The organism is Ensifer canadensis (assembly GCF_017488845.2).
Taxonomy (GTDB): Bacteria; Pseudomonadota; Alphaproteobacteria; order Rhizobiales; family Rhizobiaceae; genus Ensifer; species Ensifer canadensis.
In genome coordinates this window covers 1-57,671 of sequence record NZ_CP083375.1, presented here as the reverse complement: position 1 = coordinate 57,671, position 57,671 = coordinate 1, and the positions used below count along the sequence as shown (strand labels likewise).

Sequence of the window (57,671 nt, the reverse complement as noted above, 5' to 3'; positions counted from 1 at the left end):
TCTGCCAGTTCATCGCTTTTAACGCGGATATTCTTATTGAAGGTATCGAGCCATTGGCGAACTGCGAGAACCTCGTCATCGATCAACGGGTCCACTTGCTTCAATACGTTGCCGGCAGTTGCATTGTCGTCCACCAATCCGGCCTTCACGGCCCGATCGGTCAATGCAATGATATTGTTGGCTTGAGCCGTGAGTGCGTCAATCGCCGTCGCCTCAGCGGGCATCAGTCGCTTAACAGTCGCAAAGCGATCGAGAAGGACCTTCTTGTTATCCTCATAGTCTTTCGAGAGCTTCGCCATCCGTGGGTCATTTACACTGTAGGCAAGGATTTGATAGGCGCTGTAGCTCAGCGCCACGACACGTTGGCTGGCACGTGACATCTCGACCGCCGCCGCTTCGTCATTCGAGATGAAATTCGAATAGGTCGCGACAGTACTCCTGTATTGGCTGGATACGACCAGCACGCCTGCAATGCCGATTAGACAGATCGGGAGGATGATCGACAGTATCTTCGTTCTGATCTTGGCGTTCTGCAGAGGTGACATGGTAAAGCTCGCGTAACATGTTGAGCCGGTAAATACGCGCGACAGGAAGACTCGCACGTGGCGGCACTTGTCTATTTTCTGATTTGGGAAACATTACAGAGAGGGAGCATTCTGCTCATCGCCAATGGCGCTGTACACAAACATAACCACGCGAACCTGACAAAAGATTTAATAGGTTCACATTTGCTATAATATTTATAATTCTCGTAATTACTGAGATGAAGCAGAAGATACGCGCCAATCTGACGATCTAAGGAGACACCATTTCCCTTTGGGGCGCATGGCGGCGGGTTCGGCCAACTCCGCCTTGTTAGGTTTCCAATCGGTATTGCCAAGTTGTTTGACCGTTCTGCGTGGGCTATTCGAGCTGGATGAATACCCCGTATCAAATGCCGCGCCTGAAAGGCTTTCGCTTTGGCCGTGAAATCATCGCCTATGCGGTGTTGGCTTATCATCGCTTTGCGCTCAGCACCGCCGACGTGGAAGACCTGCTCGCCGAACGCGGTGTCATTGTCAGCCGGGAAGCAATCCGGCTTTGGGTCAATCGTTTCGGGCGGCATTTTGCAGATTGTGTTCGGCCAGATCGGCCTGCGCCTCGCGACAAGTGGCACGTCGACGAGGTCGTGATCACAATCCATGGCACAAAGCATTGGCTATGGCGGGCCATCGATGCGGACGGCAATGTGCTCGACATTCTGGTTCAGCCACGTCGAAACGCCAAGGCCGCGAGGCGTTTCCTGCGTGGCCTGATTACCCGGTTCGGGACGCCAAGGGTTGTTGTGGTCACGGACAAACTCCGCAGCTATATCAAGCCGATCCGAACCCTGGCGGCGGGCGCCGAGCATCGGGCCCTCAAAGGACTCAACAACGCGGTCGAAGTCTCGCACAGGCCGACCCGAAAGCGGGAGAAGATATTCCGGCAGTTCAAGTCACCCCGACAAGCACAGAGATTCCTTGCTGCCCACGACCAGATCAACCTGATCTTCCACTCCCGCCGCTACAAAATCAATGCCGCGGCTTGCCGTCACGCCAGGGCGGATGCGTTTGCCCTCTGACATGACTATACCGAAGAAATGGCCGCTTGATCTCGATCAAACCGCTCAGCAGCAACTTGCTTCAAACAACTTGGCGATACCCTTTTGGTGTTTCCGCCTTCACAACGTCCTCGGGCACGGCGCTGAGGCCATTGATCCGCATAACCCGTTCGATCTGCACGAACAGCCGATGGATCAGTCGGAAGTTTCCGTCCCAATTAGGGACGGAAACGTCTTGAATACCTTCCTGTCGTCAATCGGCGGCATGAATATGTTACGCGACGACCTGGATATCTGTTTTTACCGAATTCGCGATGAAGCATTGTTCATGCGCTTGGTGGTGCAATTCCGCTTGGGTTGACGCATTGGGCTGCTCACCAACGTAAACAATGGTCGGATCGAGGTCGACGCGGCTCACGACAAGCTTTCCGTTTACCTTTTCCATCACGCCTGTCGCTCTGTCGGTGTAGCTTTCGATGACTAAACCCTTCGGCGCGGCAAGTGACAAGAACGTCAGCATATGGCAACTGGAAATTGCAGCAATGTAGGCCTCTTCGGGATCAACGTTTGCTTCAACAGAATAGGGGAGGGGAACGATGTGTGGTGAGGCAGACGCCGGGACCACCTGACCACCATCAAAATGCCAAGTGTGCGCGCGGCTATAACGCTTGTCAGTAAATACCGCGGCCTGCCGTTCCCAACGAACCTCAACCGTCATTTTCATGCTATCCCTCCAGCACGTTATGAATTATGCTGTGTATACGCGTATACGTAAAATGATGGGTAGGCAAGATGTCGGTTGCTGAACTTTTGAAGGCGGAGATCCTAAACGGCGCGCTCCCGCCGGGCACGTGGCTGTCGCAAACAGATTTGGCTGTCCGTTTCGGGGTAAGCCGCATTCCTGTGCGAGACGCGTTGCAACAACTCGCCTCGGAGAGACTGGTTGCGCTCGTGCCTGGAAAGGGGGCACAGGTCATTGAGTTAAGCCGGGATGAGCTTTCGCAAGTGTTCGACTTAAGAGTTCTACTAGAGTGTGATCTGTTGCGTCACGCCATGTCATCAGTCACCGACGCGCACTACGCGGAAGTTAAATATTCTCTACAGAAATCATCGCTGGAAGCAGGTAGGTCTGGGTGGATAGAAGGCGACTGGCTTTTTCACCTGACGCTATACGCGCCCGCAGGCCGCCAGCGCCAAATAACGATAATTGAGGAACTGCGCCGCAACTGCATATTGTATTCCGCTCAATACGACAGGTTGGTTGATGAAACACCAAAATGGCTCCATGACCACGAAGAGATCACGTGCGCCTATATCGAAAAGAGGGTTGACGACGCTGTACAATTGCTAAGGGACCACATCGAAGCAGCAAAGAATTGTCTAATTGATGTGCAAATGCCCAAGCAATAAACTGTGTGCAGAGATAGATCGGGCCAGAGCCAGATTGTTCGCTGATGCGCAATTTGCAGACAAGAGCCAACCTGACGATCCGACTGTTCCTACGCCAATATGCCGGAAATCTAGCCTATGAACTCGTACCCTGAGCGCCGTGGAAGCCACCTACCAACTGTGAAGGTTCGCATTCCGCGGAATGCCACAGAAGGGCACAAAGGGTTTCTATCGATCGATGATTGGACAGTGCCTTGTGTCGTTGGTCGCAGTGGATTGATAAGCGCTTCGCAAAAACGAGAAGGAGATGGCCATACCCCCGTGGGCATCTTTCCGCTTCGGTACGGGCTTTATAATCCCTCCCGATGGACCCCTCCACTTTTGGCTTTATCGTTTCCGTTTGTTCCAATGACGAACGAAATGGCCTGGGAAGAAAACCCCGAGCGGGCAACGTACAACCGCCTAACCATTACCTCGGGGGGCGCCCCAGCGTCGGAACGCATCGATAGAGCAAGGACAGGTCCCTTTTTCGATATCGTGGTGCCCATTGGTTATAATGATGCCAATGTTGAACCTCATCGGGGAAGCGCCATTTTCATTCATGTCGCTCGGCCGGAAATGACCGGAACCGCAGGATGCGTTGCGGTTCGGGAAATCGATCTCCATCGGCTTGTTTCGAAACTCGCACCTGGAATGGTTATTGATATCGACTACGACGAAGCGCTGGATGAACAACTACGTCAGACTGGTCCAATCGAAATTTATCAATTCAGGGGGCTTCGACCGGGACCGCGTCTCCTCGTACTGGGGGCGGTCCATGGGAACGAGATATGTGGTCCTGAAGCGATCCGAAAAATCGTTTCAGAATGCTCAGGGAGTAAATTGAAGATCGAGCGCGGCCTGGTGACATTTGTCCCGATTGTGAACATGAAAGCCTTTTTGAAGGGTGAGCGTGAAGGAGATCGCAATCTCAATCGAGACCTGCGCGAAGTAACGATACCCACGCAATACGAAGACCTCGTCGCAAATCAGATTTGCGCCATGATGCGAGATCATGACGTGCTTCTGGACATACACTCGTTTAAGTCAGAGGGATGTCCGTTTGTATTCGTCGGACCACAAGACAACAATGATGCAATTGAGCCATTTGCCAGCGCTGCCAAAGAGGAAGCATTCGCTTCTGCGTTAGGGCCGGCGCTGATACTCCATGGCTGGCTGTCGACCAACGTCAATGGCCTTCTGAGGGGATCGAACTCGCTTGGGGAGAGCCGAGTCAAACCTTTGGTATCGGCCGGAGTTGGAACGGCGGAGTATATGAGATTTGTCGGCGGCTATGGTGTCACGCTCGAATGCGGCTCTCATCAAGATCCAAAAACCCACACCATCGCGTCGAATGCAATACGGCGCGCACTTGCGATCTTGAGGCTTATTGATGCGCCTATGCCAACACGGACCGTCACGCAGTCGATTGAGCTTGTCGACGTGATCTACGCGAACGATCCAAATGATCGCTTAGCGAAACCCTGGAAAACTGGCGATCCGGTTCATGGCGATGACATCATAGCCTACAGGGCTTCCGGTGAAGAAATTAGAGCACTGAACGAGGGCTATGTGATATTTCCCGACTCGACGCCGCAGCCGGGAAAGGAATTCTTCTATCTTGGCAGGATCAGTAGACGTTTTTGTTGAAGCAAGACAGAGATTGCTCCTCCCTCGGCTGCGATCACGGTATCTGCGATGGCTCCATAGGCCCTGTATTCCAAACGCGAAAATGGCCTGTACGGCTGATGATGCCGATTTTGATGCAAAAGTTAGGATTTCTGCAACACCATTGTTTCGATCGAGGGCCGGCGGCGGCTAAGCAAAAGCAGGATCAGAAGCGCGCCGCAAGAACATAATATGGCGACGATAAGGAGGGCGTGGTTACCGGAGTTGTCGATCCGGACGGCGACCAGGCTAGCCTCTGCGCCGGCAAAATAGAATTCTCGCGCTCACGTGCGACGCGCATGCCCGTTCTTGTATTTGGAGGAGGCATTCGTGTCCCGGCTGCAAAGAAGAGCGCGCCGGCGGCCGCGAACCCGGCGAACAGAAGAAACAGGGTCTTCCTCACTTTGTGTGGTTAACAGATCGTTGGCGATGACGTTGGTATGAGCTGGCATGCAAACGAAATCGATATGGTCGCCCGGCCCGGGCATTAAGGTGCAGAGCGTCGTATCCAGCGACAAAGGCGATTGGCTTGTATCTGCGTGCGGACCATCATCTGGCATATGCCCGGATTGCAGACATCAGAGTAGAAGTCGGCACGGCTGGTCGTACCGCAGTCTTCAGGACTTGCCGATCCAAGGCAATGAGGTGACGGTAAGACTTCAATTGAGCCGCTGGCGTTGCAAATATCGGCAATGCCGACGTCAAACGTTCACGGACCGGGTCCCAGCGATTGCGATCCCTTATGCCCGCAGGACAACGAGGGGCGCCGAAATAGTCAGTCTGCTTGGCCATAGTACGGGCGGGCGGCCCGGAGAGCGCTTGATGGAGCGGCTAGGGATGTCGATTAGTGACGACACCATCCTTCGGCACTTGAAGCGCAATGCTTCACGGGTCGACGACCAACCGTCAGCTCGTATCGTCGGTATCGATGACTGGAGTTGGAGGAAATCTTGGCGCTACGGCACGATCATTGTCGATCTTGAACGCCGAGAGGTCATGGACATTCTCGAAGACCGGAGTGTGGAAAGCGTTTCCCGATGGTTGAAGCGGCACCCCTCTATTGAGGTGGTCAGCCGGGATCGATGCGGGCTTTACGCACAGGGCGCTCGTGAGGGTGCGCCGCAAGCGTCTCAGGTGGCAGATCGTTTTCATCTCATCCAAAATTGCGGCTCGCTATAGAAGAACAGATGAGCCTATCCGGTCGCGCTACAGGCAGGGCACTGCTGCCTGACGAGGGAGGACATCGCGTTTGATCATGGCAATCGAAACTTGCATGAGCCGGCCCCAGAAACACCCGGGGCGCAATCAACTTCGCCGGGCACATCGACAGTCCCGGAAGGATGTGTTCGAGACGGTACACGCCTTGAGCAAAGAAGGCCTGACCTGCTCGGACATTGCACGTCGTACAGGATATGGCCGACGAAGCATCACGAAATGGCTGACGTTCGATACTCCACCCGATCGACGCAGGGGCACGCTACAGCCGACATCTCCTCTCTACTTCAAGCGTTCCTCACTCAGTCTTGGAAGGATGGCAACCGCCGTGGGCGGCATTTGTTTCATGACATAAAACACCGCGGATATACCGGTAGCTTATCTAATCTCGAACGCCTCCTGGCAACATGGTGCCGCGCCGAGAGACCGGAAACGGATGAGGATAAGGATGATACGGCGCCGACTCGGATTGGGCTCTCCGACAGAGCACCTGACAATTTGCCTGTCCGTGATCCGCAAACCGGTCATTTGATCTCACCCATTGTCGCCGCTACTCTTTGCATAAAGCCGCGCGGCGCACTGACAATCAATCAGGCGCGGAAAGTCGATGCACTTAAGCACGGGTCACAAACATTCGCCGTTTTGCGGAGCTTCGCCATGCGATTTCGCGGCATATTTCGTGGCCGAGATTCGGCGAAACTCGAGCAATGGATCGACGACGCCATTCATTCTGATCTCGCCTTCCTGGCCCGCTTCGCCCGTGTACTTCACCGTGATATCGACGCCGTCTGTAACGCCATCGACCTGCCCTGGAGCAACGGTCAGGCAGAAGGCCAGATCAACCGACTGAAGACGATCAAGCGCGCAATGTACGGCAGGGCGGGACCAGAGCTTCTCCGAGCGCGGATGATGCCGATCAAATTGGTCGAGCTCCACACAAAGTGAGGAAGACCCCAAATACGGTGCCTGTAACGCTGTAGCAGGAGCAGGCGTCATGTTCATTATGATCGTCTCCGGAATCCTCTATCTGTTGCCCCCGATCAACGAGGTGCCAGAAAGCTATTCGGCAGTTCTGCTGTGGAACTTCCGCATGACGTCGCTCGGCATGCATGCAATGCTCTGGGCTGGACTTGCGTTAGGCTTCGGCGCCCTTGCCGAACGCGTCGTCGGAGATCGCAAGATCCATCGCCGGGCAGCCCAGGCTCTTCCTTGAACAGGCTTGCCGCATAGCTACGCAGGGAGGAACTGCTTGACTCAATCATGTCTAATAGGCCACCCCTTGTTCAGGAAATAAGATCTCAAGTTTTCGGCATATTCCATTACCAATTAGACGGAGCTAGCCGTGGATCGAAACGGCATGATGAACCGAAGTTTGGAAGCTCTGAACGCGGCAACATCGCGCCAAGATGTATCGAAGGTGATCCACGACCTCCGCGATCATTATAAACTGTCAAACATCACGTATCGGGGCTTCAGACGATTTAGCGCCGACAAGATCCAATCTACCATCGTCATATCGACGAGTGATCCGGAGTGGTTTCGGCAATACGATGATCGGGAATTCTTCATGATCGATCCCATTGTCAATAGAGCGCGCGGCTCTCCCTTGCCGCTAGACTGGGACATCATTGACCGGAGATCGAAAACAACTCGGCACTATTTCTCTGAGATGATGCGTTTCAAGATCGGCGACCGTGGGCTTTCGATGCAGATATCGCCGCCGAACGGTCCGCCCGGCCTATTCACATTCATGGCCAAGGGAACTAGCGATTCGGAGTGGCAAGCACTGCGATGGCGATGTGAGGCCGATATGCTATTTTTCGGCCAGCATGTGCATTATCACGTGCTGCGAATCGGCTCGTCGTTAGAACGCTCTGGTCTTTTAACGGAACGCGCATGTACATGCTTGGAACTCGTGCTGAATGGGCACAAGCCGGAGTGCATTGGCAAATTGCTTGGCCTATCGATTCACACCGTGAGAATGCATCTGCGTCATGCGCAGAAGCGGCTGAATTGCCAAACTCTTCCTCAGACGGTTGGGAAGGCATTGGAACTCGGCATCATTAAAAAGCATGAACGTCTTTTGCCACTTTGATCTGAACCCTTCAAACTGGACCGTTTTTGGTTAGAGTTTTCCGGTGCATTTTCCAAGCTGGGAAAGGAACGGAAGACGATGAAAGCATCGCAGTTTTCGGACGCACAGAAGGCGTTCATTCTGAAGCAGGGTGATGAAGGAGTGTCTGTTGCGGAGATCTGCCGTAAGGCGGGAATTAGCCAGGCGACCTATTTCAACTGGAAGAAAAAATACGCGGGCATGCTGCCGCCGGAGATGAAGAGGCTGAAGCAGCTCGAGGACGAGAATGCGCGGTTGAAGAAGAGCGTCGCGGACCTGACGCTGGACCGCGAGATGGTGAAAGGCATGTGCCGGGATTGGATGATCTCGATCCGGCGTGCCTGTGGGGCACTGAACTTCGATCGGTCGACCCACCATTACAACTCTCGCCGTGCCGATCAGGCCGGTCTGGAACGTCGAATTCGTGAGATCTGCGAGACCCGTGTGCGCCATGGTTATCGTCGTGTACATGTACTCCTGGAACGCGAGGGTTGGGGGACCAACATCAAGCGAACCTATCCCATTTACAGGGACTTGGGCCTGCAACTGCGCAACAAGACGCCGAAGCGACGGGTCAAAGCCAAGCTGCGGGAAGATCGGCAAATGGCCGTTGGACCGAACGATGTCTGGGCCATGGACTTCGTTCACGACCAACTCGCGACCGGCAAGAAACTGCGGGTGCTCACGGTGGTCGACACCTTCTCGCGCTATGTGCCGGTGCTTGATCCTCGTCACAGCTATCGAGGTGAAGATGTCGTGCAAACCTTGGAACGGGTATGCCGGAAAGTTGGCTATCCGAAGACGATCCGTGTCGATCAGGGGATTGAGTTCGTGTCTCGCGATCTTGACCTTTGGGCCTCTGCCAAAGGCGTCACCTTGGACTTCTCACGCCCCGGCAAACCGACCGACAATGCGTTCATCTTGCGTCGGGGCAATCGATTCACTGGATCGATTGCTTTTCCCTCATCACCTTCAATGGCCGCTTCCGCGCCGAATGTCTGAACCAGCACTGGTTCCTGACCCTTGCGGATGCCCGCGAAAAGATGGAGGATTGGCGTAGAGCGTATAATGAGTTTCGGCCACATGGTGCGATCGGCAATAAGGTGCCGATCTCGCTGATGAAATCAGGAGGCGCAACCAGCCCGCCTCCCTGAATGAATCCGGAAAACTCTAGCCTCAGCTGGTCCAGAGTTTGGGGGCGGTTCACAATGGGCCGGACTCTATTCCATTCTGGAGGAAATTCTCAGTGGCAGGTCAACTTGTCTTCCTTTTTGGCCTTCTCAACAACCCAAGAATCGGCAAAATGGTCTCAGCCACTCTGAGCTAAAAATGAATTGCGATGCCATTGCTTTTGCAAATGTTTCGATCTGCCTAGATTCAGCCAAGCGGAATTTTTCTAATTACGGTAACGATTGCAGAATTAATCCGGATATTTTCCCCCGCAATCAATTTTTTTGAGGTTTTTATTCCAATTTAAACCGCTGGAGATTTTTTTTGAAACGATTTTTATCGTTTTAAATCAATACGATAACTGCAAATATACACAATTTTTTACATGTTGAAGCCGGAGCAGTTTTGCGTAAGAATCAATAATGCCCACTGGATCTGATAGCAATTTTAGAGTCCATGAGAACAGTTGATATCAAGCCTGAAGTCGTGGTGCTTTCGCCTCATTTTGGCGGCAACGATTACTTACCTATCCGTGATATTGCGGGCAATCAGGTTCTTTTGCAGTTATCAACTTCGGCGCTCTTAGCCCTCTCATTCCGTTTGTGCGCCGACCAGCCGGCGCATACTTTCGGTCATACGAGAAGAAGTTAGCCTACGAAGGGAAAACCATCTTATAAACTATATGATACCCGTACTCTGTAGCTAGCGCGCGCGAAAATTAGATCAATGAGTGCATTTCTTGAAAACGAGAGCCTGCAAACACAGAATTTCCGTTAAAAATGCTCAGGAGAAACGATGAATGAGCTCTCAATTCAATGGAGAATCTCCTCCTGAGAACCAATGACGCACCGGTCACATTCGACGTCCATTCAGTACCTCTCTAACACGATCACCGCAACCGGAAACAGGAGAACCGTCGTTTTGTTGCGAAGATATTTATTGAGGAGAGCACGCTTTCGCGCATGCTGGATTTAGGTGTTGAGAGGATGTCACTGATGTCAGAGTACAATACGATCTACGCCGAAGTGGTCCAACCGTTTCTTCTTCAACTTGAGTTGTGTACCGACATAAGCTCTCTCGAAGATCTCTTCTCCAAGACGCTGTCTCACCTTGGGTTTCCGTTGTTTGCCTATAATATTCACAGGATGAGCGCTTCGTTCATCATGAATGAATCCACGGTGGACCCACAAAACTTTATCATTTCAAATTTTCCGAACAAATGGCTGACCCACTACTTTCACCAAAAGTACAAGGAGATCGATCCGACCTTGAAATGGGTGGGTACCGGCCAAGGGATCGCCCAGTGGAGCGATCTGCTCACATCGGATGATATAGACAGAAACCAGAAGCGGCTGCTGCAGGAGGCTTGTGACGCAGGTCTCGCCAACGGCTTCACGTTGCCGATCATGACGGAGTTGGGCGAAGCGGTTGCCATCAGCGTCGTTCCGGAGCCCGGTAACAATGAGCGTATCCTTGCCGCTCTGCCTATCGTACAGGTCCTGGCCCAAGGCTACCATCGAAAAGCCAAAGGCATATTGCTAGGTCATTCTCTTAAAGTCGGTTCGGCGCGGCGTAAATCTTTCCTATCGCCACGCGAAATCGACGTACTGCACTGGATGGCCAGGGGGAAGACCGCGTGGGAAATCGCTGAAATTCTCAGCATCTCTCAGAAAAGCGTCGATTTTTACACCGACATGGCAAAGACGAAACTCCAAGCGATGAATAGAACCCATGCTGTCGTAAAGGCCATCATGCTGGGGCTCGTGACGCTAGATTGAGCGCACGGTGTCAGCACCGCTATCTTGTAGCCCGATCAGAAATCGGGCCTGGTGCAGAGCAAGGCCATCCTCAAAATTCGCCGACAACAGAGCGCGACCATCTCCTGCGGTCGCGCCTCACCCGGCAATAAATTAGACTAGGGCCGGTTGAGCGACGCTGGCGGCCGGCTGATCGCTCTGGCTTGACAGCGGAGATGGCGGTGCGGCTTTGTGGCGGCCCCTACCGTTGAGCAAAACAGACCGGCAAGCGCCCAGGATGTCGGGCGAGACTTCGTGTTCCAGCGCAACCGTCGGAATGCCGTCGATACAGTCGATATCTCCAAGCCTGCGAAAGCGGTAACCCGCCTTGCGGAGCATCGGCTCAAGATGGGTATAGGTGACAGAGACCATCTTATCCAATTCAAGGTGCATAGCCGCAGCTTGAATGCCCCAGAGCAACCGGTTCCGCAAATCCATGCATCCCTCCAGGCGCTCCCTGCGATGATCGATGGCGAAACGTGTGATCTCGTAAATCCGATCCGATCGCGGCAGGTCGCCGTCCTTCACCAGGTGAGGAAAAATCTCGTTCAGAAGGCTCGCATCGGAGGTCTTGAGCAGCCGGGCTCCGGCGACCACATGCCCGGCGCTATTGCTAATCGTCACATAGACCGCCCGCGAAGTATCATACTCATCTTCCTCCAGCCCGTCCCGGGCGGCCGGCAGAACCCAGCCAAGACGTCGGACAAAAACCTCGTATCGCAGCTCGGCGAATGATCGGAGTGTTTCTAGATGCATGGCCCGATTGGAAGAATCGATCAAATTCATCATGACGTGCACTCCTGTCTTCGGTTGGATATGAACATCACAACAACAGAAACGCATGGAGACCAAAATTGGTAGCTATTGCCTTGGGAAGAAGCACCTGGGAAAAATCCCGGGTGCTGTTGAAGTCTCGTTTGGGTACACTTCGCTAGAGCATTCGGCTGCTCTGATGTCGACATGTGGCAACGCGCTCAATCGGATCGGATTCGCTTCTTATTCAGAACAGACCGATCAACCAGAGGAACTTACCAAAGCCATGAAACGATCGCGCCTTGGCAATTTACTTGTCAAACCAGTCGAAAGCTGGCGTCGTTGTCGTGGAAAAATCCCCGCCGACAGCGACGTCCGCATCGAAACAACGAACGAGGATACGTCGCCTGACGGCAACGAACAGGACCAGCGCGGACCCTTGCGCCAAGCTCTCATATTTCTGCTCAATGAATCGAAATCCTTGGGCTACACAAAAGTAGCCAAACACCTGAGCCGCGCGATCGACGCGCTGCGGTAGCGATCGCCGGGCGCGAGCGCGGCACGGACTGCTGTTGATCGACCGAATACTTCTGCTTCAAGCCCATATAGAGATTTGCGCGCCTGGTTACGGTTGCCGCCCCAAGCTCGGTCAGCATGGCTGATATCAATGTGCGTTGATCACGACCGGTTCGGGGGGCATCGGTAACGGGTGTACCGCTCCCACGTCCAAATCCATGTTCGGCTTTCCATGGACGAGCAACGGGAGTTTCTCCATGGAGACTACATTGGAGGCTCTCACAACCAGGAAACCCGGACGTGAAGTCCACCGGCATTGGCCGGACGAGGTCAAGGAGTAGATCGTTTCGGAGAGAACCTTCGGCCCGGCGCGTTTGTGAACGAGGTCGCAGAACGACATGGCCTAAAGCTGCACCACCTGTCCACTTGGCGAAAAATGGCGCGGCAGGGCAAGCTGGTTCTGGCCACATCCGGGGACCCGGTGGAGTTCGCTGCCGTGATCGTCGATCCACCCGTCTCGGAGCCGCCGATCAAAAAATGCCAGCCGCCCCGTGGGTTCCATTACGATCCGATTGGAAGAAGGGGCATCTGTCGCTCGGTTTGCTGCCATCGCCCGTGCCTGCGCGGGCCTGACATATCGTTCCATCGAACCGTGTGCGGAGCATGGTTGCCACCAAGCCGATCGATTTCCGCAACTATGCGGCGCCGATGATTATGTGGAGCCGGGGATGCTGATCTATGGATTATTGCGTCGTCACCGATGCTTAGATAGATCGAGGACGCGTGATCGCTCTACATAACTATGCTCCCTCACGATGGGTTCATGTTGTGAGGAGAGCAAAAATGGATGCTAATAATCTTAATCACCGGTTTCTCGATCCAGGACCATTGTCATTATGGATCGATCAGTTCGCGGCCGAGCTTGCCGCTCAGAGATATACGTCGCTGACCATTGAGGGCTACACGGCCTCGGCTCGTCATTTCGCAGCTTGGCTTGGTAGCGCAGGTATCTCGATCGACGTCATCGATGGCGATGTCTATCGTCGCTTTGCCGAACATCTGTGCCGATGTCCTGGTGGGCGGCAGTTGCTGCGTATCTCACCAAAATATTCGCGCCGCGCCGGGAGGTTCGTTGCTTTCCTGCAAAGGGCAGGTGTCGTGCGTCCACCCTTGAAGGTCGCGTCGCCCTATCCCCTGCTTGACGACTATCAGAGCTGGTTGCGCGTCCACCGGGGACTGGCGGAACGAACGATCGCCCGTCACCTTCGCCACTTGCATAAGCTGATGCCGGAACTCGGCACGACGACGAACGACTATGATGCCACCCGGATCCGTAATGTTGTCCGCGAATGGCGCGAGCGAACCGGGCCGGCCGATCTGAGGACGATAACGAGCGCCTTGCGCAGCTATCTTCGCTTCCTCGCGGGTGCCGGGCTGTGCCGCCCCAACCTCGATCACGCCATTCCGCCCGTCTTGCAATGGCGTCTGTCGTCGTTGCCGCGGTATCTTGCAGCCGCCGATGTCGAACGCGTCATTGCATCCTGCGATCAACTCACCAGTGGGCGCTTGCGGGACCGTGCAATCCTGCTCCTACTGGCTCGCCTGGGGCTGCGAGCCGGGGATGTGGCCGGACTCAGACTTAACGATATCGAATGGACGTCTGGTATGCTGCGCTTGAGTGGCAAAGCGCGCCGTCAAGTTCGGCTACCGTTGCCGCAGGACGTCGGCGATGCCCTTCTGGCATACATCGAGCAGGAACGGCCGCGCGTGCATCAAGAGGCGGTCTTTCTCACAATGATTGCACCCTACCGGTCATTTGCACAGTCCAGCCATGTCTCCACGATCGTAGCGCTGGCGCTAAAACGTGCGGGCATTTCCGATCCCCCGTCGACCGGAGCGTGCTTGCTGCGCCACTCGGCCGCAACCTCAATGCTGCGCTCGGGGGCCACACTCGAAGCTGTTGGCACGGTGCTGCGTCACCGTTCGCTCGATATGACCGCACACTACGCCAAGGTCGATGTAGCAATGCTGGAGCAGATTGCTCAGCCCTGGCCGGGAGAGCTGCCATGCTGAGTAAGCTCCTCGCCGATCATGCCGCGCTGTACCAAGCTCTGGGATTCAAGTTTCGGACTCCGGGCATTCTCCTGCGCAACTTCGTCGCCTTTGCCGAGCATCGCGGTGAGCATGTCGTAACGACGGCGACCGTGCGCGAGTGGGCGCTACAGGCGCCTTCACCCGAACAACGTCGCAACCGCCTGTTGGCGGTACGTCGCTTCGCGCTCTCGCTGCATGCCGAAGATCCGCGCCATGAAGTTCCCTCCGCTGATCTTTTCGGCCGCGGCAGCCGCAGGCGCCGCACGCCCTATATCTATAGCGCCGAGGAGATCCAACGGCTGATCGACGTCGCTCAGCGACTTGGCCCCGACGGTTCAATCCGATCGCTAACCTACGCCACGATGTTCGGGCTGATTGCAGCGACCGGCATGCGTGTTTCGGAGGCGATCGCCATTCGATTACCGGACGTGACCGACGACGGGCTGATCATTACCCAGACCAAGTTCAAGAAGAGCCGATTGCTGCCGCTCCACCCGACAACCCGACATGCCGTGGACCGATACCTCGCGGCTCGCCTGAAGGCAGCAAGTCAGAGCGATGCGCTTTTCATTTCGCATCAGGGAACGCCGCTTGCTTATCCGACCGTAATAACAGTCTTCCTGCAGATCATTCGATCGATCGGCTTGCGAGGCGCTCCAGGATCGCGAGGTCCGCGGATCCACGATCTTCGCCACACGTTCGCCGTTCGCTCTCTCGAACGCTGTGCGCACGATTCCCAAGCGGTGGCGCGGCATATCACCGCTCTCAGCACCTATTTGGGGCACGCCCATGTGACCGATACTTACTGGTATCTCCAGGCAACGCCCGAGTTGATGGCGCATATGTCAGCAGCCGGTGAGACATTGCATCGAGGAGTGACGGCATGACCCAGCTTGCCCAGCACCTCACCGCGTTCCTCCGCGAACATCTTCCCCGGGAGAGACGCGCAAGCGTTCACACTTGCGATGCCTATGCCTACAGCTTCCAGCTGCTGGTGACGTTCGCCGCGCGACGATTGAGCAAGCGACCGTGTCTGCTGCAGATCGAAGATATCGACGTACCGATGATCCTCGCCTTCCTCGAACACATCGAAGAGAAGCGTGGCAACAAAGCCCGTTCGCGCAACGCAAGGCTGGCCGCCGTGAAGTCCTTCTTCCGCTATCTCGAGCACCGCGCACCCGCAATGCTGGATCAGGCCTTTCGGGTACACGCCATTCCGATGAAGAAGATTGACGAGGCGCTCGTAGCTTCGCTTTCGCGTACTGAAGTGCAAGCACTGCTCAATGCACCGGATCGGCGCACATCATCGGGCATTCGCGATCGAGCCATGCTGCATCTGGCTTTCGCCGGCGGGCTGCGCGTTTCCGAACTCGTCGGTCTCACCCTGGATCAATTCGACGGACGGTCACCCGCAAGCATCCATATCATCGGCAAAGGACGACGAGAGCGCGTGCTGCCGCTCTGGCAGGAGACCGCTGTCGCGATCCGCGCCTGGATCGCGATTAGACCCAAGGATGGCGAGACGGCGCTCTTCCTGAACAATGTTGGCCGGATGATGACGCGCTCCGGCTTCGAATACATCCTCGAAAAGCACGCCGCCGCCGCGGCCAGCGTCGCGCCCACGCTGGCGACGAAGTCTATATCGCCCCATGTACTACGCCACAGCTGCGCGATGCATATGCTTCAGGCGACGCGCGACATTCGCAAGGTAGCGCTATGGCTCGGTCACGCCACTCTCCAGAGCACAGAGATCTACCTGCGCGCTGACCCGACCGAAAAACTCGAGATGCTCGACGCTTTGGCGCCGCTCGGTCTCAAGCCCGGCAAATTCCGCCCGCCGGATAAACTGATCGCGATGCTTGCTACGCGATAGTGCATTGTTATGTGGAGTCGACGGATGGAGAAAAACCTGACAACGCGCTCATCAGCATCCCCGGCTCCACATAATCATCGGCGCCGCATAGTTGCGGTTATGCGGTGCTCCGCATAACCGTAAAGGCTATGATGGCTTGGCGGCACAGGTCACGAACGAACTGCGCAAGCATCCGTTCACCGGAACGATCTTCGTATTCCGGTCGCGTAAAGCGGATCGATTAAAGCTGATCTACTGGGATGGAAGCGGCCTGGTGATGGCCTAAAGGCGGTTGAAGGAACAGATGCTCACCTGGTCGGGTATCAAGGACGGCTTGATGACCTTGGGCCATGCTCAATTCGAGGCGCTGTTTGCAGGCCTCGATTGGCGTCGGGTCCGTGCTGTGGAAGCGGGAGCGCCAGACGCGATTGAGTAGATGCGGCAGTATGACTCGAGCGGCAGATTCCGAGCATGAATCGAGCGAGATTTGATAAGCTTCGACCATGTTGGACGCTGCCGATCTTCCCGACGATATTGCTGCCTTGAATACAAGGCTAATAGCGGCCGAAGCGCGTGAAGTCCGCAAGGACGAGCGGATCGAAAGGCTGGAGAAGTTAGTCGCCGCTTTCAAGCGGACCGCCTTTGGTCGCAAATCCGAGAAGGCCGATCCCGAGCAGCCCGATCTCGCGTTGGAAGACCTTGAGACGGCAATTGCGGCTGTCCATGCCGAAGACGAGGCGGATTGCCCTTCGGGCAAACAGCACGCGAAACCCCGTGCAATCAATCGCGGTTCTCTTCCTGCCCATCTTCCATGCATAGAAGAGATCATCGAACCGGAAAGCCTGGTCTGCGCTTGCGGCGGATACCTTCCAAAGGTCACAAACAAGTCGACCGCTCAATCAGCCGGTAACTATGTCGGAGCGAAACACCGACTATGGGCAGCGGCGGAGAGCGCTGATCTTAAATTTTTGTCACGGATCAACCGCTAGATTCAGGCGGCGCCAGCCGATGCTGATGCCGGACAGGGATTGCAGTAGCTCCTCCCATCGACTTCGCACCATACGCGCCTCCATACCAACCTCGGCGCATCCAATGCCTGGCATCGTATATCTGGAACTTTTCCCAGATGCTGCACGCGGTCAAAACAACAAGAATGCCTCAATGATGTCGTGAGACCGCTGCCGACGGCGGGATCAGATGAAAGCACGATAAAGATCGCAAACTGCCAATTCGCTTCCGAAAAGGACTGCTGTTCCAGAAATGAAAAACAACTCTCGCGATCTGCTCATCACTATGCCCGGGGATAACCCCGGTGGCCGCCGGTTGCTCCTATGCGCCCCGGCCGGGGGTGGTGCTTCAATATGGAAGCGATTAGGGCCTTCGCTTACGGCTGGATGGTCCGAGGTGATCTCGATCTGTATGCCCGGTCGGGAACAGAGATTTTCAGAAGCACCGTTTTCAACACTCGGTGACGCAATTGGCGCCATAGCGGATGCATTGCCTGAAGGTAATGAAGACGATCTCGTAATATTTGGTCACAGCTTTGGCGCTCTCGTCGGCTTCGGAGTCGCTTCGGCGCTTGAGCAGGCTGGAAGGAAGCCGATCAAACACCTGTTTGTTTCGGGCCGCGTCGCCCCATCCCATTCCACTCGTAACGATCTCCATCGCTCTTCAGATAAAGATCTTCGGGAAATGACGAAACAACTTGGCGGAACGCCTGCTGAAGTACTTGCCAATGATGAGATGTGGCGCCTCTATTCTGCGGCGCTTCGCCTGGATCTCAAGCTTGGACAAAACTGGATACCGGATCGGCTCGAGCAAATTGCCGCTCCTATCACGGCTCTGGCCGGATCATTCGATCCGCTAACCGATGACAAGGGTTTGTCGGCCTGGGCACAATACACCAGAGGACCATTTTCAAGATCGACGTTTCCCTACGGACATTTCTTTCCGTTTGAAAATCCTTCAGCCGTCTTCGAGGTGGTCAGGGCCCAAACCGACCCCATACCCTGGAGGAAAAGACACTTGCCACGATAAAAGCAAGTGGTGGGGTCCAAACACCGACCCGATTGATCGTCGGCCATGAAGGGCCGAGGCCAGCTAATGTTCGAAGTCAACGGTAAGCAGCTGAACTCAAACCGGACAATTTCAAGATTCCCATACCATTCCGCTTTAGGAGAACATATGCCCTCCAATTTCAAAAATATCCTTCACGGCGGTGAACCCAGTCGCACCGCACTGAGTACAGCTTCGCTGCGCGCGGTACATCAGTTGCTTGATGAACCGATCGTGTTGTCTGATCCAATTGCCCTGAGGATCCTTGGACCCGAAACAGAGGCCGCGTTGCGGCGGGATCCATTTAGCATGAATGACCCCTTATCTCGCGGGTCCAGGGCGATTCTTGTTGCCCGCAGCCGCTTCGCCGAGGATGAACTGGCTCGCGCGGTGGCTCAAGGAATACGGCAATATGTGGTGTTGGGTGCTGGCTTGGATACATTTGCATATCGCAACCCTCATGTGGAAACCGGTGTGCGAGTATTCGAGGTGGACCATGAGTCCACCCAGCAATGGAAGCGGCAATGCTTGGAAACCGCCGGGATTGCTTTGCCTGACTCAGTGACCTTCGTACCTGTAGATTTCGAGCATGACACGCTCGCAGAGAGGCTTGCTGTGGCAGGATTTCATGCGGACCAACCAGCGTGCTTTTGCTGGATGGGCGTTACCGTCTACCTGACACCTCAGGCTGTGCTCGATACGCTTTCCTTCGTGGCGTCGCAACCTGTCGGGAGCAGCATTACCTTCGACTATCGTGTGCCGGCATCGCATCTCGGCCCAGTCGAGCGCTTCGTCGTCGACCTTGCCGAAAAAGAGATCGCCGCCTTGGGCGAACCGTGGCTTTCGAGCTTCGAACCGGAACATTTGCAGCAGCAACTCAGAGAACTTGGCTTTAGGCATGTTGAAGATCCCGGACCGGAAGCAATCAACTCTCGTTACCTTTCACGCCGCAAGGACGGTCTGCAAAGTGGGTCCCTTTGGCGGTGCGTATGCGCACGAGTGTGAAGTCCTTGAGCGGCGGTTCCACGCAGGAGGCTCCGACCCGCCTCTGCCATTAGCCACGGTGTGGCTTGGCTGCGCCACTACGTCTGCCGAGCCACGGTCTAGTTGAAGAAATACCTTTCGAACGCCGTGGTCGAGACAGTGAAAATTACTTCGTAACCGAGTCCTGATTGTTCTCTACAAATGCCGATGCCGCTCGCCGCCGATATCCAGCAAATCAGCTGAGACATGACGACCGACGATTGGTGATCCCACCTGATGCAGCTACAAGGATGCCCGTAAATGAATACTGCAGTTAGGCTCAACTATTCGCATCCGCCGGCGCGCCCTGATGATTTGCCAGATTTTTCAAGGATCGCGATTCCGGAGGCAGGCAAATACGACGTACCGCCACTTGACCTAAAGGCAGATGCTTCACGCCATTATGCGGAGGGTTTGATCCGCATAATGGACAGCGAAAGCCGAGCTGTTGGCCCCTGGGCCGAGCGCATTGAAGATGTCAACCCGGATCAACTGCGCCTTGGCCTCCGAGATATGCTTCGGATGCGCACGGTCGACAAACGGCTGCTCAATGCGCAGCGCCAGGGCAAAACATCCTTCTATATGCAAGGCATTGGCGAGGAGGCGATCGGATGCGGTTTCCAAAGGCAGTTACAGCGCGGAGACATGAATTTCCCGACCTATCGCCAGCAATCATTGCTCGTAGCCGCCGACTATCCGTTGGAAAATCTGATGGGGCAGATCTATTGTAATCATGCTGATCCCATCCAGGGTCGCCAGCTGCCCAACATGCATTCAGCGCGAGACTTTGGCTATTTCACCATATCCGGGAACCTCGGCACACAGTTTGTTCAATCCGTCGGCTGGGCAATGGCGTGTGCACTTAGGAAATGCGGCAAGATCGCCGCCGGGTGGATTGGCGACGGCGCTACTGCCACCAATGACTTCCATAGCGGCATGCTGAGCGCATCGGTCTATCAGCCCCCCGTCATTTTGAACGTCGTGAACAATCAGTGGGCAATCTCGACCTATACCGCCGTTGCTTCGGGTGCGGGCAAAACCTACGCCACCCGCGCATTGGGCTATGGTATTCCGGCGCTTCGCGTGGATGGAAATGACTATCTTGCCGTCCTTGCAGTGTCTCGCTGGGCTATCGAGCGGGCTCGATCAGGATTTGGTCCGGTTCTCATAGAGTGGTTCACTTATCGCGTGGCAGCCCACTCCACATCTGACGATCCGTCTGCCTATCGGCCCAAGGATGAGGCCAAGGCGTGGCCACTCGGCGATCCGATTGAACGGCTGAAGAGTTACCTGATCAGACATGGCGACTGGAGCGAGGAACGCCATGTTCAGGCAGAAGCTGAGATTTTGGAAGAGGTCATTCAGATCCAGAAAGCAGTCGAGGCACAGGGGACTTTCGTCAATCCGAAACCGTTCTCCCCCTCCGCCTTCTTCCGCGGCGTTTACGCCGACTTACCGGAACACCTGCGTCGCCAACGCCAAGAGATGGGATACTGACATGCCCACCATGACGATGATCGAAGCGCTTCGCGACGCCATGGATGTGATGCTTGGAAAAGATCCAAACGTCATCATCTTCGGTGAGGACGTTGGTTATTTCGGCGGCGTCTTTCGCTGTACGTCGGGCTTGCAGGCCAAATATGGCGAAGAGCGAGTATTCGACACGCCCATCAACGAAAGCGCGATTGTCGGGCTTGCCGTTGGAATGGCAGCCCAAGGCATGAAGCCGTGCGTCGAGATCCAGTTCGCAGACTACGTCTATCCTGCCTACGACCAGATCACCCAGGAAGCCGCGAGAATCCGGCATCGATCCAACGAGCAGTTTACATGTCCGCTCGTCATACGGATGCCAACCGGTGGCGGCATTTTTGGCGGGCAAACGCATAGTCAGAGCCCGGAAGCTCTCTTTACCCATGTCGCCGGTCTCAAAGTTGTCATTCCGTCCACACCTTATGACGCAAAGGGACTGCTGATCTCGGCCATCGAAGATCCGGATCCCATTGTCTTCCTGGAGCCCAAGCGTCTGTACAACGGGCCGTTTTACGGCAACCACTCCGGTTCATCGGTCGGCTGGTCATCACATCCGGCAGGCAACGTTCCCGAGGGACACTATAGCATCGAAATCGGCAAGGCCGTTGTTCGTCGTCCCGGAACAGACATTACGATACTTGCCTATGGAACCATGGTTTTCGTCGCCGAAGCCGCGGTCAGGGCAACGGAGATCGATGCCGAGATTATCGACCTCAGATCGCTACTTCCACTCGATCTCGAAGCCATCGAGGCATCCGTCAGGAAGACCGGACGCTGCTTGGTCGTGCATGAGGCAACCCGGACCAGCGGTTTTGGTGCGGAAGTGATTGCGGAAATCCAGCAGACCTGCTTCTGGCACCTCAAGGCACCCATCCTTCGCGTGACCGGTTGGGACACTCCCTATCCGTTGGCGCAGGAATGGGATTACTTCCCCAGCCCCGAACGGATCGCGCGCGCCATCACGAAAACGATGGAGGAGGCGTAGATGACCATCCTTTCAATGAAGCTTCCGGACATCGGAGAAGGCATCACCGAGGTCGAGCTTCTGGAGTGGAACGTCGCCGTCGGTGTAACCGTTCGAGAAGACGACATTATCGCCAGTGTGATGACAGACAAGGCAACGGTCGAGATCCCCTCCCTTTATGAAGGCAGGATTCTCGCGTTGGCTTGCCGACCCGGAGAACCCGTCGCCGTTGGTGCCAGCCTTGTCAGTATCGAGGTCGTTGACGGCATAGCGGCGTCCCCAACAGCGCCGCAGTTGGCGGCTGTGCCCGAGGTCGCGGATATTTCCAAACCGAGAAATGTGACATCCACAGCTGCAGTGAACGACAGCCGGTTGCACCATGAACCGAATGATCCGGCCTCAGAAAAATCCGCAGTTGTGCCGGCCTATGCTTCGCCGCCAAGACCGGAAGGGGAAGCTCCGCTCGCTTCACCGTCCGTCCGTGCTCGTGCAAAAAGTGCCGGCATCGATCTTCGTCGTGTTGCAGGCACAGGTCCAGCCGGGCGCATTTCGCATGACGATCTCGCCCGCGTTTTTCAGGTAGCCGGCTCATGCACGGCCGAAGCATTGCCAACTCAAGAACGTAGACGAAACGGCGAGGAGAAAATCAAAGTCGTTGGCCTGCGCCGCAGGATCGCGGACCGCATGTCTCTTGCCAACAGCCGCATTGCGCATATTACTATCGTAGAAGAAGTGGACGTGACATCGCTCGAAGAGCTCCGCTCGAAATTGAACGCGGATAAAGGCGACAAGCCAAAATTGACGATGCTTCCGTTCATCACAGCAGCCTTATCAAAGGCGCTGGCGGAGCATCCCGAAATGAATGCCCACTTCGATGACGCCGCCGGTTATGTGACGCGGTTTTCGGCGCTGCATGTCGGTATTGCCACAATGACGGAAACCGGTCTTGTCGTGCCTGTACTGCGCCACGCCGAAGCCCTCGATCCGTACGAGACGGCGACGGAAATAGCCCGCCTTGCCGAAGCTGCGAGGACAGGAAAATCCACACGGGAAGAACTCAGCGGATCGACCTTTACCATCACCTCGCTTGGCGCCCTCGGCGCCATTGCCACCACCCCCATCATCAATCACCCTGAGGTTGCCATTCTCGGCATAAACAAGATGGCTGTTCGTCCGATGTGGGACGGCCAACAATTCATCCCGAGAACGATGATGAATATTTCGGCGAGCTTCGATCACCGTGTAATCGATGGCTGGGATGCCGCGCGGTTTGTGCAGCGGATGAAGTCCCTGCTCGAGGTCCCGGCGATAATCTTCATGGGGCGATAGAGGCAATGAAGCTGGAAAGAACAAAAGTCCTGATCGTTGGCGCAGGCCCAGGCGGATATGTCTGCGCCATACGTTGCGGGCAAATGGGCCTTGATACGCTCGTCGTCGAGGCGAAGGCTCTGGGCGGCACTTGCCTAAATGTCGGCTGCATCCCGTCAAAGGCACTCATCCATGCTGCAAATGAGTTCCACAAGATCTGCGATGCACCGGCGGGGCCGCTCGGCATTTCCACGAGCGGGGCAAACATCGACCTTCTCAGGACAGTCGCCTGGAAGGATGGCATCATCCGGAAGCTAACGGATGGTGTTGGAGGCCTTCTCAAGAAGGCGAACGTCCGAACCATCCAGGGGCACGCCAGTATGATCGACGGCAAGACGGTGGAAATTGCCACCGAGGCGGAAGTCCTCAGGATCACATGTGATAATCTCGTCATCGCCACGGGCTCCCGACCGTCTGAACTTCCCAATCTGCCGTTTGGCGGACGTGTGATCTCATCCACGCAGGCCCTTGAGTTGACGGAACGACCAGAACACCTCGTTATCGTCGGAGGCGGCTATATCGGCCTGGAAATCGGGACCGCTTTTGCGAAGCTGGGCTCCAAGGTCACGATCATCGAGGCCGAAGATAGAATTCTTCCGCGCTATGATGCTGAACTGTCCAAGCCGGTCGCTGCGCGGCTGAGCAAGCTCGGCGTTGCAGTTCATACCAATGTGAAAGCGAAAAGGCAGTCCGAAGACGGGTTGATTATAGAGACAGCAAACGGTGAACGGAACATTCCCTGCGACAAGATCTTGGTAGTGGTGGGCCGTCAGCCCGTTCTCGACACGCCCGGCCTTGAGGCACTTGGACTCGACATGCAGGGGCGCTATCTCAAAATCGACTCGAAATGCGAAACGTCAATGCGTGGCGTCTATGCTGTCGGCGATGTGACCGGCGAGCCTATGCTTGCGCACAGAGCCATGGCTCAGGGCCAGTTGGTCGCGGGACTACTTGCAGGTCAAAATGCAAGCTGGGACAAGCGATCTATCCCCGCAGTCTGTTTTACCGATCCGGAAGTAGTTTCCGTCGGACTTTCACCCCAATCAGCCCCCGGCACAAAAGTCTCGGTTTTTCCTCTTTCCGGAAACGGTCGATCAATGACACTCGAACGAAGCGATGGTTTTGTCCGCTTTGTTACAAACGTTGAAAACGAACTTGTCCTGGGAATTCAGGCTGTCGGCGCAGGAATTTCAGAACTGGCCGGCCAGTTCAGCCTTGCAATCGAAATGGGCGCGACGCTGACGGATATCGCAGCGACCATCCACGCACATCCTACCTTGGGTGAGAGCGTCCAGGAAGCCGCATTGAAGGGTTTGGGACACGCCCTGCACGCGTAGAGGCAACTCCGGGCACAGCCCCAGACATACCAGCGCCTCCAGCAGGATGGATGCACGCGGGTAGAGCTCAATAGACTTTGCGCAATGCAGTCAGATTCTGCTGATCCCGCCCGTACGGCGTCAAGATCGTATGCATCGTAGATTTGCTGCTTGGGGAGACGATGTATTTTGCGAACGTCGCCATCACACCGGAGGGGCCGAGATCGATATAACGATAGGGACCCTGCTTCTCCAGTTTCGTTATCGTATCACGTAGGCGAATAGGAGCGCGCACCACGCGCCAGAAAAAATCGTTGGGCAGGATGTCCAGCATCGCGGCCTGCTCGCAACAAACGACCGGCAACTCGCCCCGCTTGCGCGGTATCAAACGCATGAAGGCCTCGAAGGGGAATTGGGCCGGTTCGGACCATCGCGAATGAAAGGCGAAAGACACGGGTAGCCGCTGATAGGCGACATCGCGAGACCGCAACTCGGCCTCGATATCGTCGAGCCTCGCATCTGGCACTGCGATTGCGAAATGAGTGGCGAAATTGTCCGCAGCGAATTCAGCCAGATCGAAAACTACGCTTTGCTCAAGCAATTCCCGTCCAGCAAGGACGGCAATCATGCCGCCGCGCGCACAGGTGTTTTCGAACGCAATGGCCTGCTGGATAACTGCCGCCAAGGCATCTTCGATATCCAGGTGGCCAGCCAGAGCCGCGGCGGCAAACGAACCGAGGCTGGCACCCAACGTGAGATCTGGCTCGATTCCCTCGCTGAGCAAACATTGCGACAGCGCGTACTCGACCATGAAGATGGCCGGATGTGTGATTAATGTGCGATCGAGTATCTCATGCTTGCCTGCGGAATAGATCGTCTCGACTATGGATCGGCCGACCACCTCGCGGGCTGGGCGATCCAGCTTTTCCATCCAATGACGAAAGACCTTGTGGTTGTCGAACAACTGCCTTCCCATTTGAGGATATTGCGATCCTTGCCCTGGAAACATGAATACCGTTTTGACTTTTTGCATGAAAGGCTCCCGTTTCAGGAAAGCTGATAGGCTTCGAATATCGGCGATTAGAGATCGATGACTGAAGGCCCGGATATCCAGGCTTGCGAGCGATAAAGGCAGGCTTCTGGTTCTGAAGATCGCAGTGGACGTAATGCCAGTATTTTATCGCCAATCGTGGGCACGCACCTGCGAATGCGCAACTCCGTCGCCACGCCGTCAAGGCGCTCAGCGCAAATCGCGAGCAAGTAGGATACGGCCGGACGGTAATGCCAGAAGGCCCAGTGCGCGGGGTCATCGCCAAGCTCCGGGCCGATGGCAATGCGAACGATCTCCGGCTGAGGGTAGCGAAAGCTGAACTGGTTCAGCGGTATCGACAAACCCATGCCGCGCGCCTTGATATAGGCTTCCTTGAGCGTCCAGTATTCGAAGAATTTTTCCTGCCTGCGTCCACGCTCGGTCCGGTTGAGTTCAGTCACCTCCTCTGGCGTGAACCAGCGCTCCGCCAGGCCCGCGGGAATGTCTCGCACCGCCAGATGCTCGACATCGATCCCCAAGTCCCTGTCGCGCGCCACGCCCAGCGCGATCAGGCCTCGTGTGTGAGATACATTGAAACGCAGCCCTTGAGCCTCATCGCCATGCGCAGGAGAGAGGTGCGGACGTCCATAGGCATTAACGCAGAATTCCCAGGACGCCGGATGCACCGGTGCATAGCGGGAGAGTACGCTACGCACCAAAGCTCGCGTAACCAGGTAGCGCTTCCGGTCATCGGCGAAGTGAAAACGCGTCTCCTGCAGCAACTCCTTCTCGCTCAGCAAACTGCGCAGGTGTGCCAGTAGCGCGTCATCGGTAACCTCGTCGTAGAATGACAACCAGATGTCGACGTAGCGGGTACCAAGCTCTTCGATGGTGATGACAGGTTCCGAAAGCATCTTTTTGTAACTCAGAGCACCGCAAGCTCGTCCAGATCGAAATAGCCGTTATAGCCCTTCATGTAGACGGCAGCCCGATGACCAAACAGCAAGATTGCCTGCGTGCGTGTCTCCAGAGCCGGATAGTTAACCACCTTGGACCTCACTTTGGTGCCGATCCCATAGCGCCTGTTCCACGCCTCGACCTTCTCCGCCGCGCTCGCGAGCCCGGCCGGTCCCCCCTCGGTATCCGTGACCGCCGGCGGCCTCGTGGCCTTAGTCGGAACGGCGATTGCCGATAGCTCCGATGGCGACGTTTGCTGTTTGACAGTATGCACGAGGCGGGAAAGCACATCGCCATGTCCCATCTCTTCGAACACAGCGTCGTCGCCGCGGTCTGCTGCCAGAGCAAGCAAGTATTGCACGCTTTCCGACCAACGCACCGTGCTGGCGATCTGACCGGCCAGGCCCTCGGCTATCCCAGCGCCGTCATAGGGACGCGCCGAAACATTCGAAATCACCGGGATCTTCGGCTTGGCAAAGCTGAATGTGTTCAGGAAGCCGGCAAATTCCTCTTTCACAGGCCGCATGAACCTGGAGTGGAAAGCGCCGCTCGTATTGAGTGGATAATAGCGCATCCGGCCCTGCGTGAACAAAGGCTCGGCCCTGGCGATCTCGGCAGCCAGGCCGGAGATGACGATCTGCGAGGGGGTGTTGTAATTGGCCAAATCCACATTGGTCAGGCCATTTTCTTCAAGAATGCGCTCGATGTCTTCCCTGCTTGCGTTCAAGATCGCGGCCATGGCTCCGTTAGAGACCTGCGCCATCAACTCACCACGGCGCTTGACCAGTTTCAGGCCGGTCACGAAATCAAAGCATTCAGCCGCAAGCAGCGCGTTGTACTCGCCCAGGCTGTGACCAGCCACATAGTCGGGCGCGGAAGCCTGCTCCTCTCGATACTTGTAGTGGGAAAGCGCGTTCACGACATAGAGCGCCGGCTGGGTAAAGCCAGTGTTGTTCAGTTCGCTGCGCGGGTCCTCAAGGCAAAGCTCCCTGATCGAATAGCCAAGAACGTCGCTTGCCCTCTCCGTCAGCTCCTTGAAATGGTCGAATAGTTCTTTGCCCATGCCTTTGGCTTGCGAACCTTGGCCGGGGAATATGAGTACCTTCATAACATCGCCTCCAGGAATGAATGGATGACTAACATTTGCTCAAGCACACCGCTGTGTTGACGCCCCCAAAGCCCATGCTGAGGTTCAGGGCGTGTTCGATGGGATGCGATACAGCCTGTTGTCGCACCCAATTGAAGTCTGGATCGATGGGACGATCGAGATTGCGTGTTGGATGCAGCCGCCCGGCGCGCATTTGCAACAGCACCGCTACCACTTCCACCGCGCCGGCGGCGCTCAAACCGTGACCGATCACAGACTTGCTCGCATTGATAGCGGCGTCGCCAAGGCCGCATGCACGCAACGCTTTCAGCTCTACGGGATCGCCGATTGCCGAGCCCGTACCATGCGGATTGATGTAATCGATGTCGCCTGGCGCCAGACCAGCGTGCTCAAGGGCGCCTCTGATAGCCGCAATCTCACCCTCCAGCGAAGGATTGGGATTTCGGTTGCCGTCCATACCCATTGCCCATCCGGACAACCGTGCATAGGGCGCAACGTTGGAGCGCCGGAGAGTATCGGCGCGCTCGATGACCACCGCGGCACAGGCTTCACCGTAGATGAAGCCATCGCTACCGGCATCGAAAGGCCGGCAGGCCTGCGCCGGTTCTTCAGCATAGCGGTCCGACCCCATCGCGCCGATCGAACGGAAGCCCTGGCATTCCCAATAAGAAATATCCATCAACGCGCCCATCGCGATGCAGACATCCACGCGCCCGCTTTGCACCGCCTCCAGTGCTTGCAGGACTGCCATTTGCCCGCTGGCAGAAGCGCCACCCAGGGTATAGGCAAAGCCGCCAATACCGAAAGCTTCCGTGCATAGGCCGCACAGATCGTTGTCCATGAACGACATCGCGTAAGTCGGGCGCAAAAACCTCACCCGGTCTCGGTAGGCGTCATGGACCTGCGTCAACTCGCGCTGCTGGACATTGGAACCGCCGATTACCAAGCCAATACGATCCGGCTCGACCTCGCGGAGGCAAGCATCCAGCCATGCCTCGTGCAGGGCCACCAGCGCTGCCTGCCCGGAAAGCGAGGCAGTTCGCAACAAGGTCTTGGGAATAGCTTCGGGCATTACCAGCTGCTCGATCTCTGCGCCGAGAAAGGAGCTCGCCGGTGCATCGGCATTTTGCGGCAGCTGTCGCCCAGCGCGTTGCATGACGTCGAAACGGTGACGCCCTTCCAGCAGCGCAGCAGCGAAGGCAGCCTGCCCCTGCCCGATGGCCGAAACGACACCGACGCCGCTGACAATCAACTCCGCTCGGTCAGATCTTTGCATGGATGATGCCGGCGAGATCTCCGATGCTCTGCGCCTTGGCGACCTCGATCAGAGGGAAATCCAACGACAACGATTCCAGCGTCATCATGATGATATCGGCGCGGTCGATCGAATTCGCACCCAGTTCGCGCAGCGAGTCGGTCGGCTTGAATACGTACCCGTCCAAGCCGGGAAGAACTTCCCGCGTATGACGCACGATGGTTTCGAAGATCAGGTCCTGGCTCACGATATTAGCTCCAATTGTCCGATTGCTGATGAAGACATTCCTGATTGCCTTGCCTTGCATCCACCGGATGTACGATCCTGCTCGCAGGGAATCCTCGGGGCTATGCAGATGATTTCCCCGAACATCACGCCGCCTCCCACGGGAACCTACCGGTGTCTACGAAACGCTCGATGTTTTTCAGGTTGTCGGAATTTCCAAACACCTCGACGTTGGCGGCAATGGCCGGCATGCGAGACGTCATCAACTTATCGTCGAGGGCAACGGCATAGCGCTTGTAGCGCGCGACAGCATCTTTGCTGAGACGGCGCAGGCGCAGCAGATGCTTGCGGAGCAGATTTGCGCTGTCTTCCTCGCATGCATCCACCAGCCCCCATTCCAACGCCCGTTGCGCGGTGACCGGTTGGGTCATCAGCGTCAGATAGTGAGCTCGTGCAAAACCGATGCGCCGGACAAGAAACGGAAACACGCAGGCAGGCATCAAACCAAATAGTAATTCGGATAGGCTGAAACTGGCCTTGTCATCGCTAAGCACTACATCGCAAGCTGCGACAAAGCCGACACCGCCGGCATTCACACGACCACGCACATGGGCAATGGTGACATACGGACCGGTGGCCAACCGATACCACAGATCATAAAGCGGTCCGGGATCCTGCGGTGTTGGAGTGTCGCCAAACTGTAGTTGCTTGAAGTCCGCACCTAAGCAAAATGCCTCGGGCAAGCCTTCTAGCACTAGTATTTTCACCGCAGTCTCGCATTGATCCAGAACGTCGATAATCTCGATAACCAGATGTTCATCGATCGCATTGTTGGTGTCCGGGCGGTAAATCTGCACGAAGCAGAGGTCGTCTTCAAAACGGACGCGGAGGTTCCGGTAAATTTCCGTCATGATACCCACTCGTATTCGCGGTGAAATTCCTTGACGCTCTTGAGAAACAGGACTGGCTTCCCGAGGGCGCTCCGGGCCTCGGGAATGAAGCTGGCATCCGCGACAAGGTCACGGGTCCCGAACCTGATCTCCCGACTCCGTCGCAGCAGATTTTCATATTGCTCGATCGTCAACTCATGGCGCCGCCCGAGGCTTTCGCCGATTTTCATCTCGCGAAGACGCTGCTTCCCCTCCTGCCGGGCCACGCCGCTGAAGAACTCGGAGCAGCAGCCCGAGCCGTAGGAAAACACGCCAACCCTCTGGGGAGCGGAGAAGTCGCCGTTACAGATCGTGCTGATGAGAGACAGGGGCGCCATCCCGCCCATAATATTGCCGACGCGCTGGCAGTACGTCACACCCGGCATGACGCGTTGCTGGAAATCGGCTTCGATGTCGGCCAACGCGGCCTTAGCTAATTTCCGCATCATATTTCGGTGGGCGCCCTTGACCATGCCGCCGAATGGTGTGTGATAAGCAAGGTACGCGAAGGTTCCCGCGAAATCGGCATCGGTGACGCGCATTTGATAGTCTAGGAAAGCGTTCTCGCAGCAGTTGAGATATGACAGCAAGGACAAGTCGGCATCGCCACTGTCGGTGTCCGTAGATGGCCGGCAGGTATCCATCACTTCATGGCCGTAATAACCGTTCGCGCCGACGTCGATCTGAAATATGTGTGGTTGATCGCTCACCAGCATGGCAACAGCACCGGAGCCGCCGCTGGGTTCGGCAAAAGACCAGTCGGCCGATGGCGTCTCGTCGCCTTCCTCCGCCATGAAGCGCGAGACATCGGTGGCTAGCACCAGCACTTTTCCACCGGGCCGGGTCTGCGATAGCACGAAGTTGATTGCCATCTGCAAGCCTGCAATGCCGGAGTAACACGCCCCCTTGATTTCAAAGAGACGGCAATTGCGGCTTAGTCCAAGCAACTCGTGACAATAGGTACTCATCGATTTGCTGAAATCGATTCCCGATTCCGTGCAGGTGATGACCATCCGGATCTGGTCTCTTTCTTCAGGCGTCAATGAATCCAACAACGGCTTGGCCGCATTGACCGCGAAGGTTACCGGATCCTCATAGGGCAATGCGACGGTTTTCTCCCGCATCAACAGGTTCTCAAACCGTCTCATGTCCAAGCCGCGGTGTCTGGCCAACTTAGCCACGTCTAAGCAGGCAGTGCCAGCAAAGACATTCATAGCTTCGATTCCAACTGTGTTCACGTTCTTTGTCTCGCAACCTGAAGAAGTTGTGGTGGCAACGGCATTGGTCGGCCGATACTACCGGATGGCTAATGCATGTGATCGTCGTCGGACGAGATGTGAGAGCCGCTATGCGCTGGCTAAAACCACCGATGAGCCCTCGAAGGGGGTATGGCTGTCATCGCTCTTCGCCAATCCCGCAAAACTGGGAACCCAGTCTGAGAAAAGACGTAAACCGTCACCATGGGTCACAACTTATTCAATTTGAGTTCGATGTCTCCGGATACCGATCCCAACGGCGCGAGCCTATGCCTGGCGTCGTAAGGGTGTTGCAATTCTATTCTGTAGCGCTTCAAAATAGCGATGCATAACAACTTCATTTCCATCGACGAAAGTTGAGCACTTGTGCATCGATCAAGGTCATGCCCAAGCGGCATATAGATATATTCATGCCCCCGATCCTCCGCTCTCTGCGGGGAAAATCTCTCCGGATCGAAACGCTTGGGATGCTCCCAGTACTCCGGCAAAAAACCCAGCTGACCAATGGATAGAGTGACGCGAGTGGCGGCAGGAATCTTGTGATCGGCCAAGGTTTGCGTCTTCAGCGATGTCCTCTGCGCGACCGGTGAAACGGGATAGAGGCGTAACGTTTCCTTCCACGCCCACTCGGTAACCTCCATCTTCTGGAGATCGTCCAGACTGAGATCGTCGGGTAGTGACAATACTTCCGACCGCACACGCTCTTGCCACTCCGGGTGTGTCGCGAGCAGATAGAACATGCTGGAAAGGCCAAGCGCCGTTGTATCGAAGGACGGAAATATGACGCCGAACAGAAGGTCTATAAGATGCTCGTCGTCCAGCTCCCCAGGCTGTTCATCCAGATTGCATAAGTAGCTCAGGACATCAGTGCCTGGCCTCTTTCGCCTGATGGGAATCAACGAAAGAATCTGGCTGCGCAAAGCTCTCTTAAGCTCAACAGCTCTTCTACGTTTGGGGTTGAGGACCGGACTTTTAATGATCGACGTGAACGCCTTCCAATGGGCGTCCGTCGTATCCCGTACCCTGTTCGATTCACTCTTGTCATCGATGCCAAGGAACAGTCTCGCTGAAAGCTTTGAAAGGATGTGATGTACCTCCTTCTTGAAGCCGATCGTTTTATGAATACGCCAATTTTGAATATCTTCGTTGAAGCTCTTTTGAATTGTCGAAAGGTAGCCGTGGAGAGCAATTCTACTGAACGCATGCCGCACTAGTTCTACCGCGCTGTTATGATGCTCAAGATCCAAACCAAACGAGTTTCCACGCCTGCCGGCAGGAATATGCAAGCTTAAACCTTCGGTTGTCTTTCCAGCAGCTATCCCCGTAGACCATGCCCTGTCCTCGTTGCGCAGAATGCTGCCGATGATATCGGGACTCGTCACCACGACCACGTGGTCCGAGCCTAACCAATCGCGATAGATGTCACCGTAATTTTCCCGCTGCTTGACAAAGTAGTCGACACCGTCACGTCGTATCGCCATCGCCGTCGAAATGGCGGAGAAAAATCCACTCTTTCCCGGTATTTGAGATAATCGTTTCGAGACATCGGGATAAGCCCCGCGGCGATCGCGCTCGCTACCGGCATCCAAAGAAACATTCTGTACAGCAGCACCTGTTTTCATAATCTCTGCTCCCGTAAGAATTGTTCAATCAATCAATCGACGATCGGTCTCGCATCCTCGACGCGTTCGAATCTCATTGTCGATGCCCATCGTCGGCAGCGGAACAGAGATCTCATTGGGCTCAATCTTATTGTTTTGACCGCATCCAGCATCTGGGAAAAGTTCCAGAGGTACGGCACCTAGTTTTTCACACTGGGAGATAGGATTAACGCGCGAAGAACACGGAAATTGATGTGGGGAGTTGGTCTGCCACGTTGCTCCGACTGCTTTAATCTATGATCGGCTTTACGTGGACGAACGACGGGCGTTTCTCCATGGAGACTACGCTGGAGGTTCTCACGAACGGCAAAGCCGGACATGAGGGGCATCGCCTTCGGAAATTCATACATCTTGGTGGTACCCACTCATCTAATGCTCCTCTCCGCCTTCGTGCTGGTAGCTTCCACCTTGCCGTAGGTGCCTCATGCCCGGGTCGGGGACGGCTGATGGAGCAGCCGGCTTCTTAGAGGCATATCTGCTCCTGTGAAACAGAAACTCACGCGACTTTCAGGTTGCACAAAACGCTCGTGGCCAAATCAAGCCCCATCTTGGTGACCTCCAGTGTAGGCGACCACATCACTACTCCAGAACTTCAAGCTGGAAGCGGACGCAAATAATTTGAGCGCGACCGAGCAGTCTTGTTCGGCTCCTCATGTTGATAAGCCGCCGGCGTCCGTGAAGCCGGGCACGCCGCGTCCGTTTATGCCGGAAGCTCGGGAATTTTTTTCCCGAGCTTCCGAAGTTCACCTTGGTTCTCTATCCAAATCTAACATGCCGGCCTTGGTCAATCACTGTCGTCGCTACGCTCATGCTATCGCGCATGCTGATACTTCGAATCTCCATCGACCAAATGCTGTTCCAGGCACCGATTGAGCCAATCCGCATGTGTCACGGGAAGATAATGCCCCCCATCGTCTAACAGGTGGAAGGACGCCTTGCTTAACCGCAAATACAACCGTCTGGAGGCATCGGACGTAATGACCCGATCTTCTTCACCCGCGATAACAAGTGCTGGAAAGACGAATTTATCAAGCGCATTCGACGTCTGCGTCTGCTTCACGAGCTGGAGATAGGCATCGAACACCGTTGGGTCGTAGCAGGCCTTTATCGCCTTGAAATCACCGTTGAAATATTCGTTGATGGCTGGTTTCAAAGTGATCGCAACTTCGTTGACCAGCTCACGCGTTGCGTCATTGATCCCCCTTTGATCATTGTCGATCGAGGGCGCCACGGAGTTAACCAGCGTCAAAGTCGCGACTCGTCCGGGTTGCTCCATCGCCATGCATTGCCCGATCAACCCGCCCATCGACCACCCCACCAAATGCGCAGGAGAATGCAAGCGGTAGTGATCCAGCAGCGCCCAGATCAGCTTGGCAATACTTTGCACACCCTGCTCGCTGCCTTCCATTGTATCTAAACCGCTGCTAAGCCCGTGACCAGGGTAATGGCAGATGATGACGGAATACCGCTTGGCGAAATATTGTACCTGACGTAGCCATATCGTGCCGAGGCAGGCCATCGGCGGCAGGAGAACCAAAAGCGGCTTCCGCTTGTCGATATTGTGCAGCACCTCAAGCCGCACATTCCCCGCAAGCTCGACAAGCTCACTCTTAAACGCTTTGACGGATCCGAATGCCATCCGATAGTAGTCGTTGAAATCAGCCGCGCTGATGGGACCGGAAACAGGATAGCCCTTGACCGGCTCCTTATCCTGCCGTCGCAGTAGCCCGCGCACGCCGAAGCACAAATCTCCCGCTGTCGAATGCTGATAAAACGATCCAAGTGTCATGCTTAGGCCAAACAGCTCATTTATGCGTCGTATGCACTCGATCGCGTTGGAAGCGTCGAGCTTCAATGTTGACAAAGGAGTGAGGTCGTTCACATCCATGCCCCGCGCCGGCTGCACCTCAGCTAACAGTCGGCGCACACGCTCATTCAAGGCATCACCGACTGGCTTCTGATTGAATACGGCATCGTTGGTATCCTTCGGCGCGTCATCCGTTTCCGCAAGGGGGAGGGTACTGCCTCCGTCGCCACCGTCGAGCCAAAATGACCTCCTGGTAAAGGGATACAAGGGCAAATCCACGAATGCGGCTGGCCGGTTCCGATAGAGCATGTCCCAATCAACCGGGGCTCCATCCATCCAGAGCATCAACAATCTATCCACTCTGCCTTTGTCGAGCCACCGCCCCGCCAGCGCCTGCATGTCCTCATCGTCGGTAAAATACCGTTTAACGTTAAGAACCTTGGAAACTCCGTAATTGCCGGACTCAACGTCGGCTGGTCCTGACCCTTTCGCAAAGATTTGAAGCTGCTGCTGTAGTTCCCTCAGCGATCCCACAATAACACCGAAACGCCAGACCAAGGCTTCGCGACGGCCCTGCAGGGTGTAGGCAATATTGTGCAGCCATTCCCGTTCGGTAACGGCGGCGACAATACCATTTGCCAACGCATCCTCAATATAGCTCATCAGAGCAAGGGCTTGAGCGACCAGCGCTTTCTTGCTTTTGGCGGACAGGACGATGGCATGTTCTGTGAGCCGAACCTCATCGCGACTACCTACCTTCTCTTCAGCGGGAAGATATTCCTGCAGAATAGCATGCGCGTTGACGCCTCCGCGACCGAAGCTGCTGACGCCTGCACGCAACGGCAACACCGTGCCTTGCTCATCGACGACGGGCCACCACTCCGCTGCCTCACGCACTAGGTAAAATGGACTACCGTCGAATTCCGGATGGTGATTGGTTTCCTGCAAATGCAGATTGCCCGGGATCTTCCGATGCCGGAGCATCAGGACTACCTTGATTACGCCGGCGATACCGCCTGCTGCTTCCAAGTCGCCGATGTTGCTCTTTACCGAGCCTAGAGCGCAGCTTGCCGGATCCGGCGCTCCAGCCTGTTGCCCATGCAAATCCGTGAAAGCCTGGAATAGCGCCTCGCATTCAATGGTATCGCCGATCAGCGTACCGATGCCATGGGTTTCGATATAGCCGACCTGGCTAGGCTCCAACCCGGCTTGCTGATAGGCCCTTACCAACACCGATTTTTGCGCGCCGGCACTGGGCGAAGTGGGAGACAATGTGTGCCCGCCGTGATTTTGCTCGGTGCCTAGGATCACGGCGTGAATACGGTTACCGTCGCGTTCTGCATCCTCGAGCCGCTTCAGCAACAGCATTCCCACCCCTTCGCCACGGCCATAACCGTCCGCTTGTGCATCGAAGGAGTTGCAAGAACCGTCCTCGCTCAGCGAACCGGAACCGTTCGCGTTCAGAACGGCTTCCGCCGAGGCGATGACATTGACGCCGCCAATGACTGCCAGTTGGCACTGCCCTTGCCGCAGGTTCTCCACCCCCCTGCGCAGAGCGACCAAGGAACTCGAGCAAGCCGTATCGATGACCTCGCTGGGGCCGCGAAGATCGAAGGTGTAAGAGAGTCTGTTGGCAATCATGTAAGGGAGTTGTTCTTCCCTGCCAGGATCATCGAGACCCTTTTCGCGTAACCACAATGTCCTGTAATCCGTGGAGGAAACCGCCATATAGACCGCGGTGTCGCTGCCGCGCAGCCGGCTGGCCGGGATACCAGCATCCTCCAGCAAATGCCAGGCGGTCTCAAGGGATAGCCTTAGTTGCGGGTCCATACGGCACGCTTCTGGAGCCTGGATATCGAAAAACTCCGCATCAAAGCCGGTGATGTCCGAAAGGAACCCCGCGCGGCCTATTTTCTCGTCGCTGCGAAGTCTTAGCTGATCTTGGCGGAGCGGAGGGGCTTCACCGACCAAATCGCGGTTATCGGCCAGATTTTTCCAGAAGTCCTCAAGATTGTCGGCTCCCGGGAAACGCCCGGCCATGCCGATGATGGCAATGGCATCCATGTCGCGTTTAGGCGTGTGGACGGGCTTTCTGGGTGGTGACGCCGCATCCTGCGCGGATATCCTCGGGCCATCCCGCTCTCCAGCAAGGGGACTGAAAACGGTTGACGAAACATCGGGTCGGGTTTCCTCCAGCGTCTTCCTGGCACCAATATCGAGCTCAGGATGCTGCCGTAACAAACCCTCTACCAATGAACGCAGATTCCCATGCTCGAAGAACACGGTCGGCATCGTATTGATGCCGAACTGTTGGTTCATAAGATTGGATAGCTCGGTGAAGCTGAACGAATCCAGCCCGAAATGCGTGAGATCGTCATCCAGGCCAATACTATCGGGCGGAATCCTCTGCAATTTGCCGATAAGATCGCGCATCTGTTGATGCAAGACTTGCGCTACGCCGTTGTCGACGTCCACGATGGACGGAATGACAACCGGCGACCAAGACTGTCCGGCATCCGCTTGCTTCTCCAGCAACACCATGACCAAGCCGGTGATCTGCATGACGAGTACCCCCGCCATATCTGTGACGCCGATGTCGTACCTGCGGTATCTTGACCCCTTGGCTTGATTTGCCTCGATGATGGTGACCTTTACCCTCTCCGGAACCGCTCGATAGAGCAAGCAATCTTCCATGCTATAGGGAACAGCGAGCCCCTGCGGCCCGTAGTTTTCGCCGCATATCTTGACTATACTTAGGAGGAAACCGAAGGTCGTCGCGGTCAATGCGGGGGTTACCCCTGTGTTTTTACCAGGGCTCGCAAGCGTTAGCCACATGGCACGTTCGGCTCGGGAGCATTCGACAACTTCGATGGTCCTCAGGAGCGACGCCTCCTCCTCGGCTTCGGTCATCGGCGCGGTCAGGAGCAGGCGCGATCGTTCCTCTGCGCTCAGATATGAGCGCCCTTCCGCTTCCGCGGCGATCGATGAGTGCAGGCGCGGTTCGACTTCGGTCCAAGCCAGTTCGCACTGCGCATAAGCCACCGCATCCGGCGCATCATGGACCGTTGTATCGGCACTATCGCTTTCTAGTGCCAACATCCACGCATCCCCGTGTTCGCAGAGCCGCAGCGCAGCCCAACGGCCCTGCTTTTCCACAAAGAAAGGTCTGTGCCAAGTCGCGCGGCTGATACGCAGCGCCGTAGCATCCGGCTTGGCGGGCAGTGTATCCGCTACCCGTCGGGCAAGATCGATCAAGGCCATCGCCGGCAGAAGGAACTTTCCATCAATCTGGTGATCGAGCAGATAGACGTCGCTCTGCTGGAAGCTGCACGGATAAAGATGCTCTCCGCTTCCCGCCCGCAAAGGCCCAAGCAAGGTTGCTTCTGGACCCACTCCGCCGCCGTATGGCGCTGCGCGCTCGGGAACACGAAAAGTGCTGACTTTTCCTTGACGCGCGCTGTATCCTTCCAGACTGACGCAGATCGCACCGTCGCCGTCGAGCAGATCAATATCCAGCTTCATCACCGGGCTGGCGGGCATCCCTTTCTGCTTGCGCAAGCGTACCCATCGAATATCCTGGGTGACGCGCTCGGTGCGATAATTCCGCAAACGCTCCAGCCCGAACGGGATCGGAGAATCGGCGGAGATACCGCCCCCGCCTTCCAGAACTGCTGCACTGAATCCGATGGATGCCTGCAACGCTCCGTCGAGCAAGCCCGGGTGCAGGATAAACTCCTGCCCCTCCTGCTCGAACACATCAGGCAGCCGCAAGCGCGCCAGCACCTCGTCCTCACGGTAGAAAAGCTCACCGAGACATTGATGGCTCGGGCCGTAGGCGAAGCCCAGATCGCGGAACCAGCGGTAGAGCTTGGCGCCGTCGACCAGGATCCCGTCTGTATAGACGGGCAATCGCTTGATCGTGACGGGAGCCGGTCGCGTTATCGCACCTCTGGCTTCCGGATAGGCCATCCCCTGGGCATGCGACAACACCTCGCCCGAGCCATCCTGGATACTTTTTATCGAAAAACGAAATGCGTCGTGCCCATCCACGCCGACCGCATCTATCGGCACGCTTTTTGGCAGGGTTTCCCGCTCCATGATGAAGCTGACCTGAACCGGCCGGTCTGAGATGGTGAGCGGCTTGGTCCAGACGATATTCTCCAGGCGGTAGCTAATGGATCGACGGACAGATTCAGGCATTGCCGACGCGACGGCAGCCAGCGCCATCTCGCAATAGGCGGCTCCCGGCAACGTTTTCAGATCCTGAACGCGGTGGTCCCGGAAAAAGCTTTCGTCACCATGGAAGGTGCTTGAAAACTGTATCTTCTGGTCGGTGTCGACATTGCTGTGCAACAGGGGATGCAGGACCGGCGGCGATGGCATCCGCGCCGCCTCAGGCTTACCTCCCACCGTCGAGGCCACCCAGTGACGGGTTGGCGCGAATGGATAGGAAGGCAGGCTCAACCTTGCCGGACGCGCATCGACGTAGCAACCCGCCCAGTCGATCGGCGCTCCTTTCACCCACCGTTCGGCGAGCTTTGCCGGACGATCCTGTCTACCGCTCCCGGCGCGATCGTCCCTCACCGCCGGATTGGAGGAAGACACCACGCCGTGCCACATGCCATCACCCAATCGCCCCTGGTCCAGCCAGGCTTGCAGGCGCGCCTGTATGGGACCTGCTTCATCCGATGCCCGCTGGTCGGACAGCGTTTCATCCACCATCAATGCCAGACGATGCGCCATCGCCTGGCGGCCGATCTGAAGCGTATGGGCAATCTGTTCGACACTGGGACGTTGCTGGCCGTACAGCCGATGCCCGCCCTCGGTAAGATAGCGGCAGAAACGTGCAACCGTCTGCTTGAGCTGTTCGGCGGTGCGCGCTGAAAAGACCCAAACTCTCGCCGCAGCGGGCCAATCATTGGACTGATGGCGAGGTTTTAGAAACTCGCGGACGAGCATGTGGCCGTTGACGCCGCCATAGCCGAAATTGTGCAGCCCGGCCATTCGCGGCACCGTCTCTCCGGCAATGGTCTTCGGCCGCCACTCCTCACCTGACGTCAGCAAGCGTCCCGCAAAGGGAACGGCCTCCTGCCAATTCAATTGCTGATGATGAAGGATCGGCAGGAGACGATTGTGGTTGAGGCACAACAGTACCTTGATCAAGGCGGTCACTCCGGAGGCAGCCCCCAGATGCCCGGTATGTCCCTTGATGCTGCCGATCGGAAGGGGCTCGGAGCGAGAACGGCTGTTGAGCAGCGAGTGATACGTAGCCAGCTCCATGCGATCGGTGACCTGGTCCCCGCTGCCCTGCGCTTCGAGATAGTCGAGCTCTTCCAATGTCGTATCGGCTCGCTCGAGGACCTCTCGGATCAAGGCCTCGTGAGACGGCGCATGGGGCGTAGTCAGAAACCGGCCATGCCCGCCATGCGCAACGTCCATGGCCTTGATGACACCGTGGACTGGGTCGCCGTCCTCGATGGCCCGCTTCAGGGGTTTCAGCAACACGAGCCCCACTCCTTCGCCGAACAGATGCCCGGAAGCGTCCTTGTCAAAAGGCTTGATATGATTATCGGCTGTCAGCATGCCCATCTTGCGATTGAGCACGAACAATCCTGGGCTGAGCAGGATGTTGACACCGCCCGCCAACGCCATCTCGCTCGAGCCATTGTGTAGACTGGAGATAGCGGCATGAATGGCCGCGAACGAGCTGGAGCACGCCGTATTCAAGGTCACGCTCGGCCCTGTCAAACCATAGAAATAAGAGACCCTGTTGGCAAGCATGACAAGGGCGTTACCCGTATTGATATATGGATCCATATCGACTTTCGCATCGACGATCAGCGACAGGTAATCACTCTTCTCCGCGCCGAAAAACATGCCCACCTTGCGTCCCCGCACGGAACCTGGATCGATGGCTGCGTTTTCGAAAACTTCCCAGGCACACTCCAGCAGCAGACGCTGCTGTGGGTCCATTAACTCCGCTTCACGGGGGGAAATATTGAAATGGGGAGCATCGAATTTATCGATGCCGGTCAGGAACGATGCGTAATGGCAATCCGTCTTGCCCTGTTCCTGGCGAGGGTCGCCGGCATAGTCCTGCCAGCGCCAGCGATCCGGTGGAATGGACGTCACTGCCTCGCGATCGTCGATCAGGTTTTTCCAGAATTCGGAGAGATCGGCCGCGGCGGGAAAGCGTCCGGCGATACCGATGATCGCGATTTCCAATGTATCGCTCTCGGCTTCAACCTTTGCGGAATCGATTATGCGAGCAGGAGCAGCGTTCACATGTTTCGGCTGAGCAGGCAGCTCAAGCGGCCTGGCCCTGGTATCCGGAATGGGTTTGTGCCTGGCCAGCATTTCGACCAGTTCCGCCAGGGTTGCACAGGACAGAAACAGATCGGCGCCGATCGGAATTGCCGGGAACGCGCGGCCGATTTCCGCGGCGAATTCGTTTAGATTTATGGAATCGAAACCGAAATTCGACCAAGGCGTATGCGCATCGAGTTCCTCGACAGGCAGCTTTAGTATCTTGGAAGCCAATTCCCTCAGCTTAGTCAGCAGGGCATCGCTTACATCGTCAGCGGCTGTCAGCATCTCGGTTGCAGCGGCATCGAAAGCATCACCTTGGTCGCCGTCATACCCTTCGGTGAGCCCCGTCTGCATCCAATCGGCAAATTCCCGCAAGGTGGGATGATCCAGAAACACCCCCACGTCCAGGGTGATTTGAGGGTAGCGGCGATTGATGGCTGATGCCAACTCGGTCAGGAGGATGGAATCGAAGCCATAGCTATTGAAGCTTTCGTCGTCGGAAATGGAAGCCTCATCCATTTTCAAGGTCTTCGCGATCAATTCGCGCAGAACCCCTTCCAGGTCCGCCACCCCAATCGCCTCCGCCCCGTCCGCCACCGGAGGCAATTCAAGCGGGTCAACCGGCGCACGCCCTGTCTCTTCAATCGTCTGGGACGACAGGAAGACCTGCCGCAGTTTTACGTGATCACCTGGCAGGACCACGACTTGTGGCGATGGACGCGCCATTACGCGCAGCAGGCTTTCCCAACCGGTGGGTATGTCCAGGCTTTCCAGGCCACTATGCTCGGTCAATCGGCTGAGCCGTTTGGCGTCCGCGCGCATTCCGCCCTCATGCCAATATGGCCAGTTGATGCTCACATACCTGCAACCGTCATGATCGTCGTCTGCGCCTGGCGCCATCGCCGCCTGCTTGATCCGGCAAAACTCGTCCATAAAGCCATTGGCGCTTGCATAATCAGCTTGACCGGCGCTACCCATCAAAGACGCAGTTGATGAAAAGCAGACGAAGTAGCGAACTTCCATCGCCGTTACATAATGGTCAAGCCAGTAGCTTCCCAACACCTTGGGCGATAGGACGGCACGCGCGGAGGCGAGTGTCTTATGAACGAACGGCGCATCGTCCACGCCACCAGCGGCATGAAAGATCGCCGCGAGCGTCTTGTGGGAGCCGCGCAAATCGGCCATCAATTCACCAACCTGCCGGGGATCGCTTACATCGGCGCAAAAGTAGCGTACCGTGGAATGCCGAGCCAACCAATTACGCTCATTGACGTCCAGTTCTTCGCTGCGACGACGCCCGCAGAGCACCACCTGAACGCCGAACTCGCTTGTCAAACGCTCGGCAATCGCCCTGCCCAAAGCACCGGCACCGCCCGTGATCAGTACTCTGTCATTCGCGTCCAACGGATCGCCTGCAACCGGAAGATCAGAGCGGGCGCTCTCTTTCAGCACCCGCGTGTGACGTCGGCCATCGAGCCAGGCTATATCTTGATAATGACCGCGTTCGAACTCCCGCAGTTCCCGCGCCGCCAGTTTGGCTAGGGTTTGAGGGCTGTCGGATTCCGACAGCCAAATCGTGCCGGTAGCCATGCGAGAGCTCTCGAGGACGAGGGTCTTCAATAGCCCTTGCAGTCCCGAGGCCAAGGGAAAGGCGTGACGATGCGATACCAGATTCAAGACATGGCAATGCTCTAGAGAGCGCCTTTGGAGCAGATTCTGCATGAGCGCAAAAGTCCACAACAGCCTGCCCAGATATAGATGGCGCTGCTCCACGATCGAGGGCTCGCCGAGTGCATCGACCTGCGGATACAGATCGTCCAGTAAGAGAACAGCGACATTGCTTCCTCCGCTGATGACATCTAGGGTGCTAAAGGCATTCCCGTGCCCAGCCAGGGCTTCATCCGGATTATCCGCAAGTGCCAGTCTGGACAGGAGATGCTCCGACGCATGAAGCTGCACCACGCGGGGTACAAGCCCAGGAGCAGCAAGCGCGGCGACCCATTCCGCGGACTTCCGGGCGTCACTGCAAACCAGTACCACTGCATCGATGGCCTCGAAATCCGTCGCGTCAGCCGGTGCAGTTGAAGGCTGTGCCTGCCAATCCAAGGTCGCGAGCAATGGATGCCGGGTAACGCCGGCTGCGGCCTGTTGCAGCCTTTGACGCAGATCCGCCAAAAGCCCGATTGCTTCGACTTCATCGAATGCATTATTTCGCAGCTGGTCAAACAAAGTTTTGAAATCGTCGGTCATATCAATGCTCCTATATCGCCAGCGCTTTCAGCAGGCCTTGATTGTCCAATTCGCCAGTCTTCAACTGCCCCAACAGCTTGCGGTAATAATCCTCGTCATCGACATGGTTATGCGGGGCGCCATATGCGGGGGTCGTCTCGGATCGGGCGGCGGCGTCCCCGCGCATGATGTATTGAGATTGCCAGTCGAAAACGATCGCTCGCGTCGCGTATCTGCCGGCGCCTTGGTAATCGCGTTCCTCAATTTCGCCACGCCTCAACAGATCCCGCAGAACCACGTCATCGAAACCAGCGAGGATACGATGCTTGACCACTTCAAGTGCGGCGGTCTGCTTTCCATTGGTCAAGCTAAGCTTCCGCAATTCCTCCAAACGGTTCGCAGCGTCGGGATCGGAATGCTCGCCCCGCAGGCGGTAGATTTGAGGAAAGGATGGCAGGTTCAGGAGTTGCCAAAATGCCTTGAACTCACGTTTGGGATCGGGCAACAGCCCTAGCTTCAGGCCAAACACGAGGCTGGCGATAGGCCCCATAACGGCGCCGTGGCGGCGGTCGAGATGGTAGTTCAGCTCGTTGTCTTGCAAGCGATAGCTTCCGGACATCACCCGTGCGTACCAGCGAGCCACCATTTCGGGGAAAAAGAAGGTACCGGAATAGGCGATCCCCAGCGGACATGATGTGGATACCAAGCTGGGATTATCTCTGTGGAAGATACCCATGGCGAAATCGTCTTGCATCGACACGCCGGGTAGCGAATCCAAGTATTCGCCGTTGGCGTATCCGGTACAGAATATGACGATATCGACGTCAAGATTGCGTTGGCTGTGCTTGAAGCGGCATCCTTGGGGTTGAAACTCGTCTATTTCATCGATGATGGCTTCCACCTGACCATTCGCGACCATCTGGACGATGCCGTCATTGATCTGGACAACCGGTTGCTCCCGGAACTCATCTAGATTGGGAAGCAATCCGCTCTTCCGATATTGGCGATAGTAGTCTGGCATCGAATGTCGGATGCGCTCCAGCATTTGCGCCGGATCGCCGTCCGCGAGAAGGCTGGCGGGCGATTGAAAATCGTTCGGCACGAAACCGGCCATTCGCGGCATGATGAGTTTCGGGCGGCGCATGGCCCAATAGACCTTGCTGGCGCTTTTCGTTGCATCTTCCGCAATGTCCATGCCACTGATGCCGTTTCCGACGACCAGCACGCGCTTGCCGCGCAGGCACTCCTCGTCGAAGTAGGAACCAGAGTGCATGACCTGTCCCTGGAAGCTCGACAATCCTGCAAAGTCGGGTTGCCAAGGCTTCCAGAACAAGCCCTGACAAAGAGCAACTCCATCATAAATATCCGTGCGGATTTCGCCATCTCGCGCGACCGTCACCTTCCATCGGTCGGCGCAGGCGACGATCTTCGTCACCTCCGTGCGGTAGCGGATATGCGGAGACAAGTTGAAATGTTCTGCATAGGCGCTCAGATAGCGATGCATGTCCGAAACGCCATAAAAATGCCCGCCGCCGGAAGGCCCGCTGAAGTCCGAAAAGACACTCGTATATTTTGAAGTCTGGAACCGAACCTTCTTATAGGCGCCCGCCTGCTTGCTTTCCGAGCGAAGCAACCAGACACCGCCCAGATCGGGCTGCCTGTCGAAAACTTCCGGCCTATGCCCCTCTTCGAGCAGAGACTTCGCCATCACTAGACCCGCTGGGCCAGCCCCGACAACGGCTATTCTTTTTCCCGTCTTTTCGGACAATGCCTTCGGCTTCTCGATACGTTTGACCAAGGAGGGGGACTGAACATCCGGCTTCGCCTGCGCGCCAATTGCCACAACCGGCTTCTCGCGACCAAACCAGTGACGATGCCTTGCGAAGGCATAGCCCGGCAGAGCAATACGGCGTGGGTGCAGGCTCCCGAAAGCATCGGTATCCGCATCGAAGTCGCCTCCGGCAACCCAGAGCGAAGCGGCGCGATCATGCCTGCCGCCAACCAGCGCCTCGCGAATCTGTACAGACCGCTCGGCGTCGTTCGATAGAGACGCAATGCCCTCATATACCCCCTTCCGATCCAGTGTATTGCGGTTGTCGGCGGCCTGCTGGGTCACTTGCCATTGATCGAGACGATCGACCAGATCCCCTATGGAAGAAGCCACAATCGCAAGACGATGCTTGAAACCTGCCCTCCCCGTCTGCAACGTATAGGCGACATCCACCAGCTCCGGCGGATCTCCCGACTCTTTGCGGGCGACCAGATGGTCGCGCAGACGCCTCGCATTGGCCTTCAGTTGCTCGGGCCGTCTTGCCGACAGGACAACAAGCTGCGGGCCATCCCCACGGTCTTCCATGTTTGGAAGTGTCTTTGGACGATATTCCTCCACCACCAGATGGGCGTTGGTGCCACTGAAGCCGAAGGAGCTGACACACGCCATGCGTTTCTCGCCGAGCGTATCCCATTGGCGCGCATCTCGCGGAATATAGAAGGGCGACCTATCGAGATCGATATGCTCGTTGACGGTGTCGCAATGAAGCGTTGGTGGAATTTGCCGGTGTTGCAGGCTCAGCAGCACCTTGATAAGCCCAGCGACCCCCGCTGCGAGGGCCAGATGGCCGATATTGCTTTTAACGGAGCCAAGCGCGCAATAGCCGGTCCCTGCCCCGAATTCGTTGAATGCCTCGCTCAGCGCTCCGACTTCGATCGGGTCACCCAGCTTGGTTCCGGTGCCATGGGCTTCCACGAGGCTTATCTGCTTGGGGTCGATGTCGAAACGGCGATAAATTTCGCTGGTAAGCCGCCGTTGCGCTTCAGGATTCGGTGCGGTGATGCCGTTGGTCTTGCCATCTTGGTTGGTACCCCATCCACGGATGACGCCGTAGATCGTATCACCTTGCGCCACCGCGTCTTCCAGACGCCGGAGGACGACCGTGCCGACTCCTTCACCAGGGACAAAACCATTTGCCGCATTGTCAAAGGTGCGGCAACGCCCTTGGGGGATAACATGCCAGCCTTGCTGGACAGAATATGCAATGTCGGGCTGGCCATTACGCACACGCCGCCCGCGATGGCCATATCGCTATTGCCCAGCAACAGGCTGTTGCATGCCTCGTTGACTGCGACCAATGCCGAAGAGCAAGCCGTGTCGATGGCCAGACAAGGCCCATCGAGATTCAGGAAATAAGGCATTCTGGCGGAAAGAATCGAGCTCGAACCACCGGTGAACACCTGGGCGCCAACTTCCTCACTGGGGCATAGGCTGGCATAATCTCCGGTCGCGCAACCAACGAAAACGCCACAACGCTGGTTTGCCAAGCTGAAAGGATTGTATCCGGCGTGCTCTATGGCATGCCAGCAGTTTTCCATGAACACGCGCTGCTGCGGATCCATGCTTTCGGCTTCGCGCGGCGAGATGCTGAAAAACTCCGCGTCGAACGCATCGACCTCCTCTAACAATCCCATCCAGCGGCAGGTCGTTTTGCCCTTGGCCTGAGGGTCGGGATCGTAAAATTTCTCCGATGACCATCGGCTCTCGGGAATCTCGCTGATGCAATCGATGCCTTCTATGAGGTTGCGCCAGAAGGCATCAATGTCGGCCGCCTGGGGGAAGCGTCCCGCCATGCCGATGACCGCGATATCCGTGCTTCTCCAGGGAACATCGGTTTTCCTGGATTCGTCAGTGCCGCATGGCACCTCCGTGCCTAACAAAGCGGCGGTCTCGGTCCGATGCGGGGCGGATTCAGGCAAAGCACTAAGTTCCGCTGTGCCATCGGTCGTATTGTCTTCTGGCGACACACCGCCAGACAGCAGCTCCGGGGAACCCGCTCCGACATAGACCGTCGAAAGATAGGCCGTCAGTGCGTTCACGTTCGGAAACTGGTAGAGATGGCTGGCACGCAGCTCGACCCCATAGGCCGCTGCCAGTGCCTTCGACCAGGTTATGGCTGTCACCGAATCCAAGCCCAGATCGACGAAACTGCTATGGGGATCGATATCCGCCACATCGAGCAGCAGTTCCTTGGCCAAGCTTCGAACGACGCCGGCGCTATCAAAAACCGGACCGTCTCCTTCGCGGAACCCACGGCGATCACTGGCGAGCACAAATCGAGCTTTCCCGTTTCTGTTGATGGTGAACCGTCTTCTCTCCGTACCGCATCGGCCGGAACATGGGCGAGAGAAGCTGCCACAGGCGCCGCGCTGCCTTCGAGATATCGCGTGAGCGCCGCGACGGTGGAATGCTGGTAAAGTTGCGTTGGAGACAGTGTCGTCGATAGATGGACGTTCAGCTTTCTGGTCCAGATGACAGCCGTGACGGAGTCCAGCCCCAGATCGATGAAACTCGCCTGGGTGTCGATGTCATGCTCATCGAGTTGCAGCTCACTTGCCAAGCTTTCTACGATGATCCGGGCAATCGCGGGCGAGCGAGACGACGTCGGAGCGACGGTGCTGATCTTCTCCACGACAGGCGATTGCGCTATCGCCGACTCCACGACGGACGCCGCAGACCGGGACGTCTGTCCGAGAAGATATTCCAGAAGCTTCGCCAGGCTCGGATACTGATAGATCTGTGACGGTGACAGCTCCAGCGACAATTGCTGCCGGAGATTTCTGGCCCAAGTGACCGCGGTGACGGAATCCAATCCGAGATCCACGAAGCTCGCCTGCTCATCCAGCTCGTCCACCGCCAGCTGAATTTCAGCTGCGAGGGTTGTTTTCAGCACCGAATCCAACCGTTGCCTGGCTTCGTTCGCAGCACTTGCCACAGGGATCTGCTCTCCGGTGTCACCTTCAACACCTAGTCCGAATTCACTATCGATCAGCGCGGCGACGGCCGGGTTATGGTAGAATGTCTTTTCATGCATCGCGAGCTCCCCGGCGACCACCGCCGACAACTGCTCCACCAATGGCGCAAGCCTTTGCTGCTTCTTGCTAATTAAAACTTCGCGTGACCCCTGTGCAGCCCATTGCTCCGCCAGGCCATGAGCCTGCGCCAGAACTTGCTTGCGGGGAAATACCGCTAACCCCGGCAGTCGCTGGCGCAGCTGTAGTCCCTTGTATGGCATGGCGCTCAATAGGACCTCCCGCCCCAGATCAAGGCCAAGCCGCATCGGGAAAACCAAGGTCGATCCCGCGCCCGGCGAGAAACCATAGGAGATATACGGGGAGTGATAGACGCTTTCCTCGGCAAAGAGCGTGGCGTCGCAAAAGAGCCCCATCGACCAGCCTATTCCGATAGCATGGCCTTGCATGGCCGCGATGATCGGGATCGAGCACCTCAAAGGCAGCTCATACAATCTGGCATCGGTGAATTTCGCCTTGCCTCGCTGAATGGCATGAAGCCCTTCCCGCGTGCCGCCGGTGCAAAAATAGGTATCATAGCCTGTGATGATCAGAACCTTGCATGCCAGCGTCTTCTCCGCCCAAGCCATGACCTCTTCCATGGCCGATATCAGCTCCCCGGTTAGGGCATTTTTGGTCGCCCGGTCTTGCAGGCGAAGGGTCGCAATCCCCCTGCTGTTGATGGAAAGTTCAAACGAGGGATATGGCAGCGGTACGGGTTGACCGAGGTCCAAAGCACTCGGGACCGCAACGAGCTCCGAAGAGAGGTCGGGCAGGCTCGGCCAGACTGGATAGCGCGAGACATCACCACCGGGAGAGAAAACCTGCTTCCAATGTGCCTTGAGTAGGTTTCCGGTATCACCTGCTTTCAGCAAAGCTTCCGCAATAAGGGAAACCTGCTCCAATATTTCACGTTCTGGAACGGCATGCAGGCCAATGCTTCTCGACTGCCACTGCCTTCCCTTCAGCACGTCTCCCGCCAGCATCGGTAAGGCGGCGGGGCGGTCGCGGAAGCGTACCTTCAGGAATTGCCGGACGAATGCGGACTGCCCGGCTATGTCAACTCCGTAGCCGTAATGGCGGGCGGCGTCCACGACCAGCACGTCGCTCGCTGTTGCAAGCAACCACCCAAGGCCGATGGCATCCCCATGCAATGCCGAGAAGATCACCCACGGTGATTTGTGCATGGCCTCGACCAGACCATCCATTGCATCCGTGGCAAGGCTGGACAGGTGATGGTACAGTCCGGATTTGGGGCCGTGCAGGATTACGGCTCTGACAGCGCCTTCAGTGCTCCCCGATACGGCGTTCAGCGAACGCTGGAATATGCCGGTGAGCGCTGTCACCAGCTCGGATGCGCTCCCCTGCGCGGCCAGGTGCACATGTGCTATCTCATTGCTCTCGCACTGCATGGTCAATCCGACTGTGCCGCCCGAAATCATGCAACTTATAAGATCATCTGCTGCCGGCGCCGAATGTTCTGCGGCTGCGAACGGGCTGGAATCCGGGTCCAACAAGCTTATCATCTTCGACACCTTCTCGCTTTTGGTTGGCGCCACCTCTCTCGCAGGTTGCAGCCGAACTTTGCCGGCGTCCGCAACGCCGCGATCGTTTGTTGAAAGAGGGGGCTGCAGGCTCTGGAGCGCAGCCGTCGTTGACGCGGGCGGCAGTCGTTCCGCCCCTTTCTCGGATATCAAGGACGACTCGAGGGCCATGTGAGAGGGTAACCTATCCAGCCAGAAGCGTTGCTGCTTGAAGGGATAATTGGGTAGGCGCATCTTGCGCGGACGCTCTAGCGGTGAAAGCGACGAATAGAAGTCCTGCCAAGGGATCTCGGCGCCCTGTACCCAGGACTGCACGATCTGTTGGAAATCCTGTTGCGCATGCGACGTCTGCCAATCGCCTGCGGGAATGGTTTCCCCGATACGCTGCCGGTAGAATCCGGCAACCTGCATCCCTTGCCGGTGGGACCGCAAGGCCTCGAGCAATTCTTCCGTCGAATGAGCGATGAAACCGCAACGTTCAAGCATCGCGCTACGCCCCGTTTGCAGAGCGAAGCAGAGGTCCGCGATCTCGCAATCGCCATGGGACAGGAACTCGATCAACCGATCGAGATAGGCATCGAGACGATCCGTGCTCCTGGCCGACAAGACGAACATGCTTGGTGCGGCCGGCCTGGACGAACCGGCCGCTATAGTGCGCGTATCGACATACTCCTCGACAATGAGGTGAGCATTCACGCCACCGGCGCCAAAAGACGAAATGGCTGCACGGCGCGGAGATTGCGTTGTCGGATCTACCTGCCAGTCTTGAAGCTCATGGGGCAGAAAGAAAGCCGAGCCTGCCAGATCGATCTCGGGATTGGTCTCCCGGCTATGCAAAGTCGGCACCAGCTTCCGGTGGCGGAGTTGCAAGACGACCTTGGTCAAGGCTGCTATGCCAGCCGCGGCCTCCAGGTGTCCGATATTCGACTTTACGGAGCCCAGCGCATAACGCTTGCCCTCGACCCCTTTGGCACCAAACGCACGCGTTATACCGCGAAACTCGATGGGGTCTCCCAGTGCCGTGCCCGTACCATGGGCTTCGATGTAACTTATCGAATCGGCATCGCATCCCGCTTTCGCCAATGTCTCGCTGATCAAGGCGTATTGAGCGGCGGGGCTGGGCACCATGTAGCCATGCGTTTTTCCCGTGTGATTGATGCCGCTACCGCGAATGATCGCATAGATGCTATCGCCATCCCGCTGCGCCCGCGCCAGCGGCTTGAGGATCACCGCACCGACGCCCTCTCCCGGAACAAATCCGTCTCCGCCAGCACCGAAGCTCTTGCAGCGACCTTCGCTCGACAACATGTGTGCAGAGCACAGCACAACGTAGTTGGACGGATGCAGATATAAGTTGACTCCTCCGGCGATAGCGAGCTCACAACTGCCGCGTTGCAGATGGCCGCAAGCCTCATGGAGTGCGACCAGCGAACTCGCGCACATCGTATCTATCGCGAGGCTTGGCCCCGTCAGATCCAGGCAAAAGGAAACCCTGTTGGCAATGGAGCTAAACGACGTCCTTGGCAGGAACACCTTGCCTTGGCGCCAGAATTCGGGACCATATAATTCAAAGCCTGTCTTTGTCGCACCGACAAACACGCCGACGCGCTTGCCGTAATCCCTAACTAGGGCCTCCTTGCTGCATCCCGCGTCCTCGAGCGCCTCCCATGCACATTGAAGGAAAAGACGCTCCTGGGGATCAGTTAGATAGCTTTCACGAGGAGAAATGGAAAAGAACTGCGGGTCGAAGTCCGCGAAACCATCGATAAATCCTCCCCACTTGCTATAGCTCTTGCCCTCACGCGCGGCCTCCTCCTTGCCCGGTAGAAAAAAGCCATCGAGAGACCAGCGATCGAGGGGGATTGTGTCGATGCAATCCCTACCGGCGGCCAGGTTCCGCCAGTATTCGTCGATATTGGCAGCCTTCGGATATCTCCCCGCGATACCGATGATTGCGATAGGCCCGATGTCGCCGCCCTCATCCAGCGTGGCCGCGAACGCGGCGGGGCTGATTTGCGGGGTGATCGGGAGCGCAGAGATGCCGATGGCAGGCTTTGCAGCTTCCATCGCGACTGGCTGCTTTGCTTTTTGTGGTGACGGTGCCGCTTTGCTCCTGGCCCAGCCACTGCTTTCCGTCGGGTACTGCGCGACCAGATATTCCGCCAGGCTCGCAAGAGTCGCATGCTCGTACAGCATGGCGGAGCTAACCTCGGCGAAGAATTCGCTGAGCCCCTGCTGCAAATGAATGATTTTTACCGAGTCGACACCATAATTTTCGAGCGGAGCACGCGGGTCGATACGCTGCGGCGACAGTTTGCAAAGGCGCCCTAGCAACTCGCGCAGCCTGTCGGTGATGGTCGTCAACAGGGAAACTTGGTTGTCGCCGGCCGCATCGGTGTCGACATCATCCGCTGCGTTGGTTTCGGTTCCTTCGCCGTCTTGCGATCCGACGGCGATCGCTCTGTGCATTTTCTCGACATCACCGTAGATCACCATGATCTGCTCGCTGCCGAGCGCCAGCGCCACTTTCAAGGCGCGCATGCCCTCGTTGATCTCCAATGGCTGCATGCCGGTCTGCTCTCGCAACACGCGCTGAGCGTGCTCGTTGAGAAACATCCCCTCCGCCTTCCACCAGGGCCAGTTAATGGAGATAGTCCGGCCATGGCGCACACCAGCCGCGCACTGCTGATTTCGATAGGTGGCGTAGCCATCCATGAAGGCATTGGCCACCGCGTAGTCACTCTGACCGACATTGCCCATCGCGCCGGCCAAGGAGGAATACAGTATGAAAAAGTCCAGGTTCAAATGGCGGGTCGCCAGATCCAAATTCACCGTGCCCGACACCTTGGGGTCCAGGACATCGGTGAATTCCTCGGAGGTTTTGCGCAACGCAGTAGCATCACGCGTCACACCGGCGGCGTGGAATATGCCGTGAATAACACCATGTTTCTGCTCGACCGCGGCAACAAGCTTTTCGCAAGCCGCGAGCCGAGAGATATCCGCCGAACGGTATTCGATATCGACGCCCCGGTCCCGCATCTCCGTCATGATGGCTCCCGCAGAACTGCCCGCAAACTCGGAGACGGGGCGACGGCCGATCAGGATCAGTTTGAGGGATGGGGCATCATCGCCCAACTGTTGGGCCAGAAGCGAGCCCAGCGCACCGCTTCCGCCGGTAATGAGATAGACACCGTTCTCACGCCAGGGCATGTCCGCAACCGTCGTATCCGGCATATCCCGCCACACGCGCCGCATGAGCCGGCGATCGCGATAACGGACCAACGACACCTCGGCGTGATCCCGGCTGCGATGAACCTGCTTATACAGGTCGGATGCGTCGTCTTTCGTCAGGTCGCATTCCAGCTCCACCACCTGCCCGACAAACGCCGGATGCTCCATGGCAATGCTGCGCAACATGGCTTCGAGAGCTGACAACAATCCGCAATGATGGGCAGGTACGACCACCTGCACGCGCACGGACGACCTGGCATCTCCTGTCAGCAAAGCTTTCAAGCCGACGAACAATTGCAACGCGATGTCGGCAAATGACCTATCGATCTGCGATGCAGCGGACGCTATGATTTGGCAAGGCTCATCCGTCCCTTGCAGGGAAAGTTGTTTGGCGTCGTCGGCGGCCCAGCCGCAAAGAAACACATGCGTGCCGCAACGAGCAGGCCCGTCGACAGCCTGCAATTGCGGTAAATTTTCCCATTGGGGAACCATCAAGGCCAATCTGGAGTCGGCGGGAGCGTCCACAATCGTGGCCTGTTGGAAGACCTCACCGGCGTCGGAGCTGGCCTCGGCTCGAACCCGGTTTTCCCGCGCTGGAAGCCAATAGCGTTCGTCGGCAAACGGATAGGTGGGCAGACTGGCCTTGCGAGGCTTGCGAAGGCCACAACCGGCCTCGGCATATAGTCGAGTCCAGTCCAGGTCCACGCCCTCTGTCCAGACCGTCAGCAACTCGATGTATTTCTGCTTGGCAAACCAGCTATCGATCAGCTCGTGAATATCCTGATCGTTCGTAAGCAATGGCAGCAGCCTGCTTCCCGCCACCCTGCCGCCGGAAAAGACCTTCAGCTCGTTCGGTTTCCTCGCGAGATATCCTTCCAGCAACGCGCGAAGCTCTTGGCGAGAATCCGCGATCACGGCCAGGCGCTCTTCCCAAGGCTCGCGTCCGACTTGCAGCGTGTAGGCGATACTTGCGAGATCGGCGGGTGGGCGCATCCAATGCCTTGCCGTTTCGCGCTTCTCGCCGCCTACCTCCTCGCAATGTCCAAGATAATCGACCAATTGGCGAACCTGCAGGATCAACTGTTCCGGGGTGCGCGCCGAAAGGGGAATAAGAAAAGGGCCATCCACATCAGCCGGCCCAACCGGAGCCACATCCACCCGCGGAATATAATCCTGCAAAAGGATATGAGCGTTCGACCCGCCAGCACCGAAGGAAGAGATGCCCGCGATACGCTTTTGCTCCCACCCATGCCAAGCCTGCCGCTCGCGCACGACGGAAAATGGGCCGCTCGCAAAATCGATGTGGGAATTCAGCTGCTCGGCATGCAGCGATGGGAACAATTCCCTCGCTTGCATCTGGCCAATCACCTTGGTGACACCCGCAATGCCCGCCGCCGCTTCGCAATGCCCGACATTAGACTTGACCGATCCGATGGCGCAAAATTGCTTTTCCCGTGTGTCCTTGGAGAAGGCTTGGCTTAGGCCGGAAATCTCGATCGGGTCGCCGAGCGAGGTTCCGGTTCCATGCGCTTCTAGATAGCTCACCGCGCGGGCATCGAGCTGCGCCTGCTTCAATGCCTGACGAATGACATCCCCTTGGCGTTGCGGTTGCGGCACGCTGTAGCCTTGGCTCTTGCCACCATGGTTAATGGCGCTCCCCTTGATGACCGCATAGATATGATCGCCATCGCGCTCGGCATCAGCGACGCGCTTCAGGCACAGCACGCCGACGCCCTCCGATGGAATATAGCCATCGCCCTCCGCGCCGAAGCTGTGGCAGCGACCGCGTACCGAGATGAAATGACCGCGGCTCAGCAGATGGTACTTGTTGGGGTGCAAGTTCAGATTGACGCCACCGGCCAGCGCCATGTCGATCCCGCCAGACGCCAGTTCCTGGCAGGCAAGATGCAGGCAGGTCAGCGAACTTGAACACATCGTATCGACAGTCATGCTGGGACCGCGTAGATCCAGCACATACGACACGCGATTGGCGATGCCGGCGAAGCTGCTGCCAACCAGCTGCTCGGGATCGTTGTTCGTGCAATGGATGTACTCACTGCTCGTGACGCCCGCGTAAACCCCAACGTCACCGTTGGCGGGCTCGCCATCGGCAGCTTCGCTTTGCCGACGTGCCTGGGCAAGCGCGCTTCGGCAGTACCCCGCGTCTTCCAGCGCCATCCAGGCATGTTGCAGGAACAACCGCTCCTGCGGGTCCATCATTTCCGCTTCACTGGGAGCGATGTTGAAGAATAGCGGGTCGAATTCATCCATTCCGGCAATGAAACCGCCCCATTTGCTTGCATGTGCGCCCGGACGATCGCCGCCCTCCGATCGGAAAAATGCCTTCCAATCCCAGCGATCTTCCGGAATCTCAGTTATCGCATCCACACCATTGGCCACATTGTTCCAGAACTGGATGATATCCCTTGCCTTGGGATAACGCCCCGACAGACCGATGATTGCTATGTCGTCGCGGCGCCCGACAAGGCCGTTCGACGATGCGGAAATGTGCGGTGGCTGGGGTTGCGCGATCTCCTTGAACGGCGGTGTCGGCGTGTCACCGTCTTGCCCGGCCTTGACGGGCGGCGTGCGCTTCTGTGCTGTGGGTGACGCCTGTTGAAGAAGCTTTTCAACTTGGGGCGCATAACTGGCCGCAAAGTATCCGGCCAGCTCGTCCACGGTGGGATATTGAAAGAATAGGGTTTTCGGAAGCGTTCCGAAGATCTTCTCGAGGTCCCGCGTCATTTTCATCGTATCGACGGAATCGACACCGTACTGACCGAGCGGTTGATCGGTGCGAAGCTGCTGCATCGAGAGCTTTAAGGTGCTGGCGACGATTAATTGGAGATGGCGCCTGACGGCATTGAGAAGCGCAGCGTCGTCTCGGTGCTGTTGCGCGGAATTGTCGATCGGCAGTATCGGATCGTCGCCCGGTTCGGCATGCGGCTGGACATCGCCCCCACCCAGTTCCTGCGTGAGCTGTTGCGCCAGCCTGTGCGTGTCGCCGGCAGCAACCAGCAGCTCGGTGCTACCCGCCATCAAGCCTCGGTGAAACGCCTCGACGCCCTGCGCTGCCTGCATCGAACTCATGCCGGTCTCGCGATACATGCGCTCAGCCCGGCTGGCAGACACTCCCATGCCGCCATCCCAAAGTGGCCAATGGATGCAGAGTGACATACCGCGCGCGTATCCGTGCGCCACTTCGATTTGCCGCTGCGCCGCGTATTCCGCCATGAAGGCGTTGGCGGCGGCATAGTCGCCTTGGCCGGTATTTCCAAACACGGCGGTACCCGACGAAAACAGGACAAAGAAATCGAGTGGCATGTGCCGGGTCGTTTTGTCGAGGTTTACAGTGCCGTGGACCTTCGGCCGCATGATGCGCTTCCAGCTGTCCGCGGCCTTCTCCGCAAACAATGCATCCTCGATCACACCTGCTGCATGGAAAACGCCATGCAACGGGCCGTGATCCTGCTCGATCCCGCCAATCAGATTTTGCACGGCCTGCTCGTCGCCGATGTCAACGCTGTAGTAGAAAACCTTGGCTCCGGATGCCCGCAGCGACCGGATGGCCTCTTTCTGGGCGTCTTCCGCAGCACTCAGCGGGCGCCTTCCCAGGAGGATGATGCAGGGTGAGTCCACCGTGTTTGCAATGTCCCGCGCAAAGGCCAGCCCGACATGGCCCAGGCCGCCGGTAATGAGATAGCAACCCGCATCTCGCCAGCTATGCGCCGGCTTCCCTTCCGAGACAGCCAATGCTTCCCAGTGCTTGCCTGCACGCTCGGGAGCGTAGCGCACATAATCCATGTTCCCGTGTATCGCCTCGTCGGTCAAAACCCTGGCCATCTCCGTGACGGACAACCCGGCATCCCACGAGACAATCCGAGGTGTCAGCGTCGGATACTCCTTCGCGACGCACAACAACATCGCATGCGCGCCTCGTGCAAAGAGCGATGCTCCGTCGACAACCACATGGAGAACAGTCGACGTCTGCGGTGACGCTGACAGATAATCTTGCAGGTAAGTCTTCAGGCGAAGACTCCCATCGGTGAAGCGATCGGTCAACCCTTCACCCTCAAGCCCGAGCGACTCTATCTCTGGCAAAGCGATATCGACGGGCCAACATGCTTTCAATGCATGCACCAGGTCCGCGGTCTGATGCGTGACGCCGCTGGAACCGAAGTCCCCGAACAGAACAATGCGATGGTGGCTCGACTGGTCTTCGACCGGTCTTCCGGTTTTCATCGACGCCGAACGCCAGACGGGACGAGCCAGCAGCAATTCGTTCTTCCGCGCTGCTTCAAGGACCTCAGGGCAATATCCGCCCGTGTAATGGACGGTCAGCTCCGAAGGCCAAGACAGTGATTGGCCTCGTACCAGCTCGTCATTCTCGATTTTTCGCGCGATGTCAGCGAGCGATAGCGATGTCGAGGCCAGTGTGAAGCCAACCGCATCGCCCTCCTCCGCCGTCAGCGCTACCACCAGAAGACGCTCTTCCTCTTCTTCCAGGACAAGCGGCTGTTCAAGGCTGATGTTTTTCAGTTCGAAGCCCGGCCGGTCCATTCCTGATGTATGAACGGCGGCTCGGATCAATTCCAGGCAATCGGCCGTCTGTAGAATCCGCGTGCCGTTGGCCGTTCGATCGGCAATGAGGCCTTCACGTCCCGTCAAAACACAATAGAGCAACATTCGCCCCGTCTGGTTTGGCCCATGCCGCCGCACCCACCGGACGTCACCCGTCTCCGCAACACAACCAGAGGACTGATAGTTACGCAGGAGAGCGAGCGCCTCTTCGCGCGTCAGGAGCTCTTGTTCCACTTGCCAGAAGATGTCGGAGTAAAAACGTGCCAT

Annotated in this window: 31 protein-coding genes and 5 pseudogenes (1 of these 36 running past the window's edge); 21 read left to right on the top strand and 15 right to left on the bottom strand. The window is 56.9% G+C overall.

Annotated features, from left to right (window positions below):
- Window positions 1-545: the 5' portion of a methyl-accepting chemotaxis protein gene (locus tag J3R84_RS37935; protein ID WP_203529591.1), read on the bottom strand. The gene continues 1,390 nt to the left of window position 1, outside the view; 545 of the gene's 1,935 nt are visible here — the first part of the coding sequence; its start codon is at window positions 543-545; its stop codon lies beyond the left edge, outside the window.
- Between the two features lie 371 nt (window positions 546-916).
- Between J3R84_RS37935 and J3R84_RS37930 the strand changes: the two genes are divergently transcribed.
- Window positions 917-1,600 (top strand): IS6 family transposase, encoded by a 684-nt coding sequence (locus tag J3R84_RS37930; RefSeq protein ID WP_207932914.1) that lies wholly within the window; start codon window positions 917-919, stop codon window positions 1,598-1,600.
- 253 nt (window positions 1,601-1,853) lie between these two features.
- On the opposite strand, the gene J3R84_RS37925 is transcribed toward J3R84_RS37930, so the two are convergent.
- Complete coding sequence (locus J3R84_RS37925) at window positions 1,854-2,303, bottom strand: OsmC family protein (protein ID WP_203528935.1); 450 nt, start codon at window positions 2,301-2,303, stop codon at window positions 1,854-1,856.
- Between the two features lie 68 nt (window positions 2,304-2,371).
- Between J3R84_RS37925 and J3R84_RS37920 the strand changes: the two genes are divergently transcribed.
- The 7 genes and pseudogenes from J3R84_RS37920 to J3R84_RS37890 all read left to right on the top strand — a co-directional run bounded on the left by J3R84_RS37920 (window position 2,372) and on the right by J3R84_RS37890 (window position 10,951).
- A complete protein-coding gene (locus tag J3R84_RS37920) occupies window positions 2,372-2,989 on the top strand; it encodes a GntR family transcriptional regulator (RefSeq protein ID WP_203528937.1) in 618 nt (205 codons plus the stop codon).
- Window positions 2,990-3,106: 117 nt separating this feature from the next.
- Window positions 3,107-4,657: a L,D-transpeptidase family protein gene (locus J3R84_RS37915; RefSeq protein ID WP_225906424.1), complete on the top strand. Its 1,551-nt coding sequence runs from the start codon at window positions 3,107-3,109 to the stop codon at window positions 4,655-4,657.
- Window positions 4,658-5,125: 468 nt separating this feature from the next.
- Window positions 5,126-6,835, top strand: a pseudogene (locus tag J3R84_RS37910) (ISL3 family transposase).
- 10 nt (window positions 6,836-6,845) lie between these two features.
- Window positions 6,846-7,103: pseudogene (locus J3R84_RS37905) on the top strand (CbtA family protein); the annotation flags it as partial.
- 129 nt (window positions 7,104-7,232) lie between these two features.
- On the top strand, window positions 7,233-7,985 hold the full coding sequence (locus J3R84_RS37900; protein WP_203528940.1) for an autoinducer binding domain-containing protein: 753 nt from the start codon (window positions 7,233-7,235) through the stop codon (window positions 7,983-7,985).
- A gap of 78 nt (window positions 7,986-8,063) precedes the next feature.
- Window positions 8,064-9,157: pseudogene (locus J3R84_RS37895) on the top strand (IS3 family transposase).
- Between the two features lie 1,011 nt (window positions 9,158-10,168).
- The gene (locus J3R84_RS37890; RefSeq protein WP_203528941.1) at window positions 10,169-10,951 is read left to right on the top strand and encodes a LuxR family transcriptional regulator; all 783 of its coding nucleotides are present in this window, start codon (window positions 10,169-10,171) and stop codon (window positions 10,949-10,951) included.
- Between the two features lie 132 nt (window positions 10,952-11,083).
- On the opposite strand, the gene J3R84_RS37885 is transcribed toward J3R84_RS37890, so the two are convergent.
- A complete protein-coding gene (locus tag J3R84_RS37885) occupies window positions 11,084-11,758 on the bottom strand; it encodes an acyl-homoserine-lactone synthase (RefSeq protein WP_203528942.1) in 675 nt (224 codons plus the stop codon).
- 52 nt (window positions 11,759-11,810) lie between these two features.
- On the opposite strand from J3R84_RS37885, the gene J3R84_RS37880 reads away from it, so the two are divergent.
- From J3R84_RS37880 to lpdA, 13 genes and pseudogenes are all read left to right on the top strand, one after another.
- Entirely contained in the window at window positions 11,811-12,260 is a 450-nt protein-coding gene (locus J3R84_RS37880) for a hypothetical protein (RefSeq protein WP_203528943.1), read from the top strand.
- Between the two features lie 354 nt (window positions 12,261-12,614).
- Entirely contained in the window at window positions 12,615-12,950 is a 336-nt protein-coding gene (locus tag J3R84_RS38980) for a hypothetical protein (RefSeq protein ID WP_203528945.1), read from the top strand.
- Between the two features lie 116 nt (window positions 12,951-13,066).
- Window positions 13,067-14,311, top strand: a complete 1,245-nt coding sequence (locus tag J3R84_RS37875) for a tyrosine-type recombinase/integrase (protein WP_239637617.1) — start codon at window positions 13,067-13,069, stop codon at window positions 14,309-14,311.
- On the top strand, window positions 14,305-15,219 hold the full coding sequence (locus J3R84_RS37870; RefSeq protein WP_203528947.1) for a tyrosine-type recombinase/integrase: 915 nt from the start codon (window positions 14,305-14,307) through the stop codon (window positions 15,217-15,219). Before J3R84_RS37875 ends, J3R84_RS37870 begins: the two co-directional genes overlap by 7 nt.
- Window positions 15,216-16,205 carry a tyrosine-type recombinase/integrase gene (locus J3R84_RS37865; RefSeq protein ID WP_203528949.1) on the top strand — a complete coding sequence of 330 codons (990 nt, stop codon included), beginning with the start codon at window positions 15,216-15,218 and terminating at the stop codon, window positions 16,203-16,205. Before J3R84_RS37870 ends, J3R84_RS37865 begins: the two co-directional genes overlap by 4 nt.
- A gap of 91 nt (window positions 16,206-16,296) precedes the next feature.
- On the top strand, window positions 16,297-16,470 hold the full coding sequence (tnpB, locus tag J3R84_RS38975) for an IS66 family insertion sequence element accessory protein TnpB (RefSeq protein WP_225906426.1): 174 nt from the start codon (window positions 16,297-16,299) through the stop codon (window positions 16,468-16,470).
- A 217-nt stretch (window positions 16,471-16,687) separates the two neighbouring features.
- Window positions 16,688-17,062: pseudogene (locus J3R84_RS37860) on the top strand (transposase domain-containing protein); the annotation flags it as partial.
- Window positions 17,063-17,444: 382 nt separating this feature from the next.
- The gene (locus J3R84_RS37855; RefSeq protein ID WP_203528953.1) at window positions 17,445-18,221 is read left to right on the top strand and encodes a thioesterase II family protein; all 777 of its coding nucleotides are present in this window, start codon (window positions 17,445-17,447) and stop codon (window positions 18,219-18,221) included.
- Between the two features lie 66 nt (window positions 18,222-18,287).
- Complete coding sequence (locus J3R84_RS37850; RefSeq protein WP_203528955.1) at window positions 18,288-19,244, top strand: class I SAM-dependent methyltransferase; 957 nt, start codon at window positions 18,288-18,290, stop codon at window positions 19,242-19,244.
- Window positions 19,245-19,523: 279 nt separating this feature from the next.
- The gene (locus J3R84_RS37845) at window positions 19,524-20,759 is read left to right on the top strand and encodes a thiamine pyrophosphate-dependent dehydrogenase E1 component subunit alpha (protein ID WP_203528957.1); all 1,236 of its coding nucleotides are present in this window, start codon (window positions 19,524-19,526) and stop codon (window positions 20,757-20,759) included.
- A 1-nt stretch (window position 20,760) separates the two neighbouring features.
- Window positions 20,761-21,777, top strand: a complete 1,017-nt coding sequence (locus J3R84_RS37840) for an alpha-ketoacid dehydrogenase subunit beta (RefSeq protein WP_203528959.1) — start codon at window positions 20,761-20,763, stop codon at window positions 21,775-21,777.
- Complete coding sequence (locus tag J3R84_RS37835) at window positions 21,778-23,085, top strand: dihydrolipoamide acetyltransferase family protein (RefSeq protein ID WP_203528960.1); 1,308 nt, start codon at window positions 21,778-21,780, stop codon at window positions 23,083-23,085.
- Window positions 23,086-23,090: 5 nt separating this feature from the next.
- Complete coding sequence (gene lpdA, locus J3R84_RS37830) at window positions 23,091-24,461, top strand: dihydrolipoyl dehydrogenase (protein WP_203528961.1); 1,371 nt, start codon at window positions 23,091-23,093, stop codon at window positions 24,459-24,461.
- Between the two features lie 67 nt (window positions 24,462-24,528).
- Here the strand turns inward: lpdA and J3R84_RS37825 are convergent, their stop codons facing one another.
- From J3R84_RS37825 to J3R84_RS37770, 12 genes and pseudogenes are all read right to left on the bottom strand, one after another.
- Window positions 24,529-25,473 (bottom strand): acyltransferase domain-containing protein, encoded by a 945-nt coding sequence (locus J3R84_RS37825; protein ID WP_203528962.1) that lies wholly within the window; start codon window positions 25,471-25,473, stop codon window positions 24,529-24,531.
- A gap of 47 nt (window positions 25,474-25,520) precedes the next feature.
- Window positions 25,521-26,384: a 4'-phosphopantetheinyl transferase family protein gene (locus J3R84_RS37820; protein ID WP_203528963.1), complete on the bottom strand. Its 864-nt coding sequence runs from the start codon at window positions 26,382-26,384 to the stop codon at window positions 25,521-25,523.
- A gap of 11 nt (window positions 26,385-26,395) precedes the next feature.
- Window positions 26,396-27,535 carry an ACP S-malonyltransferase gene (fabD, locus tag J3R84_RS37815; RefSeq protein ID WP_203528964.1) on the bottom strand — a complete coding sequence of 380 codons (1,140 nt, stop codon included), beginning with the start codon at window positions 27,533-27,535 and terminating at the stop codon, window positions 26,396-26,398.
- Window positions 27,536-27,563: 28 nt separating this feature from the next.
- Entirely contained in the window at window positions 27,564-28,811 is a 1,248-nt protein-coding gene (locus J3R84_RS37810; protein ID WP_203528965.1) for a beta-ketoacyl synthase N-terminal-like domain-containing protein, read from the bottom strand.
- Window positions 28,798-29,037 carry an acyl carrier protein gene (locus tag J3R84_RS37805; protein WP_203528966.1) on the bottom strand — a complete coding sequence of 80 codons (240 nt, stop codon included), beginning with the start codon at window positions 29,035-29,037 and terminating at the stop codon, window positions 28,798-28,800. The genes J3R84_RS37810 and J3R84_RS37805 overlap by 14 nt, the downstream gene beginning before the upstream one ends.
- A 124-nt stretch (window positions 29,038-29,161) precedes the next feature.
- On the bottom strand, window positions 29,162-29,926 hold the full coding sequence (locus J3R84_RS37800; protein ID WP_203528968.1) for an enoyl-CoA hydratase/isomerase: 765 nt from the start codon (window positions 29,924-29,926) through the stop codon (window positions 29,162-29,164).
- On the bottom strand, window positions 29,923-31,182 hold the full coding sequence (locus tag J3R84_RS37795; protein ID WP_207932913.1) for a hydroxymethylglutaryl-CoA synthase family protein: 1,260 nt from the start codon (window positions 31,180-31,182) through the stop codon (window positions 29,923-29,925). Before J3R84_RS37795 ends, J3R84_RS37800 begins: the two co-directional genes overlap by 4 nt.
- A 227-nt stretch (window positions 31,183-31,409) precedes the next feature.
- Window positions 31,410-32,822: a cytochrome P450 gene (locus J3R84_RS37790; RefSeq protein ID WP_203528971.1), complete on the bottom strand. Its 1,413-nt coding sequence runs from the start codon at window positions 32,820-32,822 to the stop codon at window positions 31,410-31,412.
- Between the two features lie 850 nt (window positions 32,823-33,672).
- On the bottom strand, window positions 33,673-43,227 hold the full coding sequence (locus J3R84_RS37785; RefSeq protein WP_203528972.1) for an alpha/beta fold hydrolase: 9,555 nt from the start codon (window positions 43,225-43,227) through the stop codon (window positions 33,673-33,675).
- A 10-nt stretch (window positions 43,228-43,237) separates the two neighbouring features.
- Window positions 43,238-46,111, bottom strand: coding sequence for a flavin-containing monooxygenase (locus J3R84_RS37780; RefSeq protein ID WP_225968627.1), 2,874 nt, complete (start codon window positions 46,109-46,111; stop codon window positions 43,238-43,240).
- 60 nt (window positions 46,112-46,171) lie between these two features.
- Window positions 46,172-47,211: pseudogene (locus tag J3R84_RS37775) on the bottom strand (acyl carrier protein); the annotation flags it as partial.
- Window positions 47,157-57,671, bottom strand: a complete 10,515-nt coding sequence (locus tag J3R84_RS37770; RefSeq protein WP_239637615.1) for an SDR family NAD(P)-dependent oxidoreductase — start codon at window positions 57,669-57,671, stop codon at window positions 47,157-47,159. The pseudogene J3R84_RS37775 and the gene J3R84_RS37770, both read right to left, overlap by 55 nt.

What these genes read in the sequence shown, in the direction of transcription:
- J3R84_RS37930 (WP_207932914.1), top strand. Translation starts at nt 917, where the DNA reads ATGAATACCCCGTATCAAATGCCGCGCCTGAAAGGCTTTCGCTTTGGC.
- J3R84_RS37925 (WP_203528935.1), bottom strand. Translation starts at nt 2,303, where the DNA reads ATGAAAATGACGGTTGAGGTTCGTTGGGAACGGCAGGCCGCGGTATTT.
- J3R84_RS37920 (WP_203528937.1), top strand. Translation starts at nt 2,372, where the DNA reads ATGTCGGTTGCTGAACTTTTGAAGGCGGAGATCCTAAACGGCGCGCTC.
- J3R84_RS37915 (WP_225906424.1), top strand. Translation starts at nt 3,107, where the DNA reads ATGAACTCGTACCCTGAGCGCCGTGGAAGCCACCTACCAACTGTGAAG.
- J3R84_RS37890 (WP_203528941.1), top strand. Translation starts at nt 10,169, where the DNA reads ATGTCAGAGTACAATACGATCTACGCCGAAGTGGTCCAACCGTTTCTT.
- J3R84_RS37885 (WP_203528942.1), bottom strand. Translation starts at nt 11,758, where the DNA reads ATGATGAATTTGATCGATTCTTCCAATCGGGCCATGCATCTAGAAACA.
- J3R84_RS37880 (WP_203528943.1), top strand. Translation starts at nt 11,811, where the DNA reads ATGGAGACCAAAATTGGTAGCTATTGCCTTGGGAAGAAGCACCTGGGA.
- J3R84_RS37870 (WP_203528947.1), top strand. Translation starts at nt 14,305, where the DNA reads ATGCTGAGTAAGCTCCTCGCCGATCATGCCGCGCTGTACCAAGCTCTG.
- J3R84_RS37865 (WP_203528949.1), top strand. Translation starts at nt 15,216, where the DNA reads ATGACCCAGCTTGCCCAGCACCTCACCGCGTTCCTCCGCGAACATCTT.
- J3R84_RS37855 (WP_203528953.1), top strand. Translation starts at nt 17,445, where the DNA reads ATGAAAAACAACTCTCGCGATCTGCTCATCACTATGCCCGGGGATAAC.
- J3R84_RS37850 (WP_203528955.1), top strand. Translation starts at nt 18,288, where the DNA reads ATGTTCGAAGTCAACGGTAAGCAGCTGAACTCAAACCGGACAATTTCA.
- J3R84_RS37845 (WP_203528957.1), top strand. Translation starts at nt 19,524, where the DNA reads ATGAATACTGCAGTTAGGCTCAACTATTCGCATCCGCCGGCGCGCCCT.
- J3R84_RS37840 (WP_203528959.1), top strand. Translation starts at nt 20,761, where the DNA reads ATGCCCACCATGACGATGATCGAAGCGCTTCGCGACGCCATGGATGTG.
- J3R84_RS37835 (WP_203528960.1), top strand. Translation starts at nt 21,778, where the DNA reads ATGACCATCCTTTCAATGAAGCTTCCGGACATCGGAGAAGGCATCACC.
- lpdA (WP_203528961.1), top strand. Translation starts at nt 23,091, where the DNA reads ATGAAGCTGGAAAGAACAAAAGTCCTGATCGTTGGCGCAGGCCCAGGC.
- J3R84_RS37825 (WP_203528962.1), bottom strand. Translation starts at nt 25,473, where the DNA reads ATGCAAAAAGTCAAAACGGTATTCATGTTTCCAGGGCAAGGATCGCAA.
- J3R84_RS37820 (WP_203528963.1), bottom strand. Translation starts at nt 26,384, where the DNA reads ATGCTTTCGGAACCTGTCATCACCATCGAAGAGCTTGGTACCCGCTAC.
- fabD (WP_203528964.1), bottom strand. Translation starts at nt 27,535, where the DNA reads ATGAAGGTACTCATATTCCCCGGCCAAGGTTCGCAAGCCAAAGGCATG.
- J3R84_RS37810 (WP_203528965.1), bottom strand. Translation starts at nt 28,811, where the DNA reads ATGCAAAGATCTGACCGAGCGGAGTTGATTGTCAGCGGCGTCGGTGTC.
- J3R84_RS37800 (WP_203528968.1), bottom strand. Translation starts at nt 29,926, where the DNA reads ATGACGGAAATTTACCGGAACCTCCGCGTCCGTTTTGAAGACGACCTC.
- J3R84_RS37790 (WP_203528971.1), bottom strand. Translation starts at nt 32,822, where the DNA reads ATGAAAACAGGTGCTGCTGTACAGAATGTTTCTTTGGATGCCGGTAGC.
- J3R84_RS37785 (WP_203528972.1), bottom strand. Translation starts at nt 43,227, where the DNA reads ATGACCGACGATTTCAAAACTTTGTTTGACCAGCTGCGAAATAATGCA.
- J3R84_RS37770 (WP_239637615.1), bottom strand. Translation starts at nt 57,671, where the DNA reads ATGGCACGTTTTTACTCCGACATCTTCTGGCAAGTGGAACAAGAGCTC.